The following is a 57,671-nucleotide window of genomic DNA, read 5'->3' as shown; positions in this document are numbered from 1 at the left end:
AGCATCAGACATGACGCACCTCCTTACGCATTGAGACTTCGCTTTCGTGTGTGGTTGGCACGTTACTGCGCAGAGCACGACGGATCACAAACACGGCGGCAATCAACATAGTGACCGCCACAAGCATAAAGAAGCCACACAGTGCCGCATTGATTTGATTGCTGAACACAATGGTTTGCATATCAGCCACGGTTTTCGCCGGGGCAATAATGACGCCTTCATCCAGCCCCTTACGAAACTTATTGGCCTGCGCCAGAAAACCGATTGAGGGTTTCTCATGGAAAATTTTCTGCCAGCCTGCGGTCATTGAGGTAATAAATAACCATATGGTAGGTAAAATCGTCACCCAGGCGTAGCGTTGCTTTTTCATTTTAAACAGCACGACGGTGCCCAGAATCAATGCCATTGACGCCAGCATCTGGTTACCGATACCGAACAGTGGCCACAGGGTATTAATGCCGCCGAGCGGATCAACCACCCCTGATAAACGAAAAAGCCCCAGCCAGCGACCGCAACGGTGGTACCTGCCATATTGCCTAACCATGAGCGGTTATTCGCCATAGACGGCACCATCGTGCCCACCAGGTCCTGCACCATAAAACGACAGGCGCGCGTGCCGGCATCCACAGCAGTCAGAATAAACAGGGCTTCAAACAGAATGGCAAAGTGATACCAAAACGCCATCATGGCGCGGCTGTTGAACACCTCCGTAATGATATGGGCCATGCCGACGGCGAAGGTCGGCGCGCCACCGGCACGGGATAAAATCGAGGCTTCACCGACATCACGCGCAATGCCGCCCAGCATTTCCGGCGTCACCACAAATCCCCAACCGTTGATCACCTGAGACGCATTTTCGACTGTGGTGCCAATCAGTGCCGCAGGTGAGTTCATAGCAAAATAGACGCCCGGATCCAACACTGAAGCACAGATTAACGCCATAATGGCGACAAAAGATTCCATCAGCATCGCGCCATAACCAATAAAGCGAATATGGCTTTCACGCTCCACAAGTTTAGGCGTAGTGCCGCTGGAAACCAGGGCATGGAAGCCGGAAATCGCGCCACAGGCGATAGTAATAAACAGGAAAGGGAATAGCGCGCCCGCAAACACCGGGCCGGTGCCATCAATGAATTTGGTAACCGCAGGCATTTTCATTTCCGGCATCGCAAAGACAATACCGATTGCCAGACCAACGATAACGCCAATTTTCAGAAAGGTTGAAAGATAATCGCGCGGCGCTAACAGCAGCCAGACCGGCAATACCGAGGCAACAAAGCCATAAATAACCAGCACCCACGTCAGCGAGGTGCCCTTCAGGGTGAAGAACGGTCCCCAGTAGGGATGCTGGGCGACATCGCCGCCATAAATAATGGCAGCCATCATCAGCACAAAACCGATCAGCGACACTTCAGCAATTTTACCGGGGCGGATAAAACGCATGTAAATGCCCATGAAGAGGGCGATTGGAATCGTGGCTGCGATAGTAAACAGGCCCCAGGGACTGTCTGCCAGGGCTTTAACCACCACTAACGCCAGCGCAGAGAGGATGATTATCATCACACCCAGCGCGCCAAGCATGGTAATGACGCCCGCAAAGGCACCCAGCTCCTGACGCGCCATTTCGCCCAAAGAGCGTCCGTCACGGCGGGTCGAGATAAACAGAACCAGGAAGTCCTGCACCGCACCGGCCAGCATCACGCCAACCAGAATCCAGATAGTGCCAGGCAAAAACCCCATTTGCGCAGCCAGAATCGGGCCAACCAGCGGGCCTGCGCCTGCAATGGCGGCAAAATGGTGGCCAAACAGCACCCATTTATTGGTGGGAACGTAGTCGAGCCCGTCATTAAGACGTTCGGCTGGGGTACGACGACGATCGTCCAGCTCAAAAATATTACGGGCGATAAACAGGCTGTAGAAGCGATAAGCAATGCTGTAACAGGCAACGGCAGCAATCACCAGCCAAACCGCATTAACCTGTTCGCCACGGTTCAGGGCCAGCATGGCGAAAGCACCTGCACCGATTAACGCCACCGCTAACCAGATGAGTCCGGTTTTGACGTTTTTCATGAATAACTCCTTGTAGGGATCGAGAGAAGGGCGATCAAACAACGAGTTAAACTTAATGTAATGGAATGTAAGTGGAAGTTAATCGATAGAGAAGTGTGAGGCGAGAAACAAATTTAACATTTAAGCGAATGAAGTGACGTGAAATGCGGGACAACCGAGGTTGTCCCGCTGCTTTCATGCTCAGACGGCCGGGCGTGCTACTACGCTACGTGTTTCCATGCGCACTTCGGCGATGGTGACGTCAATAACATCAGTAACGCGATAGGCGACTTCGCCTTTGATCTGCACCGTGCCGTTTTCCTGGCTGCAAACCAGTTCGTCACGTACCGCATGGATAAAGGGCGCAGGAATAAACGCGACCGCACCATTCTCCAGCAGACGCACACGCATACCGCCGCGTGAAACATCAATGATTTCTGCATTGAATTTGCGGTCAGTACCGGCATGCGGCGCAAGGTAACGCGCATACAACCAGTCGCCCACATCACGTTCCGCCATGCGATTCAGACGACGGCGTTCGCTCATGGTTACTGTCAGGGCGTCATCCGGGCGCGCAATCTCGTCGCCACGAATAATCGCCTTGAGTAAGCGATGGTTGATCATGTCGCCATATTTACGAATGGGCGACGTCCAGGTGGCATACGCGTCGAGTCCCAGGCCAAAATGCGGGCCTGGTTCAGTACTGATTTCAGCGAAAGTCTGGAAACGACGAATGCGGCTGTCGAGGAACTGGGTTGGCTGAGCGTCAAGCTCACGACGCAGCACGCGGAAACCTTCCAGTGTGGTAATGGCTTCTGCATCGACGGTAATACCGTGCGCGGCCAGTACGGCGGCGGCTTGTTCTGCATTAGTGAGATCGAAACCGGCATGGACGTTGTAGATACCAAAGCCGAGACGCTCGCGAAGCACCTTCGCCGCGCAAACATTCGCCAGAATCATCGCCTCTTCAACAATACGGTTGGCGATACGGCGTGGCTCAGCAATGATCTCCAGCACTTCGCCTTTTTCACCCAGCAGGAAGCGGTAATCTGGACGGTCTTTAAACACCAGCGCATGGGCCTGACGCCACTCGCCGCGCGCCAGGCAGATGCGGTGCAGTAAACGGATCTGGTTGGCAATGGCTTCGCTTTCTGGCTGCCATTCACCGCTGTTTTCCAGCCAGTCGGAGACGTCATCATAGGCCAGCTTGGCTTTGGACTCGATCCAGGCCGCGAAGAACTGCGCGTCATCCGCCAGACTACCATCTTGCGCCACGGTTACGCGGCAGGCCAGTGCCGGGCGACGAACATGCGGACGCAATGAGCAAACGTCATCGGAGAGTTCGCGTGGCAGCATCGGAATGTTGAAGCCTGGCAAATAGTTGGTGAATGCACGTTGCGACGCCAGCGTGTCCAGCTGACTCCCTTCGGCTACATAAGCGGTAGGATCAGCGATGGCGATAGTCAGACGCAGGGTGCCATCTTCCTGGGCTTCAACATAAAGCGCATCATCCATATCTTCAGTGCTGGCGCTGTCGATGGTCACGAAATCCAGCGCGGTCAAATCTTCACGCGGCAGGTTTTCATCCATCATCTCGCCAAAGCTGACCTCTGGCGCTTCACGCTCAAGGTTGTGGCGCGACAGGGTAACCCACCACGGCGCGAGATGATCGTCAGCGTTAACGATAAATTCGGTCAGTTCAGCATAAAAGCCTCGGTCGCCTTTCAGGGGATGGCGGCGCATCTCAGCCACGGCCCAGTCGCCAGCCTGAAAATCATGCGTTAAACCGCGTACCGGACGGCACTGAATCGCATCTTTCAGCAGCGGATGATCCGGAACGATAGAAAGACGGTCATCCTTCTTCTGCACGCGGCCAACAAAGCGGCTCAGGAAAGGCTCAACCAGGGTTTCTGGTTCAGCACTTTCGCGATCTTTATCGCTGTTGATGATGGCAACTATGCGGTCACCGTGCATCACTTTCTTCATCTGCGGTGGCGGAATGAAGTAGCTTTTCTGCGCGTCAACTTCTAAAAAGCCGAAGCCTTTTTCGGTGCCTTTGACAACACCTTCAGCGCGAGGCGTTTGCGAGTGGAGCTTCTCTTTGAGCTGCGCGAGCAGCGGGTTATCCTGGAACATAATTTTTTAGTTTCGTGGCCTAAGAGCGGCTGACAGTTTTACGCGAATCGGGGGCGCGCAGCAGGGCAAAAAGCCGGATAGACCGGCTTTTTAACAATGTTGTCACAAGGGGTTAGGCGATACGCTGATCGGGAAGCGCCTGCGACAGTTCCAGTTTGACCGGCACAGATTTGGAGGTTGGCGTACCGCTGCCATCGCCAAAGCTGTTCAGCGGAACCAGTGGGTTGGTTTCTGGATAATAGGCCGCCAGATTACCGCGCGGAATATTATACGGCACCAGCCTGAAGCCACTGACGCAGCGGGTAATTCCGTCATTCCACAGCGTTTCGATGTCGACCAACTGACCTTCGCTAAAGCCTAACGCCGCCATATCGTCCGGGTTGATAAATACCACTTCGCGCTGACCATACACGCCACGATAGCGATCGTCGAGACCGTAAATCGTGGTGTTGTACTGATCGTGCGAACGCAGGGTTTGCAACGTAAACGGCACCTCGGTATCGAGATCAGGGAACAGCGATGTCGGCAGTGCCGCATGGCTAAATTCCGCTTTTTCCGTTGGCGTATTGAAGCGCAATTCAGCGGCGGCATTGCCGAGATAGAAGCCGCCAGGAATGTCGCATTTCTCGTTGAAATTAGCAAAACCAGGAAGGGTCGCGGCGATGTGATCGCGGATCAGATTATAATCTGCCGCCAGATCGCGCCATTTCACCTTTTCATCGCCCAGAACGGCATGGGCAATGCCCGCCACAATCGCGGTTTCGGAACGTTGCGTCTCTGCCAGCGGAATACCGATGCCCTCAGAGGCGTGCACCATGCTAAATGAATCTTCAACAGTAATGAACTGATTGCCGGTGGCCTGAAGATCGCGCTCGGTGCGCCCTAAAGTTGGCAGAATCAAGCCTTCGTGACCCGGCACCAGATGGCTACGGTTCAGTTTGGTGCTGATATGCACGGTTAAACCACAGCGTGATAACGCTTCTTCGGTACGCGGTGAGTCCGGTGCCGCTGCCGCAAGGTTGCCCCCAGCGCAATCAGCACTTTCACTTCATCACGCAGCATGGCATTCAGGGCCTCTACGGTGTTATGGCCCGGCGCGCGCGGTGGTTCAAAGTCAAAATGTTTGCCCAGGGCATCAAGGAAGGGCTTGTTCGGCTTCTCATCAATGCCCATAGTTCGGTTGCCCTGCACATTACTGTGACCACGAACCGGACACAGACCGGCACCTTTTTGCCTAACTGACCAAACAGCAGCTGCAGGTTGACGATTTCACGAACCGTATCAACAGAATGTTTATGCTGGGTAATTCCCATCGCCCAGGTGCAAATCACCCGATCGGCGCTTTGATAAATAGCCGCAGCTTCGCGAATTTGCGCTTCCGTCAGGCCCGACTGCGTCACGATATGCGCCCAGTCAGTGTTATCAACCGCCTCAAGATAAGCTTCCACGCCGTGGGTTTTGGCATTCAGGAACGTCTGATCAAACAGACCGTTTTCACCTGCCGCCAGGCGTGCCCGGTGGGTTTCCAGCAGCGTTTTCACCATGCCACGCACCGCCGCCATATCGCCACCCAGGTTAGGCTGGTAATAGGCTGAACTGATGGTGCCCGCCATTGACGTCACGACTTCAAGCGGTTTTTGCGGATCGGCAAAACGCTCCAGACCGCGCTCACGCAGCGTATTGAAGGTAACGATTTTGGCACCGTGATCGGCAGCATGACGCAGGCTGTGCAACATGCGCGGATGGTTAGTGCCAGGGTTCTGACCAAAGACAAAGATTGCGTCAGCGTGATCAAAATCATCCAGGCGAATAGTGCCTTTACCCACACCGATGCTGCGTTTCAGCCCGGTGCCGCTGGCTTCATGGCACATGTTTGAACAATCAGGGAAGTTGTTGGTACCCATCAGACGACCAAAAAGCTGATACAGCCAGGAGGCTTCGTTGCTGGCGCGGCCTGAAGTGTAAAGCTCCATTTGATTGGGATTATCCATCGCCTTGATGTGCCTGGCGATCAGCGCGAAAGCCGCGTCCCAGCTGATGGGTTCGTAATGATCGGTTTCGGCGTTATAACGCAAAGGATGGGTCAAACGGCCCTGATATTCGAGGAAATAATCACTCTGTGCGTACAGAGTATTGACGCTGTGTTTAGCAAAGAAATCGCTGTCCACCACACGGCGTGTGGCTTCCCAGGTGACGGCTTTCGCACCGTTTTCACAAAAACTGAAGGTGCTTTTATTGTCATCGCCCCATGCGCAGCCTGGACAGTCAAAACCGCGAGCTTTATTCATACGCAACAGGTTACGCATATTTTTGAGTGCAGCTTTGCTGTCAAAGACGAAACGCGTGGTGGCTTCCAGTGAACCCCAACCGCCCGCAGCGGCGCGGTAAGGTTTGATTTTGCGTTTAAATTTCATAATGAGTGCAGGCTTATTTATTGTAGGAAGTTTGTTATCAGGATATGACCTGATGGTGAAGGGAAGTGTGCAGCTCTCAACAAAAGTTGTCTAATTGATTGACTTAATGGTGCGATAGTCGCTGTTTATCGTGCATTTGACTTAAATGTGATGTTGCTCAAATTTTACTCGCCATTAACCCGACGATTACGGGTGATCCTGGCTCAACGTGCTAATACTGTTTTTTCATCACAGAAAAGGGCGCGACACCATGAAACAGCTCACCAGCCAGATTCATGCTTTCGGTAAGGCGTTAATGATGCCGATCTCGGTTATTGCCGCCGCAGGGATTTTCCTTGGGCTGGCGGCAGCGATGCAAAATCCCGCTATTACCGGCGAGGCGTTTGCACAAATGCAGGTTCCGCAGTTAGTCATAGGGTTTATACGGAAAGTTGCCGGGGCGCTGTTTGCCAATTTGCCGGTGTTTTTTGCCGTTGCCAGTGCCATAGGACTGGCGAAAGCCGAAAAGCCCACGGCAGCCTTTGCCGCGGTAATTGGTTATATCGCCATGAATGTCGGTATCAACGCAACGCTGGCGGCCAAAGGACTCACGGCCGCAACCACGACACCGGAAGCTTTGCAGCAGGCGGGCCTGGATCAAACTACCGCGATGATGACGTCGGCGGAATATATCGAAATGCTCGGCGTGTTTACTTACAACATGAGCGTACTGGGCGGGGTGATCGCCGGCCTGGCAACGGTGATGCTGCATAATCGTTTTTATACCCAGCAGCTGCCTACGGCGATCAGTTTCTTTGGTGGCCGACGGTTTGTGCCGATTGTAACAGTGGTTTGTCTGCCGCTGATTGGTGTGCTGCTGGCGTTGATCTGGCCCACTATTGGGGAAGGGATCGCCTGGATTGGGCAGATGATTGGAAAAAGCGGACAGTATGGCGCGTTTATTCTTGGTGCATTTGAACGCATCCTGATCCCCACGGGTTTACACCATATCCTCAATGAAACGGTGCGCTTTACCCCCATTGGCGGCATGGCAACGGTAGACGGACAGAGCATTGTCGGTGCGCTGAATATCTTCAACACCTCACTCACTCATCCTGGCTCGATTCCGGATGACACGCTGCGTACCGCCACACAGTTTCTGGCGCAGGGCAAGATCCCGGTGATGATGTTTGGCTTGCCCGCGGCGGCACTGGCGATCTATCACACTGCTCGCCCGGAACATAAACAGCGGGTTAAAGCCCTGGTGATGGCGGGTGCGCTGACCTCGTTTACTACCGGTATCACCGAGCCGCTGGAGTTCTGTTTTATCTTCGTATCACCGGTGCTTTATCTGCTGCACGCCTTCTTAACGGGGTTGTCATTCATGCTGATGTCGATGCTGCATTTGATGATCGGTAACGTGCAGGGCGGCATTATTGATTTGGTGGTATTCGGTATTTTAGGGGGCAGCCGAACCCACTGGTGGTGGACACTGGCGCTCGGCGTAATTTATGCCCCGCTTTACTACTATGCCTTCCGCTTTGTTATCACTCGCATGAATGTTGAAACCCCAGGACGGGAATCTGAAGATGAAAAACAGCAGGTCGTGGCGGCAGATGAGCGCACTAAAGTCATCATTAGCGGCCTGGGCGGGGAAGCCAATATTGAGGATGTTGATTGCTGTTTCACACGCCTGCGGGTACGGGTAAAAGACATGAAAGAGGTAGTCGATCAGACGTTGCTGAGCACAGGGGCGAACGGGATTAATCGTGTCAGTGATAATGATGTGCAGGTTATTTATGGCCCGCACGTTGAGAAAATTGCGAATGAGGTTAAAACAGCCCTCGGCGTGGCGTAAAGCGAAGCGTAAATAAAGGGGAAACCCCTTTATTTATTGTCTTTAATATCCTGTGGTTTTTTATTCCAGCCCCGATTTATCTTATCGGTGATATTTATCTCCTCTGACCAGGTGGCAAACTTATCCTGTTTTCAGGTAAGCTCAGGCTGTTTAGCGCAAAATACGTAAAGCTTTTCTGAATTAATATCAGGGGGTCGGATGAATAATGTCATATTGAGCATGCTAGCTAAAATCTCAAATTTGGATGCTCAGGCAAAACAGTTAGCCGCACGTGTCGAAGCGCAGTCATTGATGATGAGTGCATTACTGTTAACCATTGGACAAAACGGTGGGATAAATGAACTCATTGGCAGCGTGAATAAAGCCCTTAATTCGGTTATGGGCAATCCAGACGATCCTTACCACCCTGAAGCAGAACTGTTACGGCAAGAGTTTCAGGAAATGATTAAGGTCTCTCAACTGATTGCACACGAAAACGACGTCCTGAATTCAGGGGAAGCCAGTCTGTTTGAAGTACGAAAAGCGTAATAATCTTTTCGTACTTCTTTGAAATTTTGTAAGTTTATAACCAAATTGCTCCGCCTGTTCAGGCGGCCATTTTCCGGCAGGCTTCTGCACAGGCTAAACAGGCTTTTGAGCAGTGCTGGCAGTGATCGTGCTGGTGTTTACCGCACTCTTCACCACACTGCCGACATATATCTGCACAAATAGCACATAATGATTTAGCTGAATCGCTGTCGAGTGCCATGAACTGTGCCGACAGGCGACAAATACTGCCACACTGCATATCAAGACGTATGCAGTCTCGCATCATTTCAAGATTTTCTTCTTTAAGACAGGATGCTGCACAATTATCACAGGCAGCTGCACATAAGTAACATGCTTCAATGCAATCGCGATATTGTTCTGACATATTTCCTCCTGATTTATTTAGCCCTGTTTAAGCCTGGAGCGGAATAATCCATTATGCAAATCCTGAATAAGTAAATGCTTTTTTCAGCGTTTGGCTTATTCAAATAACAGGGTGATTTTTTATGTTATCAGGGCCACTTGCGCAGCCCGGTTTAAATGATTAACGAGACGGTAATGCATAAGCGATCAGCGAATCACCTGAGCGCGTGCCTAAACCGCCATGACCGCCTGCGGCAATAACGACATACTGTTTACCATCCTTACCCATATAGGTCATAGGGGTGGCCTGACCGCCAGCAGGTAAGCGTGCACGCCATAATTCATGACCGTTAGTTTCATCAAAAGCACGCAGATAATCATCCGCCGTGGCGCCCATAAAAATAACGCCGCTTTGTGTTATCACGTTGCCGCCCATCATGAAAATACCGGTTGGCAGCGGGGCATTGGTATGCGTACCGAAAATATTCATGTCTCGCGTGGTTCCGGCTGGCCGTTCCCAGATGATCTTACGACTGGTGAGATCGATAGCATAGATTTTGCCCCACGGAGGGGTACTGCAGGGTGCGCCCAGGACGCTGAGCCAGGGTTTAACCACGGCAGCCCAGGGCGTGCCATATTGCGGCCCGACAGCAAACTCTTTGGGTTTCGGGTAAGGCTGGCCGCTGGCCCAGCCCGCCCATTTTTGCATCAGGCCCTGATGGATAGCTTCATCGCTTTTCATCATCTGCATGGTAAAAGGAATGTAACTGGTATTAGCGATCAGCACGTTATGACGCGGATCAACTGAAGCGCCATACCAGTCCATCACGCCGTCAAACGCCGGATAAGCGATAGATGTACCCTCAGCCGGTGGGGTGAAGAAACCCTGATAACGGTAACGATGAAACTGAATGCGGCACCAGAGTTGGTCAAACGGCGTTGCGCCCCAGGTATCGGTGGCTTTTAACGCGGGCGGTGCGAGGCTTGGCATACCGACAGAGTTGGGCTGAGTAGGGGAAAGATGTTCACCTGGCAGCGATGGCGAGGTTGGTACCGGCTTCTCTTTCACCTGCGCCAGCGGTTTACCGGTGCGCCGATCCAGCAGGAAAAGCTGGCCCATTTTAGTGGTTTGTACCAGCGCCGGAACGGTACTGCCATCATCAGACGGTAAATCGATCAGCGTGGGGCCAATGGGCAAATCGTAATCCCAGACGTCGTGATGTACCGTCTGGAAATGCCATTTCTCTGCACCGCTATGAATATCAAGCGCCACGATGGCACTGGAATATTTCTCATCAAAAGGGCGTCGGCCTGCACCATAGTAATCTGGCGTAGCGTTACCGAGGGGAATATAAACCAGGCCCAGCGCCGCATCGGCAGTGTAAGTGCCCCAGCCGTTTGGCGTACCGCGTGTATAGGTTTCACCCGGCTTTAATGGCGCGTTAGCGGGCGTTCTGCCCATGTCCCACGCCCAGGCCAGTTCACCGGTTTTTTCATCATAGGCGCGCACAACGCCGGAAGGTTCGCCTGTGCTTTGGTTATCATAAATCCAGCCTCCCAAAACGATACGTCCGTCCATTACCATCGGCTGAGAGGTGATGTAGTGGAAGCCTGGCGGAACGTTGCCCATATGATCGGTCAGGCTAACAAAACCGTGCTGACCAAATGATTCGCAGGGCTTACCGGTGCGGGCATTCAGCGCCACCATGCGCGCATCTGCAGTGGTTGTAATAATTTTTTCCGGGCAGGTGGCATCGCTTGCAACCTGACTCCACGCCACACCGCGGCAGGCCAGGTACTCATTAGCAGCAGTGTCTGATTTCGGATTAAATTTCCAGCGTTGCTTGCCTGTGGTGGCGTCCAGCGAAATCACTTCGCGATGCGGCGTACAGATATAGAGCGAATCCCCTGCCTTTAGGGGCGTCACCTCAAAGTTGAATTCACGTCCCGCTTTATCTTCCCCCTTGCGTAACCGATCGCCTGTGTCATAACGCCATGCGGGTTTAAGCTGGCTAACGTTCTGCGGCGTGATTTGCGTCAGAGGGGAAAAACGCTGACCTGCCGCGTTGCGGCCATAATATTTCCACTCATTCTCCGCTGAAGAAAAGGCCGGTTGTGAAGGGGTTTGCACCGCAGGAAAAGGCTGATGCTGAACAAATCGTGCGTCGGTTACCTGCCAGCCGCTATACATAATCCCGGCAATAGCAATCACATAGATCACGCCGCCCACAGCAGCAGATCGACGCCGGGAGGGTGCCGCCACAATCGGACGCACTACCCAGGGCAGGCTGAGCCAGACGCCCAGCACTGCCGGGGCCAGCAGGCGGGGCATGAGTTGCCAGCCATCCAGGCCCACTTCGGTTAACGCCCAGGTGACACACATCAAAAACGTCACCAGATAGAGCCAGATACCGGTCTGACGTCGGCGAAAAAGGGCTATCCCGCTGATTAAAAATCCACCACCGAATAGCAAATACCAGGGCGTCCCGCCTGAAATCGCCAGCCAGGCACCGAGTATCAGATAAGCCAGGCCAAATACGCCGACCACTACGCCAGTCAGTGCAGGCCAAAAGCGAAAAGATGATGTTGACACTGTGCATCCCTCTGTCAATGAATGTAAATCAAGCCTACATAAAAACTGACATTTTGCTGGCAGGGATGCTGAGTAACGGCATGCTAAAGAGATAACTTATGTATATTCAAAGAGATAATGCCTGGAAATAGTGTCTCTGAAATTTTCAAAGTGCAACGGCCGTTACGTTTCGGATCAGCGCGGGGATCGGGCGCGGCAGGTTTATGGCTCAGGCGCCGCTCTGTTTTGACTATCTTAAAAGTGTGAAACAGATCGTAAAAATGAGACAGCGCAAAAACAACAGAGAGGAAAACAATGTTCAAAGCACCGATGGCAATACTGCTGACTATGGCCGTGTCACTCAGCACGGCGGAGGTGGAAGCGCAGCAAAAACCTGCAGAAAAAAGCGCGGTTCGGCCTTTGCAGGTCGGCAATTTAACTCTCGGCCTCGGCCAGCCTGCCATTATTGTTTCCACCTCCGGGCAGGACGAGGCGAGTGTGCTGAAAGAGACGCAGCAGGCTGCGCAAACGTCAGAAGTGAATATTGTCGAACTGCGCGTTGATAAGCTCGATTTTGCTACTGATGCCCGGCGCGTCATGCAGCTGGGACAGGCGATGCGCCGCGACTTAAAGGGTAAACCGCTGCTGCTTACTTTCCGCACTCAGGGTGAGGGCGGCGAAAAAGCGCCAGGCGACGCGCTGTATAGCGAACTTTATCAACAGTGGCTGGCTGCCGGTTTTGCCGACATGATCGATATCGAAATGCATATCGGTGAGCAGCCGATGCGTAAGCTGGTGGCAGCAGCACATCAGAAACACATTGCGGTGGTGATGTCATGGCATGATTTTAACCACACGCCCCCGAATGAAGAGATGCTAAAACGGCTTGAATGGCAGGCGGCACAGGGTGCAGATGTACTTAAAATTGCCGTGATGCCAAAAACGCCGGAAGATGTGAACCGTTTAACCACAATCACCTGGCAGATGCGACAGCGCAGCGATCGCCTGCTGCTCACCATGGCGATGGGCGGGCAGGGAACCATCAGCCGCATTTCTGGTGAAATTTACGGCAGCAATCTGACCTTTGGCAGTCTCGGCCAGGCGTCTGCTCCCGGTCAGTTAGCGGTCGGCGTACTCTGGCAAACGCTGAAAGCGTTACATGAGGCCAGTGCCACCAGTCGCTAAATTATCCTGCATTGGTCACTTTCCGCACCAGGGCTGCCTGCGGTTTATTTTGCCATGACTGGAGATAAGCAAAAAAGCCGTTAAGCTGTTTTTACCGGCCCATCAGACAGCTAAAAAGATGATTATTAACAGCATGGTTTACCGCAAAGGCGGGGAAAGTGAAAAGGTTGATATCGACGCGATAAGCGAGGTGATCAAAGAGCCAGACGCCTTTATCTGGCTGGGACTGTGGCAGCCAGAGCCGGAATCCATGAATAAAGTGCAAAAAGAGTTCGGCCTGCATGAATTAACCATCGAAGATGCGCTGACCGCGCATCAGCGCCCGAAGATTGAGCAATATGGCGAATCGATTTTTATCGTGGTCAAAACGGTTCATGAAACGGAGGGGGAGATTAGCTTTGGTGAAACGCATCTGTTTGTCGGGAAGAACTTTTTCATCTCAATACGTCATGGTTCGTCAGACAGTTATGCGCCGGTCAGAACGCGCGCCGCGCAAAATCCGGCAATGCTGGCGCACGGCCCAGGGTATCCGCTCTACTGCCTGTTAGATTTTATCGTTGATCACTATTCAGTGGTGGTTACGGCGCTGGGGAAAAAATCAGTGCAATGGAAGCGTCCATGTTCAGCAGTCAGTTTGATCGGCAGGCGGTGCAACTGGTCTATAACATGCGCCGTCATTTGCTTGCGCTGCACAATGCCGCTGCACCGGTAGAAGAAATATGTACCCAGCTTATTCGGCTTCATGACGAGATCATTCCTAAACCGCTTCGCGCCTATATTCGCGACGTGCAGGATCATGCCCGTCATGTGGTAAACGATGCGGATGACATGCGGGAAATGCTGACCAGTGCCATGCACGTTAATCTGGCTCTGGTAACGGTTCAGCAAAATGAAGTGGTAAAAAAGCTGGCTGGCTGGGGCGCGATTTTAGTAGTACCAACGGTGATTTTTAGTCTGTATGGCATGAACTTCGACCACATGCCTGAACTACATTCCCGTTACGGTTATCCGGCGGTACTGGCCGCAACCGTGGGCGCCTGCTTTTGCTGTGGAAAAAGCTCAGAACCTCAGGCTGGGTTTAAGCTAAAAAAACGCCAGCAACCGGAAAGATTGCTGGCGTTGCGCTGGGTGGAAAAAATTACTCTGCGCGCTGTGGCGCCTGTCGTGCTGGCGCGTCGCCAGCAACATAATAGCGGGCAGTGCTGCGCGGCAAAGGTTCACGCCCCCGAATATGGTCGGCAATCTTTTCACCGATCATAATGGTGGTAGCGTTCAAATTGCCGGTGATAATCAGCGGCATAATCGAGGCATCGACGACACGTAGCGCCTCTGTACCGTGCACGCGACCTTCACCATCGACCACCGCCATGTCGTCGCTACCCATTTTGCAGGTACCGCAAGGGTGATACGCGGTTTCGCCGTGGTTACGCACAAATTCATCTAACTGCTCATCCGTCTGGCAATCGATACCGGGGCTGATCTCGCGACCACGGTATTTATCCAGTGCAGGCTGGTTGATGATTTGACGCGTAATGCGAATAGCATCGCGAAACTCCTGCCAGTCCTGCTCAGATGCCATGTAGTTAAACAAAATTGAGGGATGCTGACGCGGATCGCGCGATTTCAACCGCACATGCCCACGGCTGGGCGAGCGCATCGACCCAACATGGCACTGAAAACCGTGCGCATCAACGGCGTTGGAACCGTTGTAATTAATGGCCACCGGCAAAAAATGGTATTGAATATTGGGCCAGGCAAACTCCTCGCGGCTGCGGATGAAGCCGCCCGCTTCGAACTGATTACTTGCGCCCACGCCGCTGCCGTTAAACATCCACTCGGCACCAATTTTCGGCTGGTTCCACCATTTCAGGGCCGGGTAAAGTGACACCGGCTCTTTGCATTCGTACTGGAGATACATTTCCAGATGATCCTGCAAATTCTCACCCACGCCAGGCAGATCCTGGACCAGCGGAGTATCGAACTGCGCTAACAGTTTCGCCGGCCCCACGCCTGAACGCTGGAGGATCTGCGGCGACGCTATCGCACCTGCGCACAACAGCACCTCACGGCGCGCATGGGCCTGATGAGGGGTGTTGCTGTTACCGATCAGATATTCCACACCCACAGCGCGTTTTCCATCGAACAGAATGCGATCGGTGGTGGCGTGAGTAATAATTTTCAGATTCGTGCGGCCTTTGGCCTGATCAAGGTAGCCGCGCGCGGTACTTGAGCGACGACCTTGCGGCGTCACGGTGCGATCCATCGGCCCAAAGCCTTCCTGCTGATAACCGTTCAGGTCATCGGTGCGTGGATAGCCCGCCTGTACGCCCGCTTCGATCATCGCTTCAAACAGCACATTTTTGCTGGCTTTTGGCGTCGCCACGCAAACCGGGCCGTCGCCGCCGTGATAGTCGTTTGCCCCGATATCGCGCGTTTCCGCTTTACGGTAATAGGGCAGGCAATCCAGATAGCTCCACGATTCCAGGCCAGGCGCGGTGGCCCAGCTATCAAGATCCATGGCATTGGCACGGATGTAACACATGCCGTTGATAAGAGAGGAACCGCCTAAGCCTTTGCCCCGACCACATTCCATGCGGCGGTTATTCATGTGTGGCTCAGGATCGGTTTCGTATGCCCAGTTGTAGCGTTTTCCCTGGAGTGGATACGCCAGTGCAGCAGGCATTTGGGTACGAAAATCAAAACGATAATCCGGGCCGCCTGCCTCAAGCAGCAGAACGTTTACCTGGCTATCTTCTGTCAGACGTGTTGCCAAAACATTCCCTGCGGATCCGGCTCCAATGATGATGTAGTCAAATTCCATTCGTCGTTCCTCAGGTTTACTTAATTAAAATACAGACTGAAAACGGGCCAGCTCGACCTGAACTGATTTAACCTGAGTGTAATTTTGCAGCGTCATCAGGCCATTCTCACGGCCAATGCCTGAATGCTTATAACCACCCACCGGCATCTCTGCCGCTGACTCGCCCCAGGTATTGATCCAGCAAATACCCGCTTCAATCTGATGAATCACGCGGTGCGCCCGGTTAAGGTCTTGCGTCACCAGGCCAGCAGCCAGACCAAATTCGGTAGCATTGGCGCGACGGACCACTTCGTCTTCATGCTCATAGGTCAAAATTGACATCACCGGTCCGAAGATCTCTTCACGTACAATCTTCATCTCGTCATGGCAGTCAGTGAAGACGGTAGGCGCAACCCATGCGCCGTTATCGAAGCCGTCACCGGTGAGGCGAGTGCCGCCGCACAGCAAACGAGCGCCTTCGGCAATGCCAGATTCGATGTAGCGCATTACGTTATCGCGATGGCTGAAACTCACCAGCGGGCCAAAATTGGTGTCGGGCTGGCGTAAATCGCCTGGGCGAATGCGTGCCACACGTTCAGCAATCTTCGCTTCGAACGCAGCTTTCATTGAGACAGGAATGAACACGCGCGTACCGTTGGTGCAGACCTGGCCAGAGCTGTAGAAGTTGGCCATCATGGCAATGTCAGCAGCCAGATCGAGATCGGCATCGTCAAAAATGATCAGCGGTGATTTACCGCCAAGTTCCATGGTGACCTCTTTCAGCGTGGAACCTGCGGCATTCGCCATCACTTTTTGCCGCTGGCGACGCCGCCGGTGAAAGAGATTTTATCGATGCCGGGATGTTCGGTCAGTAGCTGCCCGGTGACCGCGCCGCTGCCCGGTAATACGTTGAAAACACCATCCGGCACGCCCGCTTCGCTGTAAATTTCTGCCAGTTTTAACGCGGTTAAGGGCGTCACTTCGCTGGGTTTGAAGATCATGGCATTGCCTGCCGCCAGGGCAGGTGCTGATTTCCACAGCGCAATCTGAATCGGGTAGTTCCACGCGCCGATGCCCGCCACGACGCCAAGCGGTTCGCGACGTGTATAAACAAACGCGCTATCGCGCAGCGGGATCTGCTGACCTTCGAGAGTCGGGATCAGTCCGGCATAATATTCCAGCACATCGGCACCGGTGACGATATCGACGCTGGCGGTTTCGCTGTAGGGTTTACCGGTGTCGAGCATCTCCAGCTCGGCTAATTCGTCATTACGTTCACGCAGAATATCCACGGCGCGACGCAGAATGCGCGATCGCTCCATTGCAGTCATCGCGGCCCAGACTTTTTGTGCTTTCTGCGCTGCCGCAACGGCGCGATCAACATCGGCCCGTCCAGCTTCATGAACCTCAGCCAGCACTTCGCCATTGGCCGGATTGATGGTCTGAAACGTTTTGCCTTCAGCGGCGGCTACGTAAGCGCCGTTGATATAGAGTTTTTGTTCGGTAAAGTGAGACATCTCTTCCTCTTCCGTTATTCGTTCGCGCCAGCCAGCTGCTGACGAATGAATTGTGTGGTTAGCGTTCTGGCGACGTTCGGGTCAAAGGGATTGCCGCTTAATGCTGCGCGTAACCACAATCCGTCGATCAATGCCGCTAACCCATGTGCCGCCAGGCGCGCTTTATCGCGCGGTATTTCGCGGCGGAATTCTGCGGCCAGCGTGGAAAAAAGGCGTCCACTGCTGACCCGTTCCAGACGATTCAGTTGGGGCTGGTGCATACTGCTGGACCAGAAATCGAGCCAGGCCTTCATCGCGGCGTTATGCACCTGGGTTTCATCGAAGTTGCCTTCGACAATGGCGCACAGCCGCGCTTCGGTTGTGCCATTTGCCAGTGGCTTCAGCCTGGCGGCAACGGCATCACGCAGCTGGCGGGTAACGTCGCGCATCGTGGCTTCCAGCAGGCCGTTTTTGTCTTTGAAGTAGTGACTGATAATGCCCGTCGATACGCCCGCACGGCGGGCAATCTGGGCGATAGTTGCGTCATTAATCCCGACTTCATTTATGGTGCTCAGGGTTGCATCAATCAGTTGCCGACGTCTTATCGGCTGCATTCCCACCTTTGGCATAGCTCCAGCTCCACCCACGTTTCGAGTCACTATTAAAACTTTTTTTGATTGCACGTTCAATATAAAAAGAAAAGTTGTTAGGATGTTGCACGTTGGTTGACAGATAAACACGCCGAACCCCGCTATGGCGCAGTCAGTAATGCAATAACAGTAATGGATTGAAAAATGAGAAAGATGCGGTCAGATATCGCCCGATCGCAAAGGGATAACTTATTGATTTTTTTGGGATAAATTAACCAGAGGTAAGTAATGATAAATCCACCTGCCAGCGAAAAAGACAGACTCAATCCTGTTGTGTTTTACACCTCAGCCGGACTGATTCTGACCTTTTCACTAGTCATGATTCTTTATAACGATGTTGCAGCCGGTTGGATCTTGCGCGCCGTAAACTGGGTTTCCGCCACGTTTGGCTGGTACTACATGCTGGCGGCTACGCTCTATATCGTGTTTGTGCTGTACATGGCTTGCTCACGTTTTGGTGCCATTAAGCTCGGGCCGGAGCAGTCGAAACCGGAGTTCAGCTTGCTGAGCTGGTCGGCGATGCTGTTTGCCGCCGGTATCGGTATCGATTTGATGTTTTTCTCGGTGGCTGAACCGGTCACGCAGTATATGCAACCACCTGAAGGAGCAGGGCAAACCCTGGAAGCAGCCCGCCAGGCGATGGTCTGGACGCTATTCCACTACGGTTTAACAGGCTGGTCGATGTATGCCCTGATGGGAATTGCGCTCGGCTACTTCAGCTATCGTTATAACCTGCCGTTGACCATTCGCTCCGCGCTCTATCCTATTTTTGGTAAACGCATCAATGGTCCCATCGGCCATACGGTAGATATTGCTGCAGTGGTCGGCACCATTTTCGGTATCGCCACTACGTTGGGTATTGGTGTGGTACAGCTCAACTATGGCCTGAAAGTGCTGTTTGATGTTCCTGAAGGCCTGACGGCGCAAACTGCATTAATTGTCCTGTCGGTGATTATCGCGACAATCTCTGTTACTGCTGGCGTGGACAAAGGTATTCGTATCCTTTCAGAGCTGAATGTGGTTCTTGCACTGGCGATGATCCTGTTTGTGCTGGTGATGGGCAATAGCGGATTTTTGCTTAACGCACTGGTGTTAAACGTTGGTGATTACATCAATCGCTTCATGGGCATGACCCTGAACACGTTTGCTTTTGATCGCCCAACCGAATGGATGAATAACTGGACGCTGTTCTTCTGGGCATGGTGGGTTGCCTGGTCGCCGTTTGTTGGCCTGTTTTTGGCGCGTATTTCACGCGGTCGTACCATTCGTGAATTCGTACTTGGTACGCTGATCATTCCTTTTACCTTCACGCTGCTGTGGCTGTCGGTGTTTGGTAATGCTGCGCTGTATGAAATTATTCATGGCGATGCCGGTTTTGCGCAGGAAGTGATGACGCATGCTGAACGCGGCTTCTATAGCCTGCTGGCGCAGTATCCTGCCTTTAAACTGAGCGCATCCGTTGCCACCATTACAGGCTTGTTGTTCTATGTGACCTCTGCGGATTCGGGTGCACTGGTTCTGGGTAATTTCACCTCAAAGCTGAAAGACATTAACAGCGATGCCCCTAACTGGCTGCGCATCTTCTGGTCAGTGGCGATTGGGGTGCTGACACTCAGTATGCTGATGACCAATGGGATCACGGCGCTGCAGTACACCACGGTAATTATGGGGCTGCCGTTCAGTTTCGTGATCTTCTTTGTGATGGCTGGATTATATAAGTCGTTGAAAATTGAAGATTACCGCCGCGCCAGTGCCACGCGAGAAACCGCACCTTATCTCGCTGCCGCGAACGATCGTCTGAGCTGGAAAAAGCGTCTGTCACGTCTGATGAACTATCCCGGCACGCGTTATACCCAACAGATGATGGGATCCGTTATCTTCCCGGCAATGCAGGATGTGGCCAAAGAGCTGGCGCTGCGCGGCGGCAAAGTGGCACTGGAAAACATGCCGCCGGAAGAGGGCAATGCGATTGGTTATCTCGATCTGCGCGTTAATCTGGGCGAAGAGCAAGACTTTGTCTATCAGGTCTGGCCGCAACAATATTCGGTTCCGGGCTTTACCTACCGCGCGCGCAGCGGGAAATCCACTTACTATCGGCTGGAGACCTTCCTGCTGGAAGGCAGTCAGGGCAATGACCTGATGGATTACAGCAAAGAGCAGGTGATCATCGATATTCTCGATCAGTATGAACGCCACCTGAATTTTATCCATTTACACCGGGAAGCCCCAGGCAACAACATCACTTTTCCCAACATCTGATGCGCGCACTCAGGCTGGAGAATCATCTCCAGCCTTATCTTGCCCACCGTCACGGTCAAATTTCAGCTATCTTTAAGGCTTTGCTGGCCTGATGCCTTACCGGTATTGACAGGGAGTCATATGAAGAAAATTCTCAATACCTTCCTTCCGTTATATGCCACAACCTTGTTAATGCTGCTGGGTTCTGGACTGCTGACAACCTATGTTTCACTGCGCCTGGCTCATGAAGAGGTCAGCGGTGTGCTGATTGGTGCGATCACTGCAGCGCACTACGTGGGCCTGGTGATTGGCGGCAAAGTCGGACATAACCTTATCGCGCGTGTCGGTCATATTCGCGCTTATGTATCCTGCGCCGGCATTATTACTGCATCGGTTATCGGGCATGGTTTAACCGACATGATACCGTTATGGGTGTTTCTGCGGCTGATCATCGGCCTGTGTATGATGTGTCAGTATATGGTTCTCGAAAGCTGGCTCAACGATCAGGCGGAATCCTCTCAGCGCGGCGTGATTTTTGGCTTTTATATGGTGGCAACGTATTTAGGGTTGAGTGGCGGGCAGGTTCTGCTGACGCTACAAAGCGGATTCGGCGTCAGCAGTTTGCTGATTGTCGCGCTCTGCTTTGCGCTTTGCCTGGTGCCGATCGCGCTGACCACCCGTACCCATGTGCAGGCGATGTCGCCTGCGCCCATGGAGCTGGGTTATTTTATTCGCACCATCCCCAAACTTTTGAGCACCACGCTGGTGACGGGCATGGCAATCGGCGCGTTCTATGGCCTGGCACCGGTTTACGCCAGCAGTAAAGGCTTCTCTACCGATCAAACCGGCCTGTTTATGAGTTTGACTATTTTTGCCGGACTGGTCTCTCAGTTCCCGTTGAGTTGGCTTTCAGATCGTTATGATCGTCAGCGCCTGCTGTTTTTTATCTCGGTGCTGTTTGCCGTATCCGCGTTACCGTTGGTGTTGTTGCCGAACCTGACTTTTAGCTGGCTGCTGGGCATCGCTTTTGTTGCCAGCATGATGCAGTTTTCGCTCTATCCATTACAGGTTGCGCTGGCAAACGATCAGGTTGCAGCAGAACGCCGCGTCTCGCTTACTGCCTGTTTGCTGATGGCTTTTGGTATTGGTGCCAGCATGGGGCCGCTGGCGGTTGGGGCGCTGATGCAGCCGCTTGGCAGCAACATGCTCTACCTCTCTTTTATACTCTGCGCTCTGGTGATTGCCGCGCTGAGCTACACCGCTAAGCAAGTTCCGCTGCCAACAACCGAAGTGCCGTTACCGCACGTGGTCATGCCTGAAAGTCTGGCAACGTCACCGTTGGGCGCGGCGCTCAATCCATCTATTGAAGAAGAGGTGATTCAGGCTTCGATGGTCAACAATGATGACGATGCCGAAACAACCGATAAACAACCCGCCTGACAGGCGGGTTTACATTGACATCAGCTGCATCCTAAAAGAACATCTCTGCGCTGCTCGCCGTGACGTCAGGTGATCGCGAGCCGCTACGCATAACACTGATTCCACCTCCACGATAACGCCTTATCGTAACTTACTGAATGGTAAGGTTTATGGACATAAAACAACTCATTTATTTGTGCAATCTTGAACGCGAGCGCCATTTTGGTCGCGCCGCCGAAGCCAGCTTTGTCACCCAGCCTACGCTCTCAATGAGGCTGAAAAATCTGGAGCGCGAGCTGGGATTATCGCTCATCAACCGCAGCAATAACTTTGCTGGTTTTACGCCAGAAGGCGATCGCGTACTGGCGTGGGCGCGTGAAATTGTTTCTGTTTATCAGGGACTGAAGCTGGAAGTGGAGTCGCTAAAGCACGGGGTTAACGGCACGCTGCGCCTTGGCGTGGTGCCGCAATGCAGCGTTGCGTTGCCCCAGCTATTGAAAGCAGTTGCCGCGCGTTTTCCGCAGCTTGATTACCGCATCGCGGTCTTAAGTGCCGATCAACTGCTGGAGGCGCTGAACAGTCATACCGTGGATGTAGGCATCGGCTTTTTTGAGATGGCAACGTTGCGAGAACTGCATTTTCAGGCTGCGCTGTTGGCCGATCGTGGCGTGGAAGCGGTGTTTCATCCCGACCATTTTCCCGATTTGATGCAGCATGAGTCGATTAGCCTGGCGATGCTGGCTCAACAGCCGCTGTGTCTGGCGGAACAGACACGTTATTTCCGGCGCTATCTGGATATGGCGTTTCGTGAAGCTGAACGGCTGCCCCGCGTAATTGTAGAGAGCGCCTCAATTATGCAACTGCTGCAATGTACGCAAGTGGGGCTGGGCGTCATGGTATCACCCCAAGGCCATCTGCTGCCTGAGTCATTGCAAGGTTTAGCGCAGCGTCCTATTGAGATCACCCGCATGGCGCGCGAGGCGGCGTTGGTGATTGCTGAACCCGGACGTGCTACGCCGCTGGCTCAGCATTTTTTTGATGAAGCACGCGGCTATTTGCCGGCTTAAGCGGCTTCTCCCAGCGCAAAAAGGAGACGGCTGTTCCAGTTACCGATTGCCACAGCCTGAATCAGCGCAAACAGCTCACCACGCTGCCAGCCACGATTTAAAAGGGGCTGCAACTGAGCCGCGCTAAAGCGTTCTGGTGTCCGTGTAAGCTGTGCCGCGAGCGCAATGACCTCCTGCTGTGGGTTTTCTTTTGCATCATCCTCAACGGCAGTAATGAGCATCCCGACACCGGCAAAATGTTGAAAAACCCAGCGACTGCCAAGAATGCGTGCGCTGGTCGCCTGCGCCAACGTAGTAAAGGTATTCGCTTCTAAACGCTGGCGTAATGTTGCCCAGCCATACAACACGTCAGGATCGTGCGCCAGCACCCAAACCGCCTCATTTAAATCGGGCTGCGCCTGACAAAAGGTGAGGGCAGTCAACTGCCGCGCGCTGGCATAACGCTGCTCCAGCGGTTTTAGCGTGGGATGCCAGCGTCGCGCCACGCCAAATCCTTCGCGCTCTGCATCAGGCGGTGGCGTAATGCCAGGCAGCCAACGCACCGGCAATCCTTGCAGGGCGTGTAAGCCCGCGACAACGCGCGCCTGATAGCTGACAAACCCAATGACCTGGCTGAGCGTTACAATGTCAGGCTCAGTCAGGCCAACGGCTGCCAGTGCGCTAACTGACGCTGCGGTGATCAGCTCCGGCTGCATAGCAAGCTGACGCGCATACTGGGTAATTTGTGTCAGACGATTGTTGCTTTCACGCGAAGAGTCCGGTCCGGGCACTGGATTTAACCGGGCAGAATAGTGATTACACAAACGCTGCACCCCTGCCACCTGCGCTACGGTGAGGGCGGTGCTGAGGCGATCATACAGCGTCAGCGTATGCGTCAGGGTTGGGGTAAGGCTGTCAGGAAACAGCAGTTGACTGAGATCGCGCGCGGCCAGCAATGCTGGCTGATTATCACGAAAAAGTGGCTGAAGCGCATGTGCATCCTGCCGTAAACCCAACAGAAAGCGATCGTCAATATGGGCTGCTTCCGGAACCAGCGGCACCGCCGGTGACATTGTTGGGCGGGTCTGGCTTTCGTAAAACCAGTGGTTATGGCCGGGATAACGGCGTTGTTCCATGGTCAATCCTTTTGCAAATTCTGGCACAGCAACGTGACGGCAAAATCTGAAACAGGCCACGCGCAGAAGAACTGACTTATCGTCGCTGAAGGGTGCGCCAGGGCAAAAGAATGATCGGTGATAATTAATAGCGTTAAAATATAAAGGCGGGCAGCGGGGCAGGACAAGAGAAGGGCGAGCAAGGCTCGCCCTGAAGAACTTATTTCAGTTCCAGTTCGTTCATTGCAGCAATGCTGAAACCGCCGTCAACGTGAACCACTTCACCGGTGATGCCGCCAGACAGGTCAGAGCACAGGAATGCCGCTGAGTTGCCCACATCTTCGATGGTGACTGTGCGACGAATCGGGGTAACCGCTTCGCAGTGTGCCAGCATCTTACGGAAGTCTTTGATACCTGACGCCGCCAGGGTGCGGATTGGACCAGCAGAAATCGCGTTGACACGCACGCCTTCCGGACCCATTGCATTCGCCATATAGCGTACGTTCGCTTCCAGAGAGGCTTTCGCCAGTCCCATCACGTTATAGTTCGGGATAGCGCGTTCAGCACCCAGGTAAGAGAGGGTCAGCAGCGCAGAATGTGGGTTTAACATAGCGCGGCACGCTTTGGCCATGGCCACGAAGCTGTAGGCGCTGATGTCATGAGCAATTTTAAAACCTTCACGAGTGACAGCGTTAACATAGTCGCCATCTAACTGGTCACCCGGTGCGAAACCGATAGAGTGGACGAAACCGTCAAATTTTGGCCAGGTTTTTGCCAGTTCAGTAAACAGTGATGTGATGCTCTCGTCTTCTGCAACGTCACACGGCAGAACAATGTCTGAACCCAATTCTTTAGCAAACTCTTCCACACGACCTTTCAGTTTGTCGTTCTGGTAGGTGAAAGCCAGTTCTGCGCCCTGTTTGTGCATCGCCTGTGCAATACCGTAGGCGATGGAAAGTTTACTGGCAACGCCAGTAACCAGAATGCGCTTACCGGAAAGAAAACCCATAGCTGTAATCCTTATGGTCATTGTTGTTGGCGGTCGCGTTGATTAAAAAACAGGCGACCGACGTTAATCGACGTGCGGATTCTAGCACGTCTCTTTGAGATCGGGTAAACCAGGCAGTAATTTCCGCCCCGGTGGCATAAATCAGTACTCGCGCCGCCAGGCTTCAGCGGTAAGCGCCTCGCCGAAATGGCTGCTGATTAACCGTTTGGTCAGATCGTGTAGCGGCGATGCCAACACATCGGCGGTGCCGCCGCGCTCAACCACTTCGCCCTGATGCATCACTAACACCTGGTCACTGATGTGCTTCATCATGCCGAGGTGTTGTGTAACATAAATATAGGCGATGCCATGCTTTTCTTGCAGTTCCAGCAGTAAGTTAACTAACTGAGAGCGCATCGTCATATCAAGTGAGGCAAGGGCTTCATCAGCGATAATCACTTTTGGCTGTAGTATCAATGCCCGGGCTAAACCCAAACGTTGCTTCTGACCGGGAGCCAGCATGTGCGGATAATAACCGGCGTGATCGCGTAGCAGTCCAACCTGACGCAGCGTGGTTGTGATACGTTTTTCACGTGCCGCCGCGTCCAGAGTGGTATTCAGACGCAGTGGAAAATCGAGGATCTGACTTACGCGCTGACGCGGATTAAGCGAGTTGGACGGATCCTGAAATATCATGCGGATGCGCTGGCTGCGATACCCGTAATCACCGTATTGCAAAGGGTGATCGTCAATCAGGATGTCGCCTTCACTGGGTGCCACCATGCCGCTCAGCATCTTGGCTAAGGTGGATTTACCCGAGCCGTTTTCGCCAATGATCGCTAACGTCTGCTTTTCGCGCAGGGTAAAACTGACCGATTTTACCGCCTCAACATGCTGACGCCGAAACAGCCCGGTGCGATAGCGAAAAGTCTTGCTGAGGTTGCGTACTTCCAGCAGCGTTTCCATGCTATTGGCCCTCCATATTCAGCGGGAAGTGGCAGGCATAAAGATGTGATTTCCCCCTGCCAGACGTGGCGTTTCAACGCACTTGCGCTGTGCATAAGGGCAGCGCGGTCCAAGACGACAGCCAATGGGCAAGCTTTCCAGTGAAGGGATCGCGCCAGAAAGGGTATTCAGACGACTTTTGTGTGGCAATGAACGGCCAAAGTCTGGCATTGCGCGAATCAGCGCCTGGGTATAAGGGTGATGCGGAACCGACATTAACTCTTCGCTCTGTGCGGTTTCCACCGTTTGACCGCAATACATCACGTTGATGCGATTCGCCCAATGACTCATGGCGCGCAGGTCATGGCTGATCAGCAAAATAGTGGTGTTATTGTTCTGATTAAGACGGCGCAGCAGGCGAAAAATTTGCGCCTGGGTGGTAGGTTCCATCGCATTCGTCGGCTCATCGGCGATCAACAAGCGTGGCTGATTCGCCAGGGCAATCGCAATCATTACTTTCTGACACTCACCTTCCGTGAGTTCATAGGAAAGCTGCGCATGATGTCTTTGTGATCTTTAATCCCTACGCGATGCAGCAATTCAATGGCGCGGCTTTTACGCCAGAACCAGAAACGCTTATACCAGCGGCCTTTGAAGGTCCAGCGAGGTATCGCCTGCATCAACTGACGACCAATGCTTTCAGACGGATCGAGACAGGATTGCGGCTCCTGAAAAATCATCGAGACGTTATGGCCGACGATGCGACGGCGCTCGCGCGGCGACAGGCGCAGCAGGTCAATGTCATCAAACCGCATGCGATCGGCCGTTACGCGCCAGTTGTCTTTGGTTACGCCACAGATCGCTTTGGCAACCAGACTTTTTCCCGATCCAGATTCCCCGACCAGACCGCGTATTTCGCCTTCACTTAAGGTTAAATTAACCCGGTCGACGGCTTTCACTGGCCCATCGGGGGTCATAAATTCAATGGTCAGGTTACGAATATCAAGTAACGGCATCTATTCCACTCCCGCTTCGACGGCACGACGAATACCGTCGCCGAGCAGGTTAACAATTAATACGCTCACCATCAGCGCCGCACCGGGCAGCATCACTGTCCAGGGGCAACATAGATCAGCTCCAGGGAATCACCCAGCATCGCGCCCCATTCCGGCGAGGGAGTTGCGCGCCTAAATCAAGAAAGCCCAGCGCCGCAATATCCAGAATCGCCATCGACAGGGCGCGGGTAATCTCGCTAATCAGCATAGGCAGAACGTTGGGTAAGATGGCGTGCCACAAAATATTACCGCTGCTGGCTCCATCAAGGCGGGCGGCAACCACATACTCTTTCTCCAGTTCGTCGTGCACACCGCTGTAAATAGCGCGAACCAGGCGCGGCATCAGCGCCATCCAGACCGCCAGTAAAGCGTGTTCAAGACGCGGCCCAAGAAAAGCCACCACAATGATCGCCAGCAACAGCGATGGAATCGACAGTAAAGTATCCAGCACGTGGTTCATCACGGCTGAACGCACGCCGTGCGTTATGCCCGCCAGCACGCCCAGCACCAGCGCACAAAAGGTGGCGAACAACGTCACTAAAATCGCGGAACCCACCGTCGGCGCAACACCACTCAACAGGCGGCTGAGCACATCGCGGCCTAAATCATCCGTGCCGAGGAAAAATGACACGTCACCATAACGTGACCAGGAGGGAGGCAGCAGTTGATAGCCAAGAAACTGCTGATCGATGCCATACGGGGCCAGTAAACCGCCAAACAGGCAGAGCAGCAGGACGGCGGCAAAACCATACAAGCCAATCATTGCGGCAGTGTCGCCATAAAAATGGTGCCAGCTTTGGCGAAACGCGCTGGGTAGCCGCTTCTCAGCGTAGATATTATCGGAGGGCATACATATTCGCTTGGGTTGGGGTGAATTCAGCTGACGTTGCTTTGATTTTTACTGTCATATCATTGGTTTGCTCTGAATCGATACGTCATTCTGTCTCAGGATGACGAAATGTATGCGCCTGATAAATATCATTTTTTGCCTGCATTTTTATGATGTAAAACAAAAAGGTATGCACATTGCTCAAGGATACCAAACGCTGAAAATCACCGGGCTCCGTCTGATTTGCCCAACAGGCTTTCTGTTAGGGTATCGCAACGTTACCGTTGAGATAACAAGCCTGTACTTCTCATCATAGGTGATTATCCGACTATATCACTGTCGCAAGCAAGGGAAGGCAGACAGCAATTTCGGTTAGGGCGAAAAGAAGCGACGCCACGCCCTGACATGAAGCGCAAAAACGGCGATAAGTTGCTGCGATAATCGTTACGAATCGCCGACAGTCGCTGCTGCCCGCTGTGTGAAGCGCCGGGACAGAATTCTTACAGCAAATTTTTCCGGTTTAATAATGAATAGAAATCGTTTGTGCGCATTTGTAATCGCCTGTCGATAATCTCTTTGCCATGCTGGGTTGCAGCGTAATATTCAGCGTAAATATCGCGAAAATCTATTGGGAATAAGCTTTCGCTCTCTTTATCGTAAAGCATGTTACCCGTGTTGAGATCGTAATGGATTATTCCTGCCTCATTCAGTTTACAGATTAATTGCAGATAAAGGTTCTCTAAATTATCAGGAATATCCGCTGTATCAATGTCACTTAGGGGCGTTCCGGGCACACGTAGCATTCGAAGGTACACATCACCGCCATGCCGCATGACAACTGATGCGTCATCACCATAAAAAGCATTAAACAGGTCAGATTCCTGCCTTGCCATTTCCAGCACCTCATCGTACTGGGTACCCACAAGATCATACTTTTTATATAAAGCAGATGAATCATTCATATCTTCAAATACTTCTGCGGTTGAGCCTTCCCCTATTAACTGGCCGAGAATGGGCACTGTTCCTGTATCAGGATAAGAAGGGTAATTTTCACAGGGTAAAGGCGTTTGAATCAGGGCGGAGGTTATTTTCATGACAGACCTTCCTTACGACGTTTAAATATCTCGCGAGATTTTCACATAAAAGCGGGTTACGGACTACCCATCCTGGGTTCAGATAAATATTTCTGTTATTACCCGGCAGCGGACCAGCCGCGAATCTGGCAGGCAAGAGGCTGTCGTCGCGCTTGCCACTGCTTTAATAGGGGCTACGCTATCTTATGAAGCCTGTCTGTTTTATTGATATTTATCTTTTTGATATTTATGAAGAGGTGATTTATGTCTAAACATCGCGGTGGAAAAGATGATTTTGCAGAACATCCGGCAAAGGCACGGGACGAGGTGAAAAAACGGGGCAAAAAAAGCGGCGGTAACTTCACCAATAACCACAATGTTTCTGTTAACGCAGGCCAAAATAGTGGCAGAAAGTAGGGCGGCGTTCAGCTCGCTGGTGGGCAAAGGAGTGCCCCTGAATAACGGTTCTCTCCGCGTCATGTTCCTTTCAGACGCCATTTCATTTTCATAAGTGCCTGTTTTTCGGGTGTTAAACATCAGACAACCACGCGGGCGCCTCTCTGCTCCTGGTTAAACGTGAATGCGCTTCAGGTTGAGGCAGAGATACTGCTGCAAAGGGTTTACCGTTACGATGCGCAGAATGACCAGCGCAATGAGTCACACCGCTGCATCACATCGAACAGGAGAGAGGCATGCTCAGTCTAAATTTCGATCCTGAGCTTAAACACTAAACCTTCAGTGAACCTGTGTTTAAACACAGATTCACTGCTGTAGCCAACTAATGCGTTGTCATGGTTAATTGACTTATCGCAGGGCATACCACTCTTTATGTTTCAGCGGATTCATGGCCGCACCGATGACATCAGAGATGACGTTCACCAGAATCACCAGGCCGCCAACCACCATAACGCCTGCCGAAATGGCTGCATAATCCTGCTGGCGAATAGCGTTAATTAACCAGCGGCCCAGGCCTGGCCAGTTGAACACCATTTCAGTAATCATTGCCAGCGTGAGCATAGTGGAAAACTGCAAACCAAGACGCGGAATGACCGGCGGCAAGGCATTATGTAATACGTGACGACGGATCACGGTGAAGCGTGACAGGCCACGGGTCGCGGCGGCTTTCACATAATTCTTGTCCATCACTTCGCTGGTGCTGTTACGCAGCAAACGAATCACTTCGGTGGTCGGCACAATCGCCAGTACCGTTACCGGCAAAATCATGTGAGTAAGGGTACTGATCAACATCTCGTGACGCCACGGTGACGGGCTAATCCATGCATCAATCAGGGCAAAGCCGCTGACATTCTGCACCGGATACAGCAAGTCGTAGCGACCAGACACCGGCAGCCAGCCCAGCGTCAGTGAGAAAAACAGGGTAAAGAGCAGCGCCAGCCAAAATACGGGCATCGAGAAGCCGAGTAGCGCCAGGGCGCTGATAACTTTGTCCTGCCATTTATTGCGCATCACGCCCGCACAGATGCCGAGCGGGATCCCAATCAGCAACGCAAATGTAAACGCTAAAATGCACAGTTCCATCGTCGCGGGAAACACTTCGCGCAGTTGCAGACCGATCTCCTGACCATTTGTGCTGGAGACACCAAAATCGAGTTGCAGCATGCCGCTAAACCAAAACCACCAGGCATCCCAGAGCGATGCGCCTTCGAGCGGGGCATTCGGCGTAAAATAGCTGAGGCTAAAACTGACCAGAGAGAGCATAAACAGCGTGATCACTAACAGCAGCATACGGCGCAAAATATAAATAATCACTTAAGGCTCCTCACGCTCATCGCGATATACCCCTGCAAACGAAGCGTTGCCAAAGGGACTCAGCACCAGTCCCTTAATGTCGTGGCGATAGGCCTGCAAACGAAGCGAAGAGGCCAGCGGTAATACGGGCAACTCTTTCGCCAGCAGTTGTTGAGCACGGTCATAATGGTCAATACGGCCTGATAATTGTTGCGTCAGTAAGGCATTTTGCAGCGTTTCATCAAATGCCGGAAAGCACCAGTGAGCGTAATTGGTTTGTGAACGAATAGCAGCACAACTTAACAGAGGGCGGAAGAAGCTGTCAGGATCGTTACTGTCTGTTGCCCAACCGGCCAGCGTTAAGTCATGATTCATGGACATAAGCTGTGCTTCCTGAAAACGCCCCTCAACCGGCATGATGGTGACGGTTACGCCAACCTGAGCCAAATCAGCCTGCAACAGCTCCGCCGTTTTCAACGGGCTTGGATTCCACGACTGGGATGTTGAGGGCACCACCAGCCGCAGATGCAAATCGGTGACACCTAGCCGCGCCAGCTCCGCACGTGACTTCTCAGGATTATATTCCGTCACGCGTGATGCATTGTCATAAGCCCAGGACGCGCGAGGCAGGATCGAGGCAGCCGTTTCCGCAGTACCGTAATAAATCGACTCCATCAGGCGTTCATTGTTAATGGCAAGCGCCAGTGCGTGGCGTACTTCCGGGCGATCAAGTGGCGGTTTGCGGGTATTAAATGCCAGGTAGGCAATGTTCATGCCTGGTCGCAACGTCATACGCAAACGCGGATCGTCACGTAAAATGGTGAGCTGGCTGGCGGCAGGATAGGCCAGCACATCACATTCGCCCGTCAGTAATTTGGATAAGCGGCCCGTACCGCCAGCGCCAAGATCGATTACCGCCTGCTGCAGTCGCGGCACACCTTTCCAGTAACGTGGATTACGCGCCAGCCGAATATACTGGCCCGCACGATATTCACTGAGCTGGAACGGCCCGGTGCCGACTGGCTGACGATCCAGAATCTCCTGACGCCCCTCAGCAGCGAGCTGATCGGCATACTCCTTAGACAAAACCGGGGCGTAATGCGTGGCCAGATGCCAGAGAAACGAGGCGTCAGGGCTATTCAGGCGGATCTCAACGCTGTTGTTATCGATTTTCTTTACACTCTGCACCGAGTCGGCAAATTGCAGGCTGTCAAAATAGGGATAGCTGCCGCCATTGACGTTATGCCAGGGATGTTTGCGGTCAAACATGCGAGCAAAACTGAACACCACGTCGTCGGCGTTAAGCGGACGTGAAGGTTTGAACCAGTTCGTTTGCTGGAACTGCACGCCGGAACGCAAATGAAAACGGTAGGTTGCGCCGTTATCGCGAACATCCCAGCTGGCAGCCAGATCGGGCTTCAGGCGGTAAGTATAAGGATCAACATCCAGTAAGCGGTCATAAAGCTGGGCGGCCAGCGTATCAACCACGAAACCGCTGCTGGCCAGTTGTGGATTAAAGCTGTTCAGCGTGCCATTAACACAATAGATAAAGCCGCTCTGGCGAATATCACCCGTGGGCGCGGACCACGCAGACGCACTCAGGATACTGAGGCAAAGTAACAGCGAATAAATTAGTCTGGACATAGAACTCAACGATTTCGAGGCATTAGGCTGAGTGTATCTCAAAGCGGGCATTGTCCCAAAATCTCTCAGGTTAGCGGCGCAGAAATTCCGCATTACCCGTGGCAGGTAATCACATAGTTAGTGTGGAAATGAGAAAAATTCTCAATTAGGGGTTTACAGATGATAATAAGAATGATTATTATTCTTCTGCGCTTCGACGGTGGCTCTACCGAAGAAGAGCACGACATTGCTCACATTGCTTCCAGTATTGTTGCCCGCCTTGTGCGGGCTTTTTTTTGCCTGCGCTTTCATAATGAAGTGTCAGGACAGCACAAACCAGCGTGTTTAAAAACGCGCGATGGGGATGCAGCGCGCCTTAGTGACGTTTCTTCTCTCATTTAAACGCGATCGGTAGCCGTCAGGGATTATTGCTTCAGCGCAAGGCTGTTTTCTGGCGCAGCAACATCAGGTGTTACTCATCTCTCGCGATACCGTGCTTCTTCATCATGGCTCTGAGTTGATGATAAGTCACACCAAGCAGAGTCGCGGCCCGGCGCTGATTATATTTGGCCTGTTGCAGGCTGCTCTCCACCAGCTCACGTTCCTGCTGATTCTGCCACTGGCGCAAATTGACCGGTAACAGCGGCAGGGCGGCAAGATCGACGTTCGCCTCCGCTTTTTGCTCGGGTTGAGTACGCGGCGCGAAGGGATTGATGATGATATTTTCCAGCGGCTCTTCACTGCTGTGGTGGCGATACACTGAGCGTTCTACCACGTTTTTAAGCTCGCGAACGTTGCCGGGCCAGTCGTGATCCAGCAGGGTTTTCTTTGCCGCAGGCGTAAAACCTGGAAACAGAAGCAGGCCGAGTTCCCGACACATTTGAATAGCAAAATGCTCTGCCATAACCAAAATATCGCTGCGGCGTTCACGTAGCGGCGGCAGTTGCACCACATCAAAGGCGAGGCGATCAAGCAAGTCAGCACGGAATTTTCCCTCGGCAGCCAGCCCAGGCAAATCCTCATTGGTGGCGCAGACCAGTCGCACGTTAACCTGCAACGATTGATTACCGCCGACACGCTCCAGTTGCCCATACTCGATGACGCGAAGCAGTTTTTCCTGTACCAGCATGGGTGCCGCGCCTAATTCATCAAGAAACAGCGTCCCGCCGTCAGCCCGCTCAAAGCGCCCTAAATGGCGTTTTTGCGCACCGGTAAAGGCACCCGCTTCATGCCCGAACAGCTCTGAATCCAGCAGGTTTTCATTGAGCGCCGCGCAGTTCAGAGAGATAAACGGGCCTTGCCAACGATCGGACAAAAAATGTAACCGGCTGGCAATCAGTTCTTTTCCCGTTCCGCGTTCACCCGTTACTAATACAGGTTTTTCCAGCGGGGCGAGTTTTGACACCTGTTCAAGCACTTCAAGGAAGTTATTGGACTCGCCTAATAAATTATCTCTTGTCTCAACCATGATGAATTTCACCATTCTTTAATCGAATTGACTACAGCAAAGATGGATTTAAGTTTGTTGATATTCAAAAATCCAGCAATATCAGGATGATAAATATTGGCACGTATCTTGAATTAAATACACCGTGCAATACGCAAATATGACAATTTAAGAGGAACATCATTATGGGTATTTTTTCTCGTTTCGCCGACATCGTGAATGCCAACATCAATTCGCTGCTGGAGCGCGCGGAAGATCCACAGAAGCTGGTACGCCTGATGATTCAGGAAATGGAAGACACGTTAGTTGAAGTGCGTTCAACTTCAGCCCGCGCGCTGGCTGAAAAGAAACAACTTGTTCGTCGCATTGAGCAGGCTGAAATTCAGCAAGCTGAATGGCAGGAAAAAGCCGAGCTGGCACTGCGCAAAGAGAAAGACGATCTGGCACGGTCGGCGCTGATTGAAAAACAGAAACTCACCGATTTGATTGCGGCATTAACGCAGGAAGTGAGCCAGGTTGAAGAAACGCTGGATCGCATGAAAAACGAAATTGGCGAGCTGGAGAAAAAACTGAGTGAAACGCGTGCGCGTCAGCAAGCGTTGACCCTGCGTCATCAGGCGGCTTCTTCATCACGTGACGTCCGTCGTCAACTGGATAGCGGCAAAATTGACGAAGCGATGGCGCGTTTCGAATCATTTGAGCGTCGCATCGATCATATGGAAGCAGAAGCGGAAAGCCATGGCTTTGGCAAACCCAAAACGCTGGATCAGCAATTCTCAGATTTGAAAGCGGATGATGCGATCAGCCAGCAACTCGATGCGCTGAAAGCCAAAATGAACCGTAGCGAATAATTTATCGTTATTGCGAATACTGATTAAGGAGAGTCAATGAGCGCACTATTTCTTGCCATACCGCTAACGATCTTCGTGCTGTTTGTTGCCCCGATCTGGTTATGGCTGCATTACAGCAACAAGCGCAACGGCGGCACGGAGCTGTCGTCAGGCGAACTCCAGCGTTTGCAGCGCGTGACGAAAGATGCCGAACGCATGCGTGAACGTATCAATGCACTGGAAGCGATCCTTGATGCAGAACATCCGAACTGGAGGCAGCCATGATGAAAGGACGCAAACTGTGGCGTAAACCCGATGACGGTAAGTTAATGGGCGTGTGTGCCGGACTGGCTGAGTATCTGGATATTCCGGTACGTCTGCTGCGCGTTATCGTCGTCTTGTCTCTGTTTTTCGGGCTGTTTGTCTTTACCGTCATTGCCTACTTCGTGCTGGGTTTCGTGTTAGATGTCAAACCCGCCGACGCTGAAACTGGTGAACAACTGCCGAGCGCCAGTGAATTGTTAGATCAGCTGGAAAACGCATTGCAGCGTGATGAGCGCAGCGTGCGTGAAATGGAACGCTACGTTACCTCAGAAACCTTTAGCGTGCGTAGCCGCTTCCGCCAGATTTGATGCTCTTTTTTTCGGGCCTGTTTCAGGCCCTTTTGCTGACTCTCCGGAGGGAATATGTCCGTAAATTCGTCTGCTTTTCGCCGTCGCGCGGCACCCGCGTTGAAGTCGGCCGCTAAATTTATCATTATCAATGCTGTCACTTACGGTCCCGCCGGTGTAACCGGTTGGGCAGTGAAATCCGTGGCGCGTCGTCCGTTACGCATTCTGCTTTCACTGGCGCTTGAGCCACTGCTGAAACGTGTATTGAATCGGGCGGCATCGCGCTTCATCAGGGAGAAAGATGAAAAGACTGCAAACTGAACTGACAGCGTTAATGAACCGGGGCGTTGACCGTCATTTGCGCCTTGCGGTAACCGGTTTAAGCCGCAGCGGGAAAACGGCTTTTATCACCTCGCTGGTTAACCAGCTTTTGAATGTACACAGCGGCGCCCGTTTGCCGCTGTTTTCGGTGGTACGTGATGAGCGCCTGCTCGGCGTAAAGCGCGTACCGCAGCGTGATATGGGAACATCGCGCTTTACCTATGATGAAGGGCTGGCCCAACTTTATGATACGCCGCCCGCCTGGCCAACGCCGACACGTGGCGTAAGCGAAATGCAACTGGCGTTGCGCTACCGGCCTAATGACTCGCTGCTGCGTCACCTCAAAGATACCGCCACGCTTTATCTCGAAATCGTTGATTATCCCGGTGAATGGCTACTTGATCTGCCGATGCTGGCGCAAGACTATCTTTCCTGGTCGCGCCAGATGAACAGTCTGTTACAGGGCGAGCGCGCCGAATGGGCGAAACCGTGGCGCGAGCTTTGTCAGCAACTTGATCCTTTTGCGCCGGCTGATGAAAACCGTCTGGCAGAGATTGCGGCTGCCTGGACCACCTACCTGCATCGCTGTAAAACAGAAGGGCTGCATTTTATTCAGCCGGGGCGCTTTGTCCTGCCGGGGATATGGCTGGCGCACCTGCCTTGCAGTTTTTCCCCGTGGCCCACAGGGGATAATGTGCAGGAAAGCAAGCTGGCGCAGGCGGAAAAAGGCAGCAATATTGCCATGCTGCAACAGCGTTTTAACTATTACTGTCAGAATGTGGTGAAAGGCTTTTATAAGCACTACTTTCTGCGTTTTGACCGCCAGATTGTGCTGGTCGATTGCCTGCAACCGCTTAATAACGGGCCGCAGGCTTTTAATGATATGCGACTGGCGTTAACCCAGCTGATGCAGAGTTTTCATTACGGCCAGCGCACGTTATTCCGGCGCTTATTTTCACCTGTGATTGATAAACTGCTGTTTGCCGCCACGAAAGCCGATCACATCACCAGCGATCAGCACGGCAATATGGTGTCGCTGTTGCAGCAGCTGGTGCAGGACGCCTGGCAAAATGCTGCCTTTGAAGGGATTCGCATGGATTGTATTGGTCTGGCATCGGTACAGGCGACGCAAAGCGGTTTAGTGGATCATCAGGGTGAAAAAATCCCGGCGCTGCGCGGCCACCGTTTAGTGGATGGCGAGCCGCTCACGGTTTATCCCGGCGAAGTTCCACCACGTTTGCCCGGCAACGCCTTTTGGCAGCAGCAGGGCTTTCAGTTCGAACAATTCCGCCCGCAGCAACTCGATGTTGATCGGCCGCTGCCACATATTCGCATGGATGCGGCGCTGGAATTTTTATTGGGAGATAAATTGCGATGAATGATCCAATAAAGCCGCGCATCGATTTTGCCCGTCCGCTGGAAGAGATGCGCGACACGCCGTTGCGCCCGGCTCAGGCGTTTGAAAACAGTGCTCAGGCGGCCTTTCTGGCAGTTGAGGATGAGGTACCAGCAGAGGAAGAGGGCGCGGGTGAACGCGCCGTTGAAGCTGCGCTGAAACCCAAACGCAGCCTCTGGCGTAAAATGGCAGGCGCTGGACTGGCTCTGTTTGGCGTCAGCGTGGTGGCGCAAGGGGTGCAGTGGCTACACGATGCCTGGCTGACCCGCGACTGGTTTGCGCTCGGTTCCGGCGTAGCGGGGGCTTGATTATTGCGGCAGGCGTGGGTGCGTTAGCCACTGAATGGCGACGCCTTTATCTGTTGCGCCAGCGCGCCGAAGAGCGTGATACCGGCCGTGAATTACTGCACAGCCACGGCATCGGAAAAGGGCGAGCATTTTGTGAAAAACTCGCACAACAGGCGGAACTGGATCAGGCGCATCCAGCGTTGCAACGCTGGCAGGCATCGCTACACGAAACGCAAAATGACGGTGAGGTGGTGCGCTTATACGCGCAACTGGTGCAGCCCGTGCTGGATCGTCAGGCGCGACGTGAAATCAGCCGCCATGCAGCCGAATCCACATTGATGATTGCGGTCAGCCCGCTGGCGCTGGTTGATATGGCGTTTATCGCCTGGCGCAACCTGCGCCTGGTTAATCGTATCGCCGCGATTTATGGCATTGAATTAGGTTATTTCAGTCGTATTCGCTTGTTCCGGCTGGTGCTGCTGAATATGGCCTTTGCCGGTGCGTCAGAACTGGTACGCGAAGTGGGTATGGACTGGATGTCGCAGGATATCGCCGCGCGACTGTCGGCCCGCGCCGCCCAGGGAATAGGTGCCGGATTGCTAACGGCCCGTTTGGGGATTAAAGCCATGGAACTGTGCCGCCCGCTGCCCTGGCTGGAAGAGGATAAGCCGCGCTTAGGCGATTTCCGTCGTGAGCTAATTGGTCAGGTGAAAGAGACGGTACAAAAAGGCGGCAGTAAAAGTTAAGCGCACGGGTAGTGGCACGATCTCCCTCAATATTCCCCGCACGCGGGGATGGCGCTTAACGCAGTGCAAAAAATTTGCAGCACCCTGTTTCACCCGCACAAACCCTGTGCAATTCGCCTAAACGTCCACCATTCACGCCACCGCTGTCAACTTTTCCTGACAGATCTCTTTCTGCCACGCAGTAAGTTAGCGTATCATCGCTACAATCTGAACCTGTTAAAGGCCATAAAAATGCGTTTGGAAGTGTTCTGTCAGGACCGCATTGGTCTGACGCGTGAACTGCTTGATCTGCTGGTTGCGCGTAACATCGATCTGCGCGGTATCGAAATCGCGGCTGTGGGCCGTATCTATCTCAATTTTTCGGCACTGGAGTTTGACCAGTTCAGCAGTCTGATGGCGGAAATCCGCCGTACACCGGGCGTGACGGATGTGCGCACTGTGGCATACATGCCTTCTGAACGCGAACACCGTGCCCTGAGCGCGCTGTTAGTGGCAATGCCGGAACCGGTGTTTTCCATCGATCTTAAAAGTAAAGTCGAGCTGGCAAACCCTGCTGCGCAAAATTTGTTTAATCTCGACGAGCAAAAAATGCGCAATTTCAGCGCCGGAAACCTGATAAGCGGTTTCAATTTTATGCGATGGTTAGAAAGCGATCGGGTGGAAGCACAGGCGCAGCACGTGGTCATCGAAGGGCGTGATTTCCTGATGGAGGCGCGACCTATTTATCTGACGGCTGAAGAAGGGCAAAGCGATCAGCCCGTTGGTGCGATGGTGATGCTGAAATCAACCGCCCGTATGGGTCGTCAATTGCAAAACCTGATCGTGACCGATGAATCTGAGTTCGATCATATTGTTGCGGTCACGCCTAAAATGCGTCAGGTGATTGATCAGGCGCGTAAGCTGGCCATGCACGATGCACCTTTATTGATTATCGGTGATACCGGAACAGGCAAAGATATGCTGGCGCGCGCCTGCCATCTGCGTAGCGCGCGTGGCAAAATGCCCTTCCTGGCGCTGAATTGCGCATCGTTGCCGGATGATGTGGCGGAAAGTGAATTGTTCGGTCATGCGGCGGGTGCTTATCCTAACGCGCTGGAAGGCAAAAAGGCTTCTTTGAGCAGGCTAACGGTGGCTCGGTACTGCTTGATGAAATCGGCGAAATGTCGCCGCGTATGCAGACTAAACTGCTGCGTTTTCTTAACGATGGCACCTTCCGTCGCGTCGGCGAAGAGCATGAAGTGCACGTCAACGTGCGCGTTATTTGCGCCACGCAAAAGAATTTGATTGAACTGGTCCATCTCGGGGAATTTCGTGAAGATCTGTTCTACCGGTTGAATGTGCTCACGCTGAATTTGCCGCCGCTGCGCGATCGTCCTCAGGATATTCTGCCGCTTACTGAAATGTTTGTTGCACGTTTCGCCGATGAGCAAGGCATTCCGCGCCCAAGGTTATCACCGCAGCTGAATGCATTTTTGACCCGCTATAGCTGGCCGGGCAATGTGCGTCAGTTAAAAAATGCACTTTATCGGGCGCTGACGCAACTGGAAGGCTATGAACTGCGACCGCAGGATATCATTTTGCCTGAACAGGCGCTGGATGTGTCGTTAGATGAAGATGCGATGGAAGGCACGCTGGATCAAATCACCAGCCGTTTCGAACGTTCAATTCTCACGCGGTTATATCTTTCCTATCCCAGCACGCGCAAGCTGGCAAAACGCCTTGGCGTCTCTCACACCGCTATTGCCAATAAATTGCGGGAATATGGTTTAGGTCAGAAGCGTAACGAAAGCGAATAAAGCGAAAGCGGATAACCGGGTTATCCGCTTTTTTTACTACTTCAGCGCGGAGAGCGCAGCGTCATAATCCGGTTCGTTGGTGATCTCATCAACCAGCTGGCTGTAAATCACTTTATCATGCTCATCCAGTACAACGACTGCACGTGCGGTCAGCCCTTGTAATGCACCGTCGGCAATCTCAACACCGTAATCTTGTTTGAACTCTGCGCCGCGCAGGGTCGATAAGGTCACCACGTTGTTCAGGTTGTCAGCACCGCAAAAACGTGACTGGGCAAACGGCAAGTCAGCCGAGATGCAAAGCACCACGGTATTGTTCAGTTCACTGGCCAGCTGGTTAAACTTGCGCACAGAAGTTGCACACACGCCCGTATCAACACTGGGGAAAATATTCAGAACCTTTCGTTTTCCTGCATACTCAGAGAGCGACAGGTTTGCCAGATTTTTCGCGACCAGCGAAAAGGGTTTAGCCTGCTCACCAGGCTGAGGAAACTGACCCGCAACGGCTACGGGATTACCCTGAAAATGAACGAATTGAGACATAAAGATTCCTTAATAGGATGAAAATATCGGATAAAAACGGCATCCGATTAGGTATAGCCGTTGTTTATGACATATTTTTTAAGGGTTTACGAGTGCATTTGTTGCGTTAATAGCGGCCTAACGCGTCATCAAGGAGAGGTAATGAGAACGGTAAAAAGTTATCCCGAAGCCTGGCCATTGCATACCCCCTTTGTTATCGCGCGCGGGAGTCGTACCGAGGCGAAAGTGGTGGTGGTTGAAATAGCCGATGCAACGCGCAAAGGTGTCGGTGAGGCGACGCCTTACGCACGCTATGGTGAAAGCGAAGCATCCGTGCTGGAACAGATCATGACGGTGCTAACGCCGTTGCAACAAGGCATGACGCGGCAAGCCCTACAGCAGGCGCTGCCAGCTGGCGCGGCGCGCAACGCCATAGATTGCGCATTATGGGATCTCGAAGCGCAGCAACAGCAGCAGTCGCTGTGGCAACTGAGCGGCATTCAGGCGCCAGACTCGGTGGTGAGTGCGCAAACCGTCAGTATTGATACCCCGGAAGCGATGGCAAGCAGCGCACTCGCGCTGTGGCAAAACGGCGCCACGCTGTTAAAAATTAAACTGGATAACACCTTTATTACTGAGCGGCTGATGGCGATTCGAACGGCGGTGCCCGATGCCACGCTCATTGTCGATGCAAATGAATCCTGGCACGCAGAAGGTCTGGCCGCGCGCTGTCAGCTGTTAGCGGATCTGCAGGTCGCGATGCTGGAGCAGCCATTGCCAGCGGGTGAGGATGCCGCACTGGCAAATTTTATCCATCCGCTGCCGATTTGTGCTGATGAGAGTTGCCACACCCGCGACAGTCTCCCCACGCTGCGAGGGCGTTATGAGATGGTAAATATCAAGCTGGACAAAGCGGGTGGGCTGACCGAAGCCTTAGCCCTCGCTGAAGCTGCCGCGCAAATGGGGTTTGAGGTGATGCTTGGCTGTATGCTGTGTACCTCACGGGCTATTCGCGCCGCGTTACCTCTGGTCGCGCAGGCGCGCTTTGCTGATTTAGATGGGCCGACCTGGCTGGCCGTGGACGTCGAGCCAGCCATTGAGGTGCAAAACGGCAAGGTGATTATTCCTGCCAGCGCAGCAGATTAGTCATCACGTCAAGGTAGGTCTCGGTGGCCTCATCAACCGAAATTACCGGCATTTCAGCCGTCACGCAGGGTAAGCCGAGATCGTTACACCAGCTACCGAAAGAGCCTGGCGTGTCATACCCTACGCTGCTGACGTGGGGAGAGCCATATGTTGCGCCAGCCATTCGCCTACGGCAATGTGATGAGGATCATCAATACAGGCCAGCGGCTCATGCCAGGAGACCACCCAGCGCGGTTTTAACTGATGGATGAGCGCGCACAGTGCCGCTGTTTCGGGTTCAGATCCCGGATGAGCGCCGGTTGATAATTTCACATCCCGATCTTCAGTCATGCTATTCCAGCGGTAAACCGTCTCACCCGACTGCCAGTTTGCTGCTGGAAAGTTGCGGTTAAGATCCACGCCGTTGGCATTTGCGCGTAACCCTAACTGACAACCATCCGGGTTGACCGCCAGCACTACGTGATGACGACGTAGCTTATCCGGCAAGGTTCGCAGCGCGCCTGACAGTGTAGCAATCGCGGCATTTTCGTCGCCGTGCGTGCCGGCCAAAATAAGCCCGCTGTCGCGATCGGCTAGTGGGGCGGGAAACCACAACAGCGGCGCGCCCAGGACTGACTTGCCATATTGCTGATACGGAATATCCAGTTTTCCACGCAGCGGTCGTGGGTGTAATACAGGCATAGTCATTTCCTTTAAGAGCGGGTTTGTCTAAAAGTAGCGGAAAAGCCAGCCCCGGAAAATAGCTATTTATCAATCAGCAATTTGCGATAAAGTGCCCTGAGTCAGGCTCTCTGGGCACCCGCTGTGATGCAGCACTTCTTTGGGGGAAAGCAATAATGATGAACACCACATTTCAGATGACGCTGGCGGCGCTGAGTCTCGCCAGCCTGTTCACACCCGTATTGGCAGCTGAGATCCCGGCTGGTGCACAGCTTGCCGAGAAGCAAGAAATTGTGCGTCACATTAAAGATGAACCGGCATCGCTTGATCCACTGAAAGCGGTAGGCTTACCGGAGATACAGGTCATTCGCGATCTGTTTGAAGGACTGACAAATCAGGATGCGCACGGAAAAATCGTACCGGGCGTGGCACAGAGCTGGAGCAGCAGTGACAACAAAACCTGGATTTTCACGCTGCGTAATGACGCGCGTTGGTCGAATGGTGAACCCGTAACGGCGCAAGATTTCGTTTATAGCTGGCAGCGGCTGGTTGATCCCAAAAACAGCGCCGCATCCGCGTGGTTTGCTGGCCTGAGCGGTATTCAAAATGCGACAGCTATAACAAAAGGTAACATGCCGCCGGATACGCTTGGCGTCAGTGCGCAGGACAACCAACATTTGAAAGTTACGCTGGCGCGTCCGGTACCGTGGTTTCCCAGTTTAGTGGCTAACGTGGCACTGTTTCCGGTGCCGCAAAAAGTTATCGCTAAAGAGGGCGACAACTGGACGATGCCGGGAAAACTGGTGGGCAATGGTGCATATCAGCTCAGCGAACGTGTTGTTAACGAAAAAATTGTTCTGCAACGCAATCCGCATTACTGGGACAACGCCCATTCTGTGTTGACCAAAGTGACTTTTCTGCCGATTAACGAAGAGTCGAGCGCGACCAAACGCTATCGGTCAAACGATATTGATATTACCGAGTCATTTCCCAAGAACATGTATGCCATGTTGAAAAAATCCTTGCCGGGAGAAGTCTATACACCCGATCAGCTTGGCATCTATTACTACGCTTTTAACACGCAAAAAGGCCCCACCGCTGATGCGCGAGTGCGTAAGGCACTCTCCTGGAGTATTGACCGCAAGATTATCGCGGAAAAAGTGTTGGGTACGGGCGAAAAACCGGCATGGCACTTTACGCCTGATGTCACTGCTGGCTTTAAACCGCTGCCATCAATGCTACAGCAGCATAATCAAAGTGAACTGAATGCGCAGGCAAAAGCCCTGTTAGCCTCCGCAGGCTATGGACCGGGCAAACCTTTACGTCTCAAGCTGCTGTATAACACCTCAGAAAGCCATCAAAAAATTGCGATTGCTATCGCCTCGATGTGGAAAAAGAATTTAGGGATTGATGTTCAGTTAGAAAATCAGGAGTGGAAAAGCTATATCGATAGCCGAAACAGCGGCAACTTCGATGTTATCCGCGCCTCCTGGGTGGGTGATTACAATGAACCCTCAACTTTTCTCAGCTTGCTCACGTCGGGTAACACCAGCAATATTGCACGTTTTAACAACGCGGATTATGACGCGGTCATGGCGAAGGCCAGCGAAGAATCCGGCGATCGGGCACGGAATGAGGATTACAATCGCGCCGAGCAAATCCTTGCCGAACAGGCCCCGATTGCCCCGATTTATCAGTACACCAATGGTCGGTTAATCAAGCCGTGGGTAAAAGGATACCCGATCACCAATCCGGAAGATGTGGCGTACAGCCGCGAACTGTGGATCGAAAAAAAGTGATTACACAGTCTGACATCTTTCCTTACAGCCAGCCGATTGCATCTGATTGTGGCCACGCCAGGCTGTATCGAGTTGATTTTGATAGTGAGGAATTATTATCGTGGATGTAATTGAAGGTAAAGCGTTACAGGTTTCAGACGCCATCATCGCCTGCCAGTTGGATGGTAAAGGTGGCCAGATTGCCCTTGAAAATAAAGATGTTGTTAATTGCGAAAAGCCGTGCTGGCTGCACTTAAATTATACCCATCGCGAAAGCGCAGAATGGCTTCAGTCGACTCCTCTGTTGCCCGACGCCGTGCGTGACGCTCTGGCCGGTGACAGTATGCGTCCGCGCGTTAGCCGTCTGGGTGACGGTTTTATGATTGTGCTGCGTAGCGTCAATCACAACAGCGATTCACGACCGGATCAGCTGGTGGCGATGCGCATGTTTATTAATGACAAGCTGATCGTTTCAACACGTCGCCGCAAAGTGTATGCCGTCGATGAAGTGTTAACCGATTTGCAAAATGGCAACGGGCCGGTCGATTGCGGTAGCTGGCTGGTTGATATTTGTGATGCGTTAACCGATCACGCCAGCGAATTTATTGAAGAACTTCATGACAAAATCATTGAGCTGGAAGATGCGTTGCTTGATCAGCGAATCCCCGCGCGCGGCGAGCTGGGACTGCTGCGTAAACAACTGATAGTCATGCGCCGTTACATGGCTCCGCAGCGCGATGTTTATGCGCGCCTCGCCAGTGAAAAACTGCCGTGGATGGATGACAGCGAGCGTCGGCGTATGCAGGAGATTTCAGACCGTTTAGGGCGCGGGCTGGATGATTTAGATGCTGGCGTCGCACGAACGGCGGTGCTGGCTGATGAACTGGCCTCGGTCATGGCAGAGTCAATGAACCGCCGAACCTACACCATGTCTCTGCTGGCGATGATTTTTCTTCCTGCCACCTTTCTGACTGGTTTGTTTGGTGTCAACCTGGGCGGGATCCCCGGTGGTGAATGGCGCTACGGTTTTACGCTTTTTTGCCTGTTACTGGTGGTGCTGGCGCTCAGCGTGACAGGTTATTTGCGGCGACGTCGCTGGATGTGAATGCCAGATAAATAATGTTATCAATGAGTTACAAAAATGCGATTGCATGATTAAATGCACGAAAAGCACAAAAAAGCTGATCGATATCAATATCTCTCTGGTGTGTCTGACGCAAACTCTCTCTCGCAGGTGAATGCAACGTCAAGCGATGGGCGTTGCGCTCCATATTGTCTTACTTCCTTTTTTAGAATTACTGCATAGCACATTTAATTCGACCAATGCCGGCCTTATCCGCCGGCTTTTTTTTTCCGGTTGGCTACGTTGCCTGATCTTTCCTATGCTTTAAGAACATAAGCAAAAAAAGGAGAACGGCATGAACGTGATTACTGCCAGCGAACCAATCCCAACTGATCCACCGCCAATCCCCGATCCGATTCCACAACCTCAGCCGCAACCCGATCCGCCACCGGACCCAGGCTTTCCACCCGTTATGGATCCGCCACCGCATCGTTAAAGAAAAGGGCGCGCTAATCACAGCGCGCCCTTACGTTTATTTGATGTGCAGCACGTCGAGCCGTGCACTCACATCAGGCAGCTCCTCTTCGTCGCTGCGCCAGCCAACAGGCTGAACCGGTAGCGTTTCCCGGTCAAACGCCAGGTCTCCACCCTCAACGACATCATCGCCATGACTGATACCTTTGAAATCGAACAGATTCATGTCCGCTAAATGTGAAGGCACCACGTTTTGCATCGCGCTGAACATGGTCTCAATGCGGCCAGGATAGCGTTTATCCCAGTCACGCAGCATATCAGCCACGACCTGACGCTGGAGATTAGGTTGTGAACCGCACAGGTTACACGGAATGATTGGGAACTGGCGGGCATCAGAAAAACGGATAATGTCTTTTTCACGGCAATAAGCCAGCGGACGAATCACAATATGTTTGCCGTCATCGCTCATCAGTTTTGGTGGCATACCTTTCATTTTGCCGCCGTAAAACATGTTCAGGAACAGGGTCTGAAGAATGTCATCACGATGGTGGCCCAGCGCGATTTTTGTGCAGCCTAACTCAGATGCCGTGCGGTAAAGGATACCGCGACGCAGGCGAGAGCAGAGCGAGCAGGTGGTTTTGCCTTCGGGAATTTTATCTTTAACAATCGAATAGGTGTCTTCTTCGACAATTTTGTATTCAACACCCAGCGACTCAAGGTATTCCGGCAAGATGTGCCCAGGAAAACCAGGCTGTTTTTGATCGAGATTAACGGCGACCAGCGTGAAATTTACCGGCGCACTTTTCTGTAAACTGCGCAGAATTTCTAACAGGGTGTAGCTGTCTTTGCCGCCTGACAGGCAAACCATAATGCGATCGCCTTCTTCAATCATGTTGAAATCAGCAATCGCCTCACCCACATTTCGGCGCAGGCGTTTCTGTAATTTATTGAAGTTGTACTGCTCTTTCTTTGTATCTTTTTGATTCTCTTGCATTTATCGGTATCTCTTTCGCCTGAGAGGGCATATTAGGGGCAAAAATTTTTTACATGGCCTACTTGCTGTTGAGCATATCAACCTGCGCACCATTCATTTCTTCAAACCACGCGGCATAAATGTCATAAACCATCTGCGCGTTTTCATGCCCCATCTGGTTCGCTATGAATAAGGGGTTCGCACCTGCCGACAGGAGCCAGCAGGCAAATGTATGGCGAGTATGGTACGGATTGCGGCGATGAAAGCCAGCATGATTTTTAATGGAAATTTAGCGAATACAGAAGGTCCTGAAGGAACAGGCTAACGGTTGAAGAGAGGCGCTAACAATGTTTTATCCGGCGTGTTGATGTCGCGTCTGAAATTAATCGCCCATCCCTGGCGTGTAAAATCCCTTAAGGCGCCTTGCTTATGTAGTACTACTTAGAGGTGCGGCGACTGACTTTGCCTCCTTTCCGGCCTGCTTCCCTGGCACGTTCAGGATCATTCCTGAAATTCCCTCCACTGACTTTGCCGCCAGCACTGCCAGCCACGCTGGCACGTTCCGGGTCTACAGCAAAATTCCCGGCACCCCCTCTTTGCTTCTGTTGTGTCATAGATAACCTCATATAAGGATACTTTCTTAAAGGAGACTAGCTAGTCACAACAATAAGCGTAGTCGGCTAATGTGATATTGTAAATCAAATAGTTAGGTAAAAATTGTAACGTTAATATACCCTGTATATACAGCCAAATAGCACCGCAGACGCTACGTTTATAACTGCGCTCGCTTATGCGTTACGCCTTTTTCCCCGCCAGTCCGGCCAGCCGTTGATAGCGTTTTGTGGCCGCTTCCGTGGCATCCTGCCAGAGCTGATGTGCCAGTTCCGGTTGCACAGTTGCGAGCTGACGAAAACGCTGTTCATTCACTAATGCCTCCGCCAGATCAGAACTGGGTGGACGTGAATCCAGTGACAGCGGCAGTTTACCTTCTTCACTGCGACGCGGATCGAATCGGTAAAGCGGCCAGAATCCGCTGGTGGTGAGCTGGCGCATTTGCTGATGACTAAACGCGAGATCGTAACCGTGCGCCTCACAGGGGCTGTAGGCGATAATCAGCGACGGTCCCGGCCAGGCTTCTGCTTCCTGAAACGCTTTAACGGTTTGATTGAGCTGCGCCCCGAGCGAGATTTGCGCGACGTAGACATGACCATAAAGCAATGTTGACATGCCCAGATCTTTCCGCGCTTTGCGCTTCCCTTGCTCACCAAATTTTGTCACTGCGCCAAGTGGCGTGGCTTTAGAGGCCTGACCGCCGGTATTGGAGTAACACTGGGTGTCCAGTACCAGCACATTCACGTTCTCAGACAGACTCATCACATGATCAAGGCCGCCATAGCCGATGTCATAAGCCCAGCCGTCGCCGCCTATGAGCCACACTGATTTATCCACCAGCGCCTCTGCGGCATCACATAGCGCAAGGGCATCGGCATCTGTGGCCTGGCACAAATGCTGTTTAAGCTGCGCGATCGCATTTCGGCGTAGCGATATTGTGACGTTGTCACTTGTTAGCGTTGCCTTTAGCGCCTCGGGAACCTGTGCCGAACAGCGTTCCAGCAGCCGCAGGGCACGCTGACGCTGCTGATCAATACTCAGGCGAAAGCCGAGACCAAATTCCGCGTTGTCTTCGAACAGAGAATTAGCCCAGGCAGGACCGCGACCTTCAGCATTGGTGGTGTAAGGCGTGGAGGGCAAATTACCGCCATAAATAGATGAGCAGCCGGTAGCGTTAGCGATTAATAAGCGATCGCCAAACAGTTGCGTCAGCAATTTAATATAAGGCGTTTCGCCACAGCCCGAGCAGGCGCCGGAATACTCAAACAGCGGTGTGATTAACTGAGACGTTCGAATATCAATATGCTCAAGCTGCGCGGCACTGCGTTCAGGCAAGGCTAAAAAGGCAGCATAACGGGCCTTTTCCTGTTCAACATGTGCCAGGCGCGGCTGCATATTAATGGCTTTGATTTCAGGGTGCTGCCGATCGCTCGCCGGGCATACCTCAACGCACAAATTACAGCCGGTACAATCTTCAGGTGCTACCTGGAGAACATATTTCTGCCCACGCATATCACGCGCTTTAACATCCAGTGACATCAGCCCGGCAGCGTTCGCTAACGCTTCGGGGTTAACCACTTTGGCACGAATAGCGGCATGTGGGCAGGCAGCAACGCAGTGATTGCACTGAGTACAAAGATCAGGCTTCCAGATTGGGATCGCTTCAGCAATGTTGCGCTTTTCCCATTGCGTCGTGCCCATTGGCCAGGTGCCATCCGGTGGCAGGGCGGAAACCGGCAGTTTATCTCCCAAACCGGCCAGCATCGCTGCGGTAACGGTTTTAACAAAGTCAGGTGCGGCGTCGGATACCACGGGCGGACGATGTGGACTGTTTTCATTAACAGGTTGCAGCGGTACGGCGTTGACTGCCTGACGCGCCAGTGCCAGGGCTTGCCAGTTGCGTTCCGTCAGCTGCTGGCCTTTGGTGCTGTAACTTTTGGCAATGGCCTGTTGTAATTCCCTTAGCGCCACCTCTTCTGGCAAAATCGCGCTGAGCTGAAAAAACGCCATCTGCATTACAGTATTAATCCGGGCGCCGAGCTGGCATTCACGCGCAATGCGTGCGGCATTGATAATATAAAAGCGCGCCTGTTTTTCGTTTAGCTGAGCCTGAACTTCCTGCGGTAAACGCGCCCACACGTCATCGGCAGCATAAGGCGTATTAAGAAGGAAAATGCCGCCCGGCTTGAGCTGCTCCAGCATCTCATATTTGTCGATGAACTGAAGTTGATGGCAGCCAATAAAATCAGCATGCTGAATTAGATAGGCCGAATGAATGGGTCTGTCACTGACGCGCAAATGCGACACGGTCAGGCCGCCCGCCTTTTTCGAGTCATAAACGAAATAGCCCTGCACCTGACTGGGCGTGGCGTTGCCAATAATTTTCAGGTTGTTTTTACAGGCGCTGACGCTGCCGTCGCTACCCAACCCATAAAATATCGCTTCCAGCCGGGCACCGTTTGGCACCGTATTGTGTTCCAGCGGCAGCGAAAGCTGAGTGACATCATCATAAATTCCCACGGTAAAGCGTGAAGGAGGGTTGTCGTTCGCCAGGGCTTTGAACACCGCTTGCGCTGCCTGCGGCGCAAACTCTTTGAGGATAAGCCATATCGTCCGCCCGTCACGCGGGGCATGGTCTGCCGTTCTCCTCGCCCGACCGCTTCTGCCAGTGCGCCAAGCACATCCAGAAACAGCGGTTCGCCTAATGCGCCAGGTTCTTTGGTGCGATCTAAGACGGCGATACGACTTACGCTTTGCGGCAATGTACGCAACAGGTGCTGCGCAGAGAAAGGCCGATACAGGCGAACGCGCACCATGCCAACCTTTTCGCCACGCAGGAGCATGTCATCAATGACTTCTTCAACCGTGCCGCTGGCAGAACCCATCAATATCACGACCCGCTCGGCTTCAGGGTGCCCGTAATACCCGAACGGCTGATAGTGACGGCCGGTCGCTTTGGCAAAATCATTCATTGCCTGCTCAAGGTGTGCATAGCAGGCGTCGTACCAGCGATTGGTTGCCTCGCGTGACTGAAAGTAGGTGTCGGGATTGGCTGAAGTGCCCCGAATAACCGGGTGATCGGGCGATAACGCTCTCTGACGATGTGCCGCTATTGCCTCTTGCGGCATGAGTGCGCGCAGCGTCTCATCAGACAGCGGCGCGATTTTGTTGATTTCGTGCGAGGTGCGAAAACCGTCAAAAAAATGAATAAAGGGTATGCGGCTGTTCAGTGACGCGATGTGAGAGATCAGCGCAAAATCTTGCGCTTCCTGCACGCTGGCGGCTGAAAGCAGGGCACAGCCCGTCTGTCGCACAGCCATCACGTCAGAGTGATCGCCAAATATTGACAGTGCATGCGTAGCCACAGTACGCGCTGCGACGTGCAGTACAAATGGCGTCAGTTGCCCGGCCAGTTTGTAAAGCGTAGGGATCATTAAAAGTAATCCCTGCGATGAAGTAAACGAAGTGGAAAGTGCGCCAGTTTGTAAGGCGCCATGAACCGTAGCGATCGCCCCCGCTTCTGACTGCATTTCCAGTACGCGCGGCGTATCACCCCAGATATTTCGCCGTCCTTCGCTGGCCCAGCCGTCGGCCAGTTCAGCCATAGTGGAGCTGGGTGTGATAGGGTAAATCGCGATGACTTCGCTGGTGCGAAAGGCCACAGAAGCCGCTGCACCGTTACCGTCGATGGTAATCATAATGCTTCCTTTAACAGGAATGAAAAAAGCCGGATAGTTTCCGGGGTTAATTATTTCATTTTAGCAAAGGCTGGGCAGGACATATCTTCCTGGCGCCACAGCGCAGGGAGAAGAGGGCGTGTTCAGGTCCAGGATAACGTCAGCCAATTTATTTAGTTGAGATTTAATGTTTTTTTCATTGATTAACGGATCACAGATGGTATGTGACAACGTCACCTGAAGGTGTGATTGGCCTGCGGTGTTTCTTGATCGTCCTGACTGTTAAAGCGATGCCCCTGGCGCATAATTTCACGCGCCAGAGACCATCGTTTCAGCGGTACACTCTTCGCTTTAAGGTAAACCAGAACAGTGCCGAATTAGCCGGTAAAGTTTCGTTTCAGACTCATCGCGGGGTTTACGTCGCGCAAACGAGATAATTCTGCTTGCAAAGCAGTGAGGAAAATTTTGTAAAAAGCTGTTTCGCCTCTCGATCCTTTACGTTGCCTGACATATGCTGAGTCGGCCTCTTACCTCACTTCCGGAGTCCGACTGATGAAAGCAGCCACCTTTCTGCTGGCCGGTGCCGCTTTGTTGCTGTCTGCCTGTAGCAGCAACAGCGATGAAAACGAACCGCCACAACAGGCTACCGCCGCCCATATTCAACCGCATGTCGTTATGTCGTCACTGGCCGAAAGCCACTGTGCCAGTGCTGGCGGTACATTAGCGTTTTCACATCAGTTAGATGGTTCGCGTATTGGGATGTGTCAGCTCGTCAATGGCCGTCGCTGTGATGAACAGGCACTGATTGGCGGCCGCTGCGCACGTTAAAGGCTTAACGGCCGCCTGTCTCAGGCTGAAAGCACATTAGGGCAGGTTTGGCCCGTATTGAGCTGGCTGAGGTTGTTCAGCGTCGTTTCTGATATTGCGGTTAACGCTTCTGCGGTTAAAAAAGCCTGATGCCCCGTAAACAGCACGTTGTGGCAGGCTGAGAGGCGGCGGAAGACATCATCCTGAATAACATCATTCGATTTATCTTCGAAAAAGAGATCGCGTTCGTTTTCATAGACATCCATGCCTAACGAACCGATTTTTTGCTGTTTCAGCGCATCAATGGCTGCCTGCGAGTCGATCAAGCCGCCACGGCTGGTATTAATGATCATCACGCCCTCTTTCATTTGGCTAAAAGCACCCGCATTAAGCAGATGATGATTTTCTGCCGTTAACGGGCAATGCAGCGTAATCACATCCGACTGCGCATACAGCGTTTTAAGATCAACATATTCCGCGCCAAGCTCCAGCGCCTGCTGATTCGGATAAGGATCGTGCGCTAACAGCCGCATGCCGAAGCCTTTTAAGATACGCAGGGTTGCCACACCGATTTTACCGGTGCCAATCACCCCTGCGGTTTTGTTGTGCATATTAAAGCCAGTCAAACCATCCAGGGAAAAGTTAGCGTCGCGCGTGCGCTGATAGGCCCGGTGAATACGCCGGTTGAGCGTCATCATTAGGCCAATCGTGTGTTCTGCTACGGCTTCTGGTGAATAAGCAGGCACCCGAACCACCTTCAGCCCAAGCGCATCGGCTGCAGCTAAGTCAACGTTGTTGAATCCGGCGCAGCGCAACGCGATATGTTTTACGCCCAGTGCGGCCAGCTCCGCTAAAACCGGGCGGCTGCCGTCGTCGTTCACAAAAATGCAGACCGCCTCGCATCCTGTGGCATTTTTGGCGGTGGTTTCCGTGAGTAAAAAATCAAAAAACACCAGCTCGAAACCATAATCCTTGTTGACCTGCTCGAAGTACTTTTGATCGTAGTGTTTGGTGCTGTATACCGCGATTTTCATCGTTTTGCTCCTGCATTCGGGGATGACCAAAGGATAACGTCTTCTGCCACACTTTGCTGAAACATGCTGGTTGTTTACTCAGCAATCCTTCACCTTGAGCGAGTAACATGCCATCATTCTTGTCAGGATACTGTAAGGAAAAGGATTATTGCTGACATGCCGCGGATTTTCCGTCGACGACTGGCTGCGATTCTGGCGCTGATTTTACTGCTGCTGGGACTCTTGCTGAGTATTACGCAATGGCTGCCGCGGCTGGTGGGTATCTGGCTGCCACCCGAAACGCGCATTGAGCTTGAGGGCAGCCCGCGCTGGCATGAGGGGGCCTTACACTTCCCGCAAATCCGTTACCAGGTGAAAGAGTGTGTCCTGGCCAGGGTGCAGGCCGCGTCGCTTGGCCGACATCAGTCACGCTGGCAACTCAAGGCGCAAAGCGTCACGTTAAACAGTGAATGCCTGCAAAATTTGCCCGCCCCGGATGTTCAACCCGCCGCACCCAAAAGCCTGGCAGAATGGCAGGCAATGCTACCCGGTGCGGATATTCATTTCGATAAACTGACCATTGCGCCCTGGCAAACCTATGCCGGGCGGCTCGACCTGACGTTAGAAAGCCATAAACAGCAGCTCCATTATCAAGGCGACCAGCTGCAACTTGATGCGACCTTACAAGGTCAGCAACTTACTCTGAGTCGCCTGATGTTCAACAATGCGGCGCTTCCCGAGCCTGTGACGCTCAGCGGCCAGCTTGAATTACCAAAGTTTGCTGACGGGTTGCCGGTAAGCGGCAAAGTCGAAGGTGAACTGGCGCTCGCCGCCTTACCGGATGCGTTGCACCTGACATTTGACTGGCAGCAGCAGCAGGGGGAGTTAAACGTGGCGATGGCCGGCATTCCGCAGCCGCTGTTGAATTTGCCCTGGCAGGCAAACGCGCAACACATTCAGATCCAGAATGGACGCTATTACTGGCCGCTGGAGGCGCAGCCGTTGTCGGGTTTTATCAACCTGACGCTGGCGAACTGGCAAGCCGGGCTAAGGGAGACGCAGATCAGCGGCCGGGTAAATCTGTTGACCCAGGGCGGGGAGGCAAAGGCAATGTGGTGTTAGGGATTGGGCCGGGCAGGCTCAGCCTGACGCAAAGTGCGCTGCCGTTTCAGATCACTGGCGAAAGTAAACTGGCGGCGATGCAACTCTATGGCAGCATTCCCGGTGAGCTGAGCGGATCGCTGCTCGATCCGCTGCTGACGCTAAAACCGGGGGCGCTGCTACGCTTGCGTGGGCGATTGTTATCGACGCTTGAGGTAGATGAAGCACGCTGGCCGCTGGCAGGGGTAAAACTCTCTTCTCAGGGCATCGACGGTCGGCTGCAGGCAATTCTTAAGGCGCATGATCCCAGCTTTGGCCGTTTTACCTTGCATCTTGACGGACGCGCGCTGCGTTTCTGGCCCGATAAAGGCGAATGGAACTGGCACTATTGGGGAGCGGGCGAGCTGCAACCGCTTAATGCCCGTTGGGACGTAAAAGGCACAGGCGGCTGGCGGGATACGTTAATTCACCTCGATACGTTATCGACAGGTTTCAATCAGCTTAAATATGGCATGGTTCAGGTCAGCACACCGCGTTTGACCTTAACCGCGCCGGTTAACTGGCAGCGTGATGTTCAGCACCCGGCGTTTAACGGTCAGTTTCAACTGGCGGCAGGCCAGACCCGGTTCAGCTATGGCGGCTGGCTGCCCGATTCCACGCTGCAATTTGAAGCCACAGGCCGCGATCCCAGCGATTTCATCTGGCGAGGAGAGTTAAAAGCAGCAGAGATCGGCCCGCTGCGCGTTCACGGCCGCTGGGACGGTGAGCGTTTGCGCGGAGAAGCCTGGTGGCCGACACAATCGCTGACGGTTTTTCAGCCGCTATTGAGTCAGGATTTAAAGATGAAAATCCAGGCGGGCGAGCTGCGCGCCCAGGTGGCTTTTTCGGCAGCGGCGGAACAGGGGTTTGAAGCGGGCGGCCACTGGACGGTAACACAGGGCAGCATCTGGACGCCGGACAGCCAAATCAATGGGGTAGATTTTTCTCTGCCGTTTCGTCTCAAAAATGCGCGCTGGCAACTCGGCGTCCGTGGCCCGGTTTCGCTGCGCATCGCTGAAGTCAAAAATCAGTTTGCCCTGCAAAATATTCGCGCCGATTTGCAAGGCGCTTATCCGTGGTCGGATTCGCATCCCTTAACGCTCCGGGATGTCAGTCTTGACGTATCAGGCGGTCAGGTTTTGCTGCCCGTGCTGCGCATGCCGCAGCATGATGTGGCACGTCTTGCTCTGCGGAATATCAGCCTGAGTGAGTTGATCACTGCCATCAAACCCAGGCAATTTGCTATGTCTGGCAAGATCAACGGCGAGCTGCCGTTGTGGCTTAATAATCAACGCTGGTTAATTGAAAAAGGCTGGGTTGCCAATAGTGGACCGCTGACGTTTCGGCTGGATAAAGATATGGCCGACGCCATCGTCAGTAACAATGTGGCGACGGGTGCGGCCATGGACTGGTTGCGCTATATGGAAATTTCGCGCGCCTGGGCCACCATCAACCTGGATAATCTGGGTGATTTGACCATGAATGCGCAGGTGCAGGGTCTCAGCCAGTTCAGTAACCGCAGGCAAACCGTTAATCTCAACTATCGTCATCAGGAAAACCTGTTTCAACTCTGGCGCAGTCTGCGTTTTGGCGATAATTTGCAATCCTGGGTGGAACAAAATGCCACCTTGCCATCGAAGAAGGATCACCCATGAGCCCGAGGGCATTACTGATGTTGGCAGCCAGCTTGCTGCTTATAGGCTGTGTGCCGCGCATCGAAGTGGCTGCGCCAAAAGAGCCTATCACTATCAATATGAATGTGAAAATTGAACACGAGATCCACATCAAAGTGGACAAAGATGTCGAAGCCCTGCTGAAAAATCAGAGCGATCTGTTCTGAGGAGAGAGCAAATGAAGTGGAGCGCCACGCTGCTGTTGATGTGGGTAATGACCCAACCCGTGTGGGCCTTAACGTTGGATGATGCGCGCCAGCAGGGGCGCGTAGGCGAAACGTTGTCGGGTTATCTCGCCGCGCGCCAACAGGATAACGACACGCTGAAGCTGGTCAAACGGATCAATGCGGGACGCGCTGCGCAGTATCAGCGGGTGGCGCAGCAAAACAATCTCGCCACGTCAGTGGTGGCCGCTATTGCCGGTCAAAAGCTGGTGAGTCGCGCAGGGCCGGGTGAATATGTGCGGGGAATTAACGGACAATGGCTGCAGAAACAGGGCGTTTTTCAGATAAAAAAGCCGGGCAGTCAGCCCGGCAAACATAACGGCATCAAATAATTACGCGGCAACAATCTGTTTAATCGCGTTTTTCGCATCGTCAGTGGCTTTGGTCGCGACTTCAGGACCGTATGCGATACCTTCAGCGAAGACAAATTCCACCTCGCTGATACCGATAAAGCCCAGGAATAACTTCACATACGGGGTCAGCAGATCAGAGGCAGTATCTTTGTGAATGCCGCCACGGCTGGAAAGGATCACTGCACGCTTACCTTTACCAGGCCTTCCGGGCCGGCTTCGGTATAACGGAAAGTCACACCGGCGCGCGCAATCAGGTCAAAATAGTTTTTCAGCTGCGTCGGAATGTTAAAGTTGTACATCGGCGCAGCAATAACCACCACGTCGTGAGCTTGCAGTTCAGCAATCAGCGCGTCAGACAGGGCCAGTGCTTCTTGCTGACGTGGCGTCAAAGGTGCATCAGAGGGACGAAGCGCACCAACCAGTTCACCATCCAACACCGGAACAGGGTTTGCAGCCAGGTCACGAACGGTAATGTCATCGCCGTTGGTTTTTGCCTGATCAATGTAGAAGTCAGCCAGTTTGCTTGATTGTGAATAACCTGCAAGGATGCTGGATTTCAGAACTAAAACTTTGCTCATGATATTTTCCTGTCTGTTATGCGGAAGGCTTCCCGCTCAATGATTTACACTCTACGGTTATCGGCAGTAGGGTGAAAGCGCAATATTTCGAGAGGTATGTTCGAATTTACTGAATAAGCTCAGCAGCCGTCTGGTCACGGCGGGGGCTTAAATGTGCTATTATGCGCACAATATTTTTATTGAATCAGCTGGTTATCCCAGCCCTGGGCGCTGTATTTCGCAGCGACACCGTCTGAGTAAGGTACGTCATTACTATGTCATCACCGGTTTCTTCTCCACTTACACCGCTCTGGTCGCGGCTGGATGCATTAATGCTGCGCGATCGTCAGCGTTTACAGCGTCGCCTGCACGGGGCCAAAAAAATCAAAAATCCTGAGTCACAGCAGGGCATTGCAGCAGAGCTTGAGCAGGATATTCAGTTAGCTGAGCAGCGCGTTGCGCAGCGTGCCGCAAGCACGCCCAACATTACCTTTCCGGAAAATTTACCGGTTAGCCAGAAGCAACAAGAGATTGCCGATGCGATCCGCGATCATCAGGTCGTGATTGTGGCGGGCGAAACCGGATCGGGTAAAACCACGCAGCTGCCAAAAATTTGCCTGACCCTGGGACGTGGTGTGAAAGGGTTGATTGGGCATACGCAGCCGCGTCGTCTGGCGGCGCGCACGGTCGCAAACCGTATCGCTGACGAACTCGAAACCTCGCTCGGCGGCTGCATCGGTTATAAAGTTCGCTTCAACGATCAGGTCAGCGATACCACTCAGGTGAAGCTGATGACTGACGGTATTTTGCTGGCAGAGATACAACAAGATCGTTTGCTGATGCAGTACGACACCATCATTATCGATGAAGCGCATGAACGCAGCCTGAACATCGATTTTCTGCTGGGCTATCTGCGTGAGCTGTTACCGCGCCGTCCCGATTTGAAAGTCATTATTACCTCCGCGACCATCGATCCGCAGCGTTTCTCCCGCCATTTTAATCACGCGCCAGTGATTGAAGTCTCTGGCCGTACCTATCCGGTAGAGGTGCGTTACCGCCCCGTGGTTGAGGAAGCCGATGATGGCGATCGCGATCAGTTACAGGCGATTTTTGATGCAGTAGATGAACTTACGCATGAAAGCCCCGGTGACATCCTGATCTTTATGAGCGGTGAGCGCGAAATCCGAGACACCGCCGATGCGTTGATGAAGCGTGAGTTGCCGCACACGGAAATTTTGCCGCTCTACGCCCGGCTTTCCAATGCTGAGCAGAACCGCGTTTTTCAGTCACACAGCGGACGCCGCATTGTGTTGGCGACTAACGTCGCGGAAACCTCACTGACCGTACCGGGGATTAAATATGTAATCGATCCCGGCACTGCACGTATCAGCCGTTACAGCTATCGCACCAAAGTACAGCGTCTGCCAATTGAGCCGGTTTCCCAGGCCTCAGCCAATC

General features: G+C 52.9%; 36 protein-coding genes and 15 pseudogenes (2 of these 51 cut by a window edge). 25 read left to right on the top strand and 26 right to left on the bottom strand.

The features are described from left to right. From O3W44_RS04465 to O3W44_RS04450, 4 genes and pseudogenes are all read right to left on the bottom strand, one after another. A pseudogene (locus O3W44_RS04465) lies at nt 1-12 on the bottom strand (YbdD/YjiX family protein); it reaches 278 nt to the left of the window's first position. Beyond that, nucleotides 5-2,004, bottom strand: a pseudogene (locus tag O3W44_RS04460) (carbon starvation CstA family protein). Before O3W44_RS04460 ends, O3W44_RS04465 begins: the two co-directional pseudogenes overlap by 8 nt. 246 nt (nt 2,005-2,250) lie before the next feature. Then, nucleotides 2,251-4,185: an exoribonuclease II gene (locus O3W44_RS04455; protein WP_269292141.1), complete on the bottom strand. Its 1,935-nt coding sequence runs from the start codon at nt 4,183-4,185 to the stop codon at nt 2,251-2,253. A 112-nt stretch (nt 4,186-4,297) separates the two neighbouring features. Beyond that, nucleotides 4,298-6,599 (bottom strand): annotated as a pseudogene (locus tag O3W44_RS04450) (FdhF/YdeP family oxidoreductase). A gap of 250 nt (nt 6,600-6,849) precedes the next feature. Here O3W44_RS04450 and O3W44_RS04445 point away from each other — a divergent pair. Both O3W44_RS04445 and iraP read left to right on the top strand, forming a co-directional pair. Then, entirely contained in the window at nt 6,850-8,436 is a 1,587-nt protein-coding gene (locus O3W44_RS04445; protein ID WP_269292140.1) for a PTS transporter subunit EIIC, read from the top strand. A 198-nt stretch (nt 8,437-8,634) separates the two neighbouring features. Continuing rightward, a complete protein-coding gene (iraP, locus tag O3W44_RS04440) occupies nt 8,635-8,964 on the top strand; it encodes an anti-adapter protein IraP (RefSeq protein WP_269292138.1) in 330 nt (109 codons plus the stop codon). A 58-nt stretch (nt 8,965-9,022) separates the two neighbouring features. Here iraP and O3W44_RS04435 read toward each other — a convergent pair whose 3' ends face one another. Both O3W44_RS04435 and O3W44_RS04430 read right to left on the bottom strand, forming a co-directional pair. Further along, nucleotides 9,023-9,349 carry a four-helix bundle copper-binding protein gene (locus O3W44_RS04435; protein WP_269292137.1) on the bottom strand — a complete coding sequence of 109 codons (327 nt, stop codon included), beginning with the start codon at nt 9,347-9,349 and terminating at the stop codon, nt 9,023-9,025. Between the two features lie 159 nt (nt 9,350-9,508). After that, on the bottom strand, nt 9,509-11,920 hold the full coding sequence (locus tag O3W44_RS04430; RefSeq protein WP_269292136.1) for a membrane-bound PQQ-dependent dehydrogenase, glucose/quinate/shikimate family: 2,412 nt from the start codon (nt 11,918-11,920) through the stop codon (nt 9,509-9,511). Nucleotides 11,921-12,214: 294 nt separating this feature from the next. On the opposite strand from O3W44_RS04430, the gene aroD reads away from it, so the two are divergent. Continuing rightward, nucleotides 12,215-13,084 (top strand): type I 3-dehydroquinate dehydratase, encoded by an 870-nt coding sequence (gene aroD, locus O3W44_RS04425; RefSeq protein WP_269292135.1) that lies wholly within the window; start codon nt 12,215-12,217, stop codon nt 13,082-13,084. Nucleotides 13,085-13,202: 118 nt separating this feature from the next. Next, a pseudogene (locus tag O3W44_RS04420) lies at nt 13,203-14,166 on the top strand (magnesium and cobalt transport protein CorA). A gap of 56 nt (nt 14,167-14,222) precedes the next feature. On the opposite strand, the gene betA reads toward O3W44_RS04420, so the two are convergent. The 3 genes and pseudogenes from betA to betI form a co-directional block, all read right to left on the bottom strand. Further along, the gene (betA, locus tag O3W44_RS04415; RefSeq protein ID WP_269292134.1) at nt 14,223-15,905 is read right to left on the bottom strand and encodes a choline dehydrogenase; all 1,683 of its coding nucleotides are present in this window, start codon (nt 15,903-15,905) and stop codon (nt 14,223-14,225) included. A 24-nt stretch (nt 15,906-15,929) separates the two neighbouring features. After that, nucleotides 15,930-17,401: pseudogene (gene betB, locus O3W44_RS04410) on the bottom strand (betaine-aldehyde dehydrogenase). 14 nt (nt 17,402-17,415) lie between these two features. Beyond that, complete coding sequence (gene betI / locus O3W44_RS04405; RefSeq protein ID WP_269292132.1) at nt 17,416-18,009, bottom strand: transcriptional regulator BetI; 594 nt, start codon at nt 18,007-18,009, stop codon at nt 17,416-17,418. Nucleotides 18,010-18,258: 249 nt separating this feature from the next. On the opposite strand from betI, the gene O3W44_RS04400 reads away from it, so the two are divergent. From O3W44_RS04400 to O3W44_RS04390, 3 genes are all read left to right on the top strand, one after another. After that, nucleotides 18,259-20,289: a choline transporter gene (locus O3W44_RS04400; RefSeq protein ID WP_269292131.1), complete on the top strand. Its 2,031-nt coding sequence runs from the start codon at nt 18,259-18,261 to the stop codon at nt 20,287-20,289. A gap of 120 nt (nt 20,290-20,409) precedes the next feature. After that, complete coding sequence (locus O3W44_RS04395) at nt 20,410-21,708, top strand: MFS transporter (protein WP_269292130.1); 1,299 nt, start codon at nt 20,410-20,412, stop codon at nt 21,706-21,708. Between the two features lie 149 nt (nt 21,709-21,857). Beyond that, on the top strand, nt 21,858-22,754 hold the full coding sequence (locus O3W44_RS04390; RefSeq protein ID WP_269292129.1) for a LysR family transcriptional regulator: 897 nt from the start codon (nt 21,858-21,860) through the stop codon (nt 22,752-22,754). Here the strand turns inward: O3W44_RS04390 and O3W44_RS04385 are convergent. The 6 genes and pseudogenes from O3W44_RS04385 to O3W44_RS04360 form a co-directional block, all read right to left on the bottom strand. Next, complete coding sequence (locus tag O3W44_RS04385; RefSeq protein ID WP_269292128.1) at nt 22,751-23,869, bottom strand: CMD domain-containing protein; 1,119 nt, start codon at nt 23,867-23,869, stop codon at nt 22,751-22,753. The genes O3W44_RS04390 and O3W44_RS04385 overlap by 4 nt on opposite strands. Before the next feature lie 199 nt (nt 23,870-24,068). Then, entirely contained in the window at nt 24,069-24,857 is a 789-nt protein-coding gene (fabI, locus tag O3W44_RS04380) for an enoyl-ACP reductase FabI (protein WP_269292127.1), read from the bottom strand. A 141-nt stretch (nt 24,858-24,998) separates the two neighbouring features. After that, complete coding sequence (gene sapF / locus O3W44_RS04375) at nt 24,999-25,802, bottom strand: putrescine export ABC transporter ATP-binding protein SapF (RefSeq protein WP_269292126.1); 804 nt, start codon at nt 25,800-25,802, stop codon at nt 24,999-25,001. Nucleotide 25,803: 1 nt separating this feature from the next. After that, nucleotides 25,804-26,797: pseudogene (gene sapD / locus O3W44_RS04370) on the bottom strand (putrescine export ABC transporter ATP-binding protein SapD). Then, a pseudogene (gene sapC, locus O3W44_RS04365) lies at nt 26,798-27,686 on the bottom strand (putrescine export ABC transporter permease SapC). A 479-nt stretch (nt 27,687-28,165) separates the two neighbouring features. Further along, nucleotides 28,166-28,759, bottom strand: coding sequence for an OspG family effector kinase (locus tag O3W44_RS04360; RefSeq protein WP_269292125.1), 594 nt, complete (start codon nt 28,757-28,759; stop codon nt 28,166-28,168). Nucleotides 28,760-29,002: 243 nt separating this feature from the next. Here O3W44_RS04360 and O3W44_RS04355 point away from each other — a divergent pair, with 243 nt between their 5' ends. Next, nucleotides 29,003-29,155 (top strand): stress-induced protein, encoded by a 153-nt coding sequence (locus O3W44_RS04355; RefSeq protein ID WP_269292124.1) that lies wholly within the window; start codon nt 29,003-29,005, stop codon nt 29,153-29,155. Nucleotides 29,156-29,542: 387 nt separating this feature from the next. On the opposite strand, the gene sapB is transcribed toward O3W44_RS04355, so the two are convergent. Next, entirely contained in the window at nt 29,543-30,508 is a 966-nt protein-coding gene (gene sapB, locus O3W44_RS04350) for a putrescine export ABC transporter permease SapB (protein WP_269292123.1), read from the bottom strand. Next, nucleotides 30,509-32,131, bottom strand: coding sequence for an ABC transporter substrate-binding protein SapA (gene sapA / locus O3W44_RS04345; protein WP_269292122.1), 1,623 nt, complete (start codon nt 32,129-32,131; stop codon nt 30,509-30,511). A gap of 171 nt (nt 32,132-32,302) precedes the next feature. Here sapA and O3W44_RS04340 point away from each other — a divergent pair, with 171 nt between their 5' ends. Continuing rightward, a complete protein-coding gene (locus O3W44_RS04340; RefSeq protein ID WP_269292121.1) occupies nt 32,303-32,512 on the top strand; it encodes a hypothetical protein in 210 nt (69 codons plus the stop codon). Nucleotides 32,513-32,582: 70 nt separating this feature from the next. On the opposite strand, the gene pspF is transcribed toward O3W44_RS04340, so the two are convergent. Further along, nucleotides 32,583-33,578, bottom strand: coding sequence for a phage shock protein operon transcriptional activator (gene pspF / locus O3W44_RS04335; RefSeq protein WP_269292120.1), 996 nt, complete (start codon nt 33,576-33,578; stop codon nt 32,583-32,585). A gap of 164 nt (nt 33,579-33,742) precedes the next feature. Between pspF and pspA the strand changes: the two genes are divergently transcribed. The 7 genes and pseudogenes from pspA (at nt 33,743) to tyrR (ending at nt 39,544) form a co-directional block, all read left to right on the top strand. After that, nucleotides 33,743-34,408 (top strand): phage shock protein PspA, encoded by a 666-nt coding sequence (gene pspA, locus O3W44_RS04330; protein WP_269292119.1) that lies wholly within the window; start codon nt 33,743-33,745, stop codon nt 34,406-34,408. A 36-nt stretch (nt 34,409-34,444) separates the two neighbouring features. Then, complete coding sequence (pspB, locus tag O3W44_RS04325; protein WP_269292118.1) at nt 34,445-34,672, top strand: envelope stress response membrane protein PspB; 228 nt, start codon at nt 34,445-34,447, stop codon at nt 34,670-34,672. Further along, complete coding sequence (pspC, locus tag O3W44_RS04320) at nt 34,669-35,019, top strand: envelope stress response membrane protein PspC (RefSeq protein ID WP_269292117.1); 351 nt, start codon at nt 34,669-34,671, stop codon at nt 35,017-35,019. Before pspB ends, pspC begins: the two co-directional genes overlap by 4 nt. Before the next feature lie 54 nt (nt 35,020-35,073). Next, complete coding sequence (pspD, locus tag O3W44_RS04315) at nt 35,074-35,319, top strand: phage shock protein PspD (RefSeq protein ID WP_269292116.1); 246 nt, start codon at nt 35,074-35,076, stop codon at nt 35,317-35,319. After that, nucleotides 35,300-36,697: a YcjX family protein gene (locus tag O3W44_RS04310; RefSeq protein WP_269292115.1), complete on the top strand. Its 1,398-nt coding sequence runs from the start codon at nt 35,300-35,302 to the stop codon at nt 36,695-36,697. Before pspD ends, O3W44_RS04310 begins: the two co-directional genes overlap by 20 nt. Beyond that, nucleotides 36,694-37,748: pseudogene (locus O3W44_RS04305) on the top strand (TIGR01620 family protein). Before O3W44_RS04310 ends, O3W44_RS04305 begins: the two are co-directional and overlap by 4 nt. Before the next feature lie 231 nt (nt 37,749-37,979). Then, nucleotides 37,980-39,544, top strand: a pseudogene (tyrR, locus tag O3W44_RS04300) (transcriptional regulator TyrR). A 36-nt stretch (nt 39,545-39,580) separates the two neighbouring features. On the opposite strand, the gene tpx reads toward tyrR, so the two are convergent. Next, nucleotides 39,581-40,084 carry a thiol peroxidase gene (gene tpx, locus O3W44_RS04295; protein WP_269292114.1) on the bottom strand — a complete coding sequence of 168 codons (504 nt, stop codon included), beginning with the start codon at nt 40,082-40,084 and terminating at the stop codon, nt 39,581-39,583. A gap of 141 nt (nt 40,085-40,225) precedes the next feature. Here tpx and ycjG point away from each other — a divergent pair, with 141 nt between their 5' ends. Continuing rightward, nucleotides 40,226-41,209: an L-Ala-D/L-Glu epimerase gene (gene ycjG / locus O3W44_RS04290; RefSeq protein ID WP_269292113.1), complete on the top strand. Its 984-nt coding sequence runs from the start codon at nt 40,226-40,228 to the stop codon at nt 41,207-41,209. On the opposite strand, the pseudogene mpaA reads toward ycjG, so the two are convergent. Then, nucleotides 41,184-41,890, bottom strand: a pseudogene (gene mpaA / locus O3W44_RS04285) (murein tripeptide amidase MpaA). The gene ycjG and the pseudogene mpaA overlap by 26 nt on opposite strands. A 158-nt stretch (nt 41,891-42,048) precedes the next feature. Between mpaA and O3W44_RS04280 the strand changes: the two are divergent. The 3 genes from O3W44_RS04280 (at nt 42,049) to O3W44_RS04270 (ending at nt 45,206) form a co-directional block, all read left to right on the top strand. Beyond that, the gene (locus O3W44_RS04280; protein WP_269294358.1) at nt 42,049-43,668 is read left to right on the top strand and encodes a peptide ABC transporter substrate-binding protein; all 1,620 of its coding nucleotides are present in this window, start codon (nt 42,049-42,051) and stop codon (nt 43,666-43,668) included. Nucleotides 43,669-43,768: 100 nt separating this feature from the next. Further along, nucleotides 43,769-44,752 carry a zinc transporter ZntB gene (gene zntB / locus O3W44_RS04275; RefSeq protein WP_269292112.1) on the top strand — a complete coding sequence of 328 codons (984 nt, stop codon included), beginning with the start codon at nt 43,769-43,771 and terminating at the stop codon, nt 44,750-44,752. A gap of 313 nt (nt 44,753-45,065) precedes the next feature. Continuing rightward, a complete protein-coding gene (locus tag O3W44_RS04270) occupies nt 45,066-45,206 on the top strand; it encodes a hypothetical protein (RefSeq protein WP_269292111.1) in 141 nt (46 codons plus the stop codon). Nucleotides 45,207-45,242: 36 nt separating this feature from the next. Here the strand turns inward: O3W44_RS04270 and ttcA are convergent, their stop codons facing one another. From ttcA to nifJ, 4 genes and pseudogenes are all read right to left on the bottom strand, one after another. Beyond that, nucleotides 45,243-46,178 carry a tRNA 2-thiocytidine(32) synthetase TtcA gene (gene ttcA / locus O3W44_RS04265; protein WP_269292110.1) on the bottom strand — a complete coding sequence of 312 codons (936 nt, stop codon included), beginning with the start codon at nt 46,176-46,178 and terminating at the stop codon, nt 45,243-45,245. 58 nt (nt 46,179-46,236) lie between these two features. After that, nucleotides 46,237-46,428: pseudogene (locus tag O3W44_RS04260) on the bottom strand (tyrosine-type recombinase/integrase); the annotation flags it as partial. 166 nt (nt 46,429-46,594) lie between these two features. Further along, entirely contained in the window at nt 46,595-46,771 is a 177-nt protein-coding gene (locus tag O3W44_RS04255; RefSeq protein ID WP_269292109.1) for a general stress protein, read from the bottom strand. 181 nt (nt 46,772-46,952) lie between these two features. Further along, nucleotides 46,953-50,467 (bottom strand): annotated as a pseudogene (nifJ, locus tag O3W44_RS04250) (pyruvate:ferredoxin (flavodoxin) oxidoreductase). 531 nt (nt 50,468-50,998) lie between these two features. On the opposite strand from nifJ, the gene O3W44_RS04245 reads away from it, so the two are divergent. Further along, entirely contained in the window at nt 50,999-51,274 is a 276-nt protein-coding gene (locus tag O3W44_RS04245; RefSeq protein ID WP_269292108.1) for a putative hemolysin, read from the top strand. A 20-nt stretch (nt 51,275-51,294) separates the two neighbouring features. Here O3W44_RS04245 and O3W44_RS04240 read toward each other — a convergent pair whose 3' ends face one another. Continuing rightward, nucleotides 51,295-52,287: a 2-hydroxyacid dehydrogenase gene (locus tag O3W44_RS04240; RefSeq protein ID WP_269292107.1), complete on the bottom strand. Its 993-nt coding sequence runs from the start codon at nt 52,285-52,287 to the stop codon at nt 51,295-51,297. 156 nt (nt 52,288-52,443) lie between these two features. On the opposite strand from O3W44_RS04240, the pseudogene O3W44_RS04235 reads away from it, so the two are divergent. The 3 genes and pseudogenes from O3W44_RS04235 (at nt 52,444) to O3W44_RS04225 (ending at nt 55,635) form a co-directional block, all read left to right on the top strand. Then, nucleotides 52,444-55,061 (top strand): annotated as a pseudogene (locus O3W44_RS04235) (YdbH family protein). Continuing rightward, on the top strand, nt 55,058-55,246 hold the full coding sequence (locus O3W44_RS04230; RefSeq protein ID WP_269292106.1) for a YnbE family lipoprotein: 189 nt from the start codon (nt 55,058-55,060) through the stop codon (nt 55,244-55,246). The pseudogene O3W44_RS04235 and the gene O3W44_RS04230 overlap by 4 nt, the downstream one beginning before the upstream one ends. An 11-nt stretch (nt 55,247-55,257) precedes the next feature. Continuing rightward, nucleotides 55,258-55,635: a YdbL family protein gene (locus tag O3W44_RS04225; protein ID WP_269292105.1), complete on the top strand. Its 378-nt coding sequence runs from the start codon at nt 55,258-55,260 to the stop codon at nt 55,633-55,635. Here O3W44_RS04225 and azoR read toward each other — a convergent pair. Then, nucleotides 55,636-56,234, bottom strand: a pseudogene (gene azoR / locus O3W44_RS04220) (FMN-dependent NADH-azoreductase). It lies immediately after the preceding gene. Between the two features lie 254 nt (nt 56,235-56,488). Here azoR and hrpA point away from each other — a divergent pair. After that, nucleotides 56,489-57,671 (top strand): annotated as a pseudogene (hrpA, locus tag O3W44_RS04215) (ATP-dependent RNA helicase HrpA); it runs 2,716 nt beyond the window's last position.

This window comes from Pantoea sp. LMR881, from assembly GCF_027157825.1.
In the GTDB taxonomy this organism is placed as follows: Bacteria; Pseudomonadota; Gammaproteobacteria; order Enterobacterales; family Enterobacteriaceae; genus Pantoea; species Pantoea haifensis.
Note: the sequence above shows the minus strand (reverse complement) of the source record. Positions and strands in the feature narration are given on the sequence as shown.

Coding starts and splice junctions, on each gene's coding strand:
- O3W44_RS04230 (WP_269292106.1), top strand. CDS start 55,058: ATGAGCCCGAGGGCATTACTGATGTTGGCAGCCAGCTTGCTGCTTATA.
- O3W44_RS04360 (WP_269292125.1), bottom strand. CDS start 28,759: ATGAAAATAACCTCCGCCCTGATTCAAACGCCTTTACCCTGTGAAAAT.
- sapA (WP_269292122.1), bottom strand. CDS start 32,131: ATGTCCAGACTAATTTATTCGCTGTTACTTTGCCTCAGTATCCTGAGT.
- betA (WP_269292134.1), bottom strand. CDS start 15,905: ATGGAATTTGACTACATCATCATTGGAGCCGGATCCGCAGGGAATGTT.
- O3W44_RS04385 (WP_269292128.1), bottom strand. CDS start 23,869: ATGGAACAACGCCGTTATCCCGGCCATAACCACTGGTTTTACGAAAGC.
- O3W44_RS04455 (WP_269292141.1), bottom strand. CDS start 4,185: ATGTTCCAGGATAACCCGCTGCTCGCGCAGCTCAAAGAGAAGCTCCAC.
- pspC (WP_269292117.1), top strand. CDS start 34,669: ATGATGAAAGGACGCAAACTGTGGCGTAAACCCGATGACGGTAAGTTA.
- O3W44_RS04390 (WP_269292129.1), top strand. CDS start 21,858: ATGGACATAAAACAACTCATTTATTTGTGCAATCTTGAACGCGAGCGC.
- O3W44_RS04355 (WP_269292124.1), top strand. CDS start 29,003: ATGTCTAAACATCGCGGTGGAAAAGATGATTTTGCAGAACATCCGGCA.
- pspA (WP_269292119.1), top strand. CDS start 33,743: ATGGGTATTTTTTCTCGTTTCGCCGACATCGTGAATGCCAACATCAAT.
- O3W44_RS04395 (WP_269292130.1), top strand. CDS start 20,410: ATGAAGAAAATTCTCAATACCTTCCTTCCGTTATATGCCACAACCTTG.
- O3W44_RS04280 (WP_269294358.1), top strand. CDS start 42,049: ATGAACACCACATTTCAGATGACGCTGGCGGCGCTGAGTCTCGCCAGC.
- pspD (WP_269292116.1), top strand. CDS start 35,074: ATGTCCGTAAATTCGTCTGCTTTTCGCCGTCGCGCGGCACCCGCGTTG.
- O3W44_RS04240 (WP_269292107.1), bottom strand. CDS start 52,287: ATGAAAATCGCGGTATACAGCACCAAACACTACGATCAAAAGTACTTC.
- sapF (WP_269292126.1), bottom strand. CDS start 25,802: ATGGAAACGCTGCTGGAAGTACGCAACCTCAGCAAGACTTTTCGCTAT.
- pspB (WP_269292118.1), top strand. CDS start 34,445: ATGAGCGCACTATTTCTTGCCATACCGCTAACGATCTTCGTGCTGTTT.
- tpx (WP_269292114.1), bottom strand. CDS start 40,084: ATGTCTCAATTCGTTCATTTTCAGGGTAATCCCGTAGCCGTTGCGGGT.
- O3W44_RS04225 (WP_269292105.1), top strand. CDS start 55,258: ATGAAGTGGAGCGCCACGCTGCTGTTGATGTGGGTAATGACCCAACCC.
- aroD (WP_269292135.1), top strand. CDS start 12,215: ATGTTCAAAGCACCGATGGCAATACTGCTGACTATGGCCGTGTCACTC.
- O3W44_RS04445 (WP_269292140.1), top strand. CDS start 6,850: ATGAAACAGCTCACCAGCCAGATTCATGCTTTCGGTAAGGCGTTAATG.
- O3W44_RS04255 (WP_269292109.1), bottom strand. CDS start 46,771: ATGACACAACAGAAGCAAAGAGGGGGTGCCGGGAATTTTGCTGTAGAC.
- fabI (WP_269292127.1), bottom strand. CDS start 24,857: ATGGGTTTTCTTTCCGGTAAGCGCATTCTGGTTACTGGCGTTGCCAGT.
- O3W44_RS04435 (WP_269292137.1), bottom strand. CDS start 9,349: ATGTCAGAACAATATCGCGATTGCATTGAAGCATGTTACTTATGTGCA.
- pspF (WP_269292120.1), bottom strand. CDS start 33,578: ATGGTTGAGACAAGAGATAATTTATTAGGCGAGTCCAATAACTTCCTT.
- O3W44_RS04245 (WP_269292108.1), top strand. CDS start 50,999: ATGAAAGCAGCCACCTTTCTGCTGGCCGGTGCCGCTTTGTTGCTGTCT.
- ycjG (WP_269292113.1), top strand. CDS start 40,226: ATGAGAACGGTAAAAAGTTATCCCGAAGCCTGGCCATTGCATACCCCC.
- O3W44_RS04310 (WP_269292115.1), top strand. CDS start 35,300: ATGAAAAGACTGCAAACTGAACTGACAGCGTTAATGAACCGGGGCGTT.
- ttcA (WP_269292110.1), bottom strand. CDS start 46,178: ATGCAAGAGAATCAAAAAGATACAAAGAAAGAGCAGTACAACTTCAAT.
- O3W44_RS04400 (WP_269292131.1), top strand. CDS start 18,259: ATGATAAATCCACCTGCCAGCGAAAAAGACAGACTCAATCCTGTTGTG.
- O3W44_RS04270 (WP_269292111.1), top strand. CDS start 45,066: ATGAACGTGATTACTGCCAGCGAACCAATCCCAACTGATCCACCGCCA.
- O3W44_RS04340 (WP_269292121.1), top strand. CDS start 32,303: ATGATTATTATTCTTCTGCGCTTCGACGGTGGCTCTACCGAAGAAGAG.
- betI (WP_269292132.1), bottom strand. CDS start 18,009: ATGCCAAAGGTGGGAATGCAGCCGATAAGACGTCGGCAACTGATTGAT.
- iraP (WP_269292138.1), top strand. CDS start 8,635: ATGAATAATGTCATATTGAGCATGCTAGCTAAAATCTCAAATTTGGAT.